35 protein-coding genes are annotated in these 43035 nt (G+C 67.0%); 20 read left to right on the top strand and 15 right to left on the bottom strand.

What is annotated here, in order from left to right; all coding sequences use genetic code 11:
* Positions 1-132 precede the first annotated feature (132 nt).
* Entirely contained in the window at positions 133-1479 is a 1347-nt protein-coding gene (locus MMB92_RS29735) for an MFS transporter (RefSeq protein ID WP_006483286.1), read from the top strand.
* 164 nt (positions 1480-1643) lie between these two features.
* On the opposite strand, the gene MMB92_RS29730 is transcribed toward MMB92_RS29735, so the two are convergent.
* On the bottom strand, positions 1644-2810 hold the full coding sequence (locus MMB92_RS29730; protein ID WP_058903935.1) for a pyridoxal phosphate-dependent aminotransferase: 1167 nt from the start codon (positions 2808-2810) through the stop codon (positions 1644-1646).
* Between the two features lie 54 nt (positions 2811-2864).
* On the opposite strand from MMB92_RS29730, the gene MMB92_RS29725 reads away from it, so the two are divergent.
* Together MMB92_RS29725 and MMB92_RS29720 are read left to right on the top strand one after the other, a co-directional pair.
* Positions 2865-3515 carry a GntR family transcriptional regulator gene (locus MMB92_RS29725; protein WP_241277093.1) on the top strand — a complete coding sequence of 217 codons (651 nt, stop codon included), beginning with the start codon at positions 2865-2867 and terminating at the stop codon, positions 3513-3515.
* A 775-nt stretch (positions 3516-4290) separates the two neighbouring features.
* Entirely contained in the window at positions 4291-5340 is a 1050-nt protein-coding gene (locus MMB92_RS29720; RefSeq protein WP_112750341.1) for an HNH endonuclease, read from the top strand.
* Positions 5341-5646: 306 nt separating this feature from the next.
* Here MMB92_RS29720 and MMB92_RS29715 read toward each other — a convergent pair whose 3' ends face one another.
* A complete protein-coding gene (locus tag MMB92_RS29715) occupies positions 5647-6222 on the bottom strand; it encodes a DUF308 domain-containing protein (RefSeq protein WP_062911741.1) in 576 nt (191 codons plus the stop codon).
* Between the two features lie 292 nt (positions 6223-6514).
* Here MMB92_RS29715 and MMB92_RS29710 point away from each other — a divergent pair, with 292 nt between their 5' ends.
* Positions 6515-7990, top strand: a complete 1476-nt coding sequence (locus MMB92_RS29710) for an HD domain-containing phosphohydrolase (RefSeq protein WP_277563135.1) — start codon at positions 6515-6517, stop codon at positions 7988-7990.
* Between the two features lie 177 nt (positions 7991-8167).
* Here the strand turns inward: MMB92_RS29710 and MMB92_RS29705 are convergent, their stop codons facing one another.
* The 7 genes from MMB92_RS29705 to MMB92_RS29675 all read right to left on the bottom strand — a co-directional run bounded on the left by MMB92_RS29705 (position 8168) and on the right by MMB92_RS29675 (position 15948).
* The gene (locus tag MMB92_RS29705; protein ID WP_277563134.1) at positions 8168-9649 is read right to left on the bottom strand and encodes an MFS transporter; all 1482 of its coding nucleotides are present in this window, start codon (positions 9647-9649) and stop codon (positions 8168-8170) included.
* A gap of 50 nt (positions 9650-9699) precedes the next feature.
* Positions 9700-10296: a TetR/AcrR family transcriptional regulator gene (locus tag MMB92_RS29700; RefSeq protein WP_034203507.1), complete on the bottom strand. Its 597-nt coding sequence runs from the start codon at positions 10294-10296 to the stop codon at positions 9700-9702.
* A gap of 131 nt (positions 10297-10427) precedes the next feature.
* Positions 10428-11900, bottom strand: a complete 1473-nt coding sequence (locus MMB92_RS29695; RefSeq protein WP_034203508.1) for an NAD-dependent succinate-semialdehyde dehydrogenase — start codon at positions 11898-11900, stop codon at positions 10428-10430.
* A 110-nt stretch (positions 11901-12010) separates the two neighbouring features.
* On the bottom strand, positions 12011-12502 hold the full coding sequence (locus MMB92_RS29690) for a winged helix-turn-helix transcriptional regulator (RefSeq protein WP_034178445.1): 492 nt from the start codon (positions 12500-12502) through the stop codon (positions 12011-12013).
* A gap of 85 nt (positions 12503-12587) precedes the next feature.
* A complete protein-coding gene (locus MMB92_RS29685) occupies positions 12588-13988 on the bottom strand; it encodes an aspartate aminotransferase family protein (RefSeq protein WP_241277091.1) in 1401 nt (466 codons plus the stop codon).
* 160 nt (positions 13989-14148) lie between these two features.
* Positions 14149-15075, bottom strand: coding sequence for a glyoxylate/hydroxypyruvate reductase A (locus MMB92_RS29680; RefSeq protein ID WP_006498158.1), 927 nt, complete (start codon positions 15073-15075; stop codon positions 14149-14151).
* A gap of 12 nt (positions 15076-15087) precedes the next feature.
* Complete coding sequence (locus tag MMB92_RS29675; RefSeq protein WP_277563133.1) at positions 15088-15948, bottom strand: GNAT family N-acetyltransferase; 861 nt, start codon at positions 15946-15948, stop codon at positions 15088-15090.
* Between the two features lie 415 nt (positions 15949-16363).
* On the opposite strand from MMB92_RS29675, the gene MMB92_RS29670 reads away from it, so the two are divergent.
* The 11 genes from MMB92_RS29670 to MMB92_RS29620 all read left to right on the top strand — a co-directional run bounded on the left by MMB92_RS29670 (position 16364) and on the right by MMB92_RS29620 (position 29869).
* Entirely contained in the window at positions 16364-17032 is a 669-nt protein-coding gene (locus MMB92_RS29670) for a haloacid dehalogenase type II (protein ID WP_034203511.1), read from the top strand.
* Between the two features lie 431 nt (positions 17033-17463).
* Complete coding sequence (locus MMB92_RS29665; protein WP_006482802.1) at positions 17464-19047, top strand: ABC transporter substrate-binding protein; 1584 nt, start codon at positions 17464-17466, stop codon at positions 19045-19047.
* 79 nt (positions 19048-19126) lie between these two features.
* Positions 19127-20080 carry an ABC transporter permease gene (locus MMB92_RS29660; RefSeq protein ID WP_277563132.1) on the top strand — a complete coding sequence of 318 codons (954 nt, stop codon included), beginning with the start codon at positions 19127-19129 and terminating at the stop codon, positions 20078-20080.
* 30 nt (positions 20081-20110) lie between these two features.
* Positions 20111-21070, top strand: a complete 960-nt coding sequence (locus MMB92_RS29655; RefSeq protein ID WP_012493727.1) for an ABC transporter permease — start codon at positions 20111-20113, stop codon at positions 21068-21070.
* The gene (locus tag MMB92_RS29650; protein WP_277563131.1) at positions 21070-22938 is read left to right on the top strand and encodes an ABC transporter ATP-binding protein; all 1869 of its coding nucleotides are present in this window, start codon (positions 21070-21072) and stop codon (positions 22936-22938) included. The genes MMB92_RS29655 and MMB92_RS29650 overlap by 1 nt, the downstream gene beginning before the upstream one ends.
* A gap of 139 nt (positions 22939-23077) precedes the next feature.
* Positions 23078-24412 carry an FAD-dependent oxidoreductase gene (locus tag MMB92_RS29645; RefSeq protein WP_077189013.1) on the top strand — a complete coding sequence of 445 codons (1335 nt, stop codon included), beginning with the start codon at positions 23078-23080 and terminating at the stop codon, positions 24410-24412.
* 23 nt (positions 24413-24435) lie between these two features.
* Complete coding sequence (locus MMB92_RS29640) at positions 24436-24867, top strand: AraC family transcriptional regulator (protein ID WP_006481886.1); 432 nt, start codon at positions 24436-24438, stop codon at positions 24865-24867.
* Between the two features lie 119 nt (positions 24868-24986).
* The gene (locus tag MMB92_RS29635) at positions 24987-25721 is read left to right on the top strand and encodes a cupin domain-containing protein (RefSeq protein WP_012493729.1); all 735 of its coding nucleotides are present in this window, start codon (positions 24987-24989) and stop codon (positions 25719-25721) included.
* A gap of 2 nt (positions 25722-25723) precedes the next feature.
* On the top strand, positions 25724-27049 hold the full coding sequence (locus tag MMB92_RS29630) for an FAD-binding oxidoreductase (RefSeq protein WP_080322675.1): 1326 nt from the start codon (positions 25724-25726) through the stop codon (positions 27047-27049).
* Between the two features lie 93 nt (positions 27050-27142).
* Positions 27143-28612, top strand: coding sequence for an aldehyde dehydrogenase family protein (locus tag MMB92_RS29625; RefSeq protein ID WP_006481882.1), 1470 nt, complete (start codon positions 27143-27145; stop codon positions 28610-28612).
* A gap of 69 nt (positions 28613-28681) precedes the next feature.
* The gene (locus tag MMB92_RS29620) at positions 28682-29869 is read left to right on the top strand and encodes a M20 aminoacylase family protein (RefSeq protein ID WP_006498169.1); all 1188 of its coding nucleotides are present in this window, start codon (positions 28682-28684) and stop codon (positions 29867-29869) included.
* Positions 29870-29974: 105 nt separating this feature from the next.
* Here MMB92_RS29620 and MMB92_RS29615 read toward each other — a convergent pair whose 3' ends face one another.
* Positions 29975-31495 carry a GGDEF domain-containing protein gene (locus MMB92_RS29615; protein ID WP_034203518.1) on the bottom strand — a complete coding sequence of 507 codons (1521 nt, stop codon included), beginning with the start codon at positions 31493-31495 and terminating at the stop codon, positions 29975-29977.
* Between the two features lie 326 nt (positions 31496-31821).
* Between MMB92_RS29615 and MMB92_RS29610 the strand changes: the two genes are divergently transcribed.
* Together MMB92_RS29610 and MMB92_RS29605 are read left to right on the top strand one after the other, a co-directional pair.
* Positions 31822-33117 carry an MFS transporter gene (locus tag MMB92_RS29610; RefSeq protein ID WP_006481900.1) on the top strand — a complete coding sequence of 432 codons (1296 nt, stop codon included), beginning with the start codon at positions 31822-31824 and terminating at the stop codon, positions 33115-33117.
* Between the two features lie 58 nt (positions 33118-33175).
* The gene (locus MMB92_RS29605; RefSeq protein WP_006481888.1) at positions 33176-33958 is read left to right on the top strand and encodes a substrate-binding domain-containing protein; all 783 of its coding nucleotides are present in this window, start codon (positions 33176-33178) and stop codon (positions 33956-33958) included.
* Positions 33959-33982: 24 nt separating this feature from the next.
* Here the strand turns inward: MMB92_RS29605 and dctA are convergent, their stop codons facing one another.
* The 3 genes from dctA to MMB92_RS29590 form a co-directional block, all read right to left on the bottom strand.
* Complete coding sequence (gene dctA / locus MMB92_RS29600) at positions 33983-35311, bottom strand: C4-dicarboxylate transporter DctA (protein WP_277563130.1); 1329 nt, start codon at positions 35309-35311, stop codon at positions 33983-33985.
* Between the two features lie 34 nt (positions 35312-35345).
* On the bottom strand, positions 35346-36269 hold the full coding sequence (locus MMB92_RS29595; protein WP_006481880.1) for a LysR family transcriptional regulator: 924 nt from the start codon (positions 36267-36269) through the stop codon (positions 35346-35348).
* Positions 36270-36424: 155 nt separating this feature from the next.
* Positions 36425-36616: a hypothetical protein gene (locus MMB92_RS29590; protein WP_006481878.1), complete on the bottom strand. Its 192-nt coding sequence runs from the start codon at positions 36614-36616 to the stop codon at positions 36425-36427.
* Positions 36617-37175: 559 nt separating this feature from the next.
* On the opposite strand from MMB92_RS29590, the gene MMB92_RS29585 reads away from it, so the two are divergent.
* The 3 genes from MMB92_RS29585 to MMB92_RS29575 all read left to right on the top strand — a co-directional run bounded on the left by MMB92_RS29585 (position 37176) and on the right by MMB92_RS29575 (position 41685).
* A complete protein-coding gene (locus MMB92_RS29585) occupies positions 37176-39314 on the top strand; it encodes a polysaccharide deacetylase family protein (RefSeq protein ID WP_205670761.1) in 2139 nt (712 codons plus the stop codon).
* A 15-nt stretch (positions 39315-39329) separates the two neighbouring features.
* Positions 39330-40565, top strand: a complete 1236-nt coding sequence (locus tag MMB92_RS29580) for a S53 family peptidase (RefSeq protein ID WP_077057002.1) — start codon at positions 39330-39332, stop codon at positions 40563-40565.
* A gap of 106 nt (positions 40566-40671) precedes the next feature.
* Positions 40672-41685, top strand: coding sequence for a hypothetical protein (locus MMB92_RS29575; protein WP_277563129.1), 1014 nt, complete (start codon positions 40672-40674; stop codon positions 41683-41685).
* 180 nt (positions 41686-41865) lie between these two features.
* Here MMB92_RS29575 and MMB92_RS29570 read toward each other — a convergent pair whose 3' ends face one another.
* Both MMB92_RS29570 and MMB92_RS29565 read right to left on the bottom strand, forming a co-directional pair.
* Positions 41866-42180 carry a hypothetical protein gene (locus MMB92_RS29570; RefSeq protein WP_006481895.1) on the bottom strand — a complete coding sequence of 105 codons (315 nt, stop codon included), beginning with the start codon at positions 42178-42180 and terminating at the stop codon, positions 41866-41868.
* Between the two features lie 652 nt (positions 42181-42832).
* Positions 42833-43035, bottom strand: a 203-nt coding sequence (locus MMB92_RS29565) for a hypothetical protein (protein ID WP_212067060.1), incomplete at its 5' end; no start/stop codon positions are given.

Raw genomic sequence — 43035 nt, 5'->3', positions numbered from 1 at the left:
AGCTGTGATTCGAGCTTAACGGCTCGCAGGAGACACAAGCTGTGCCGTAGCCGCCAACCGGCAAAGCAGCGCGCCAAACGGCGCGCCACCACTGAAGTTTGAAGCAAATCGAAGATATAAGGAGACAGACCGATGCCATCCATCACGCAGGCCGCTGCCGCACCGGCCGCGGCCGATTCGTCCGAAGACGCCCTTTACCGCAAGGTCATGCGGCGCATCCTGCCGTTGCTGTTGCTCTGCTACGTCGTGGCCTATCTGGATCGCGTCAACGTCGGCTTCGCGAAGCTGCAGATGCTCGACGACCTGAGCCTGAGCGACAGCGTCTATGCGCTCGGCGCGAGCATTTTCTTCTGGGGCTATTTCCTGTTCGAGATGCCCAGCAACCTGTTGCTGCACCGCTACGGCGCGCGCTTCTGGATCGCGCGGATCATGATCACGTGGGGCATCGTGTCGTCGTCGATGGCGTTCATCGTGCCGCTCGCGCAGTTCTTCCACGTGCAGACGACCACCATGTTCTACACGCTGCGTTTCCTGCTGGGGCTGTGCGAAGCCGGCTTTTTCCCCGGCGTCATCCTGTACATGAACTACTGGTTCCCGGCGCGCCGCCAGAGCGTGGCGATGTCGGGCTTCCTGGTGGCGATCCCGCTGAGCCTGACGCTGGGCAGCGTGGTGTCGGGCTGGCTGATGGAACAGACGCACGGCCTGTCGGGCATGAGCGGCTGGCAATGGATGCTGCTGCTCGAAGGGCTGCCGTCGATCGTGGTGGCGTTCATCGTGCTGGCCTGCCTCGGCGACGGCCCGCAGTCGGCGAAATGGTTGTCCGCCGACGAAAAGGCGGTGCTGTCGCGCAACCTCGAATCCGAAGCCGCGCACAAGTCGCACAGCATCGGCGCCGCGCTGCGCAGCCCGCGCGTCTGGCTGCTCACCTTCATCCTGCTGACCTTCAATACCGGCTTCTACGGGCTGGCCTTCTGGCTGCCGTCGATCATTCGCGCGTCGGGGGTGCACAGCCCGCTGCACATCGGTGTACTGACGGCCATTCCGTACCTGACGGCGATCTTCGCGATGGTGTGGAACGCGTCGCACTCGCGCAAGACCGGCGAACGCCGCCTGCATGCGGCGATTCCCGCGCTGATCGGCGGCGTCTTTCTGATCCTGAGCGCGGCGTTTGCCCACAACGTGGCGCTGTCGATCGTATTCCTGACCATCGCCACGTGCGGCATCCTCGCGCTGATGCCGATCTACTGGACCTTTCCGGGGCAGATCCTGTCCGGCACGGCCGCGGCCGCCGGCATCGCGCTGATCAACTCGGTGGGGAACCTGTCCGGCTTCACGGGCTCGATGATCACCGGCGTCGCGAAGCAGATGACCGGCGACATCAACAACGGGACCTATGCGCTGGGCGCCTGCCTGCTGGTCAGTTGCGTGCTGATCGCGTCGATTCCGCGCGACATCCTGCGGCCGCCGGCGGGGCGGTAGGGCGTTCGCCCGGCGTCAGGTCCGACCGGGGCCGGGGCATCGCGCCGCCCCGGCGCCGGATGGATCGCGTCACGTGGAGTGATCTCGCGTGAGTGTGCTCGACCATCACGGACGGACTTCCGGACACCTCCAACCGCGCGACTCCGCTTTCTCGCGAGCAGCCGTCAGGCGCCGTCCAGTGCGAAGCGCACCTTGTCCCCGAGCGTGCGCAACCGCTCGACCGGTTCGTTCGCGAACACGAAACGGATATACGCGTCGCCGTGGGCAACGCCCCATCCGGCCATGGCCGTCGCGCATACGCCGTGGCGCAGCAATCGCTCCGACATCTGCGACCCGGTCAGGCCGAAATCGGACACGCGCAGCAGCATCGACCAGCCGCCCGCCGGCATGCCGAACGGGAGCCCCGACAGTTGGGCGGCGACCGTATCCCGCCGCCTCTCGAGTTCGCTCACGTAGCCAGGCAGATCGGATGCGGAATGGTCGAGCGCGACCGCCGCGGCCTCCTGCGCAATGCCGACCGGCACCACGACATTGGCGAGCGACACGGCCACGAGATCCGGAATCAGCCATTGCGGCGCGACGATCCAGCCGACCCGCCAGCCGATCATGCGCAGCTCTTTCGACGCCGCGCCGACCGTGACCGTACGCTCCGCCATGCCGGGCAGGCCGGCGGGATGGATGACCGTGCGTCCATCGAAGAGCAGCCGTTCCATCGCGCTGTCGAGGATCAGCAGCAGATCGTTCTGCACGCACAGGCTCGCGATCAGCTGCCAGTCGGACGCATCGAAGAAGCCGCCCGAAGGCATCGACGGAGACATCAGCAGCATGGCCCGCGTCTGCGGACCGATCGCTGCCCGCAGCGCGGCCTGGTCCAGCTTCCATTCGCCGCCCGGCGTGAAGACGAACGGTACTTGCCGGGGCACGCCGCCCGCAAGGCGGACGCGGTTCAGCAGACCTGCGTAGGTCGGATCGGTGACGATGACTTCGTCGCCGGTCTCGACGGTGGCGAGCAGCGTGTTCAGAATGCCGGAGAGCCCGCCCGCCGACACCACCACCTGGTCGGCCGTGAAGCGCTGCCCCGACAGCGCCGACACGTGGGCGGCAGCGCTCGCGCGTAGCAGATCCTGACCGACGAATGGCAAATAGGAGTTGGCCGAGTCTCGCTGGATGGCCTCTCGGGTGACGGCGAGCGCCTCCGAGGTGGGCGGGATGTCGGTATCGAGATTTTCGAGTCGCAAAAGGTCGACGTCGGCATGATCGGCGATCGAACCCATGCGATCGACGCCGATGCCGGCGATGTGCTGCAGGCGCACAGGACGGTGGTGGCGCATCGGAGCCTCCGATTTTGTTACAATTTAATAGATAATATATGCATGGTGGTCGGGATGAACTTTGAAGTCAAGGACGATCGCTCGCTGGCCGATCGGATCGCCGTCGCATTGGCGGACCGCATCATCTCCGGCGTCATCGCGCCGGGAGAGTGGCTGCGTCAGGACCACATCGCGGCAGAGTTCGGCGCGAGCCATGTGCCGGTACGCGAGGCGTTCCGACGGCTGGAAGCGCAGGGGCTGGCCGTGGTGGAGCCGCGACGCGGCGTGCGGGCGGCGCCGCTCGAGCCGGCGGACGTGCTCGAAATGGCCAAGATGCGCGCTGCTTTCGAGGCGCTGGCGCTGCGCGAGGCAATGCCCGCGCTCGACGCACGTGCGCTGGAGGAACTCGATGCGATCCTCGATCAGGAGTCGGCAGCGCACGGCATAGCCGTGCTCGGCACGCTGAACCTGAGGTTTCATCGCGCATTGACCGCGCGGTGCGGGATGCCGCGGCTCATCGACGCAATCGGCGACATGCATCGGGCCAGCTCACGGCATCTGTACGCGACGTGGCAGCAACTTGACTGGCAGGATCGCTCGAACGACGAGCATCGAAACATCGTTCAGGCGATACGCAATGGTGACGTGGACGCAGCGTGCGCGGCTTTGTCCGCGCACATTCTGGCGGCGGGGGATGCGCTGGCGCAGGCGTTGCGTAGGGGGTAAGGACAGAGATCGAGCCGGGCGGCATCGGCCGGTCCGAAAGGTGGGCTTTAAGAATGGCTAGTCTCTTCTCCGAGGCGGCTGCAGCCAAACGTCGGAGCATCCGGTCAGGAACGGTCATTGATTGTTCACGGAAATGCAAGTGTGATCCAACCTGCAGTGATAAACGCCGACGAATTGACCGTCCGGGCGGAAATGCCTTACTGCCACTTGCTTTGATGTGCACCTATGATTCAGTTCGTAGACGGCGGCAATCATGCAAGGCAACCGCGTGGAGCCCACGATGCGGGATCTCATACAAGGATTCATGCGACTCCCCAAACCGCCATCGATGTCGCAGTCGCACTATACTCGCTATCGACTGACGCTGGCCGCGCCCGATAAAATCCCCCGATAGCCATCGCTGCGAGTGGACAGCGTTTTCGCATGGCGTTTGAAGCGAACTTCCGGGACCGGATGAAGCCGGGAGGTTGGGGGGGCGATTGAGATTCTGCTCTTTGCCGACGAGTCACGTCATCTAGTCGATGTCAAAATAGACTATTGCGGAAACGGCGTGCCTATGCCTGAAAGTATAGATCTGGAAGTCATGCCTTATAACGTCTTCGTCAGCGAATCGCACACTTAGAATTGAGCGTGAATTCTCTCTACTGAGCAGATGGAGTGGATGCAATGGCCCGGCGACAGTCGATCGCGTTGGGCGGCAATCGGCCCAAACCGTACATTCGCAAAGTGGTGGTCACCCTGAATCTAAATACGCAAAGAAAGGTGAAGTCTGAAGATGCTGGAGCAAACATATAAGGCTCTTAAACCCACAAGGCTCGAGAAAATTTACGACCTCGTAAAGGCCGCAGGCGTAGATGTCGCTCTATGGGAAAAAAGCGTGGTGGACAATCGAGCACTGAACCCATATAGCAACAGCTATCGCAATTCACAATGGGCCTTTGGTGGTGGCAATGAGCCACTTGTAGCCTGCATCTGGTGGCGTGAGATTGCCATCAAGGACATCGGGCTTGTCCTGGAGGGAAGCTCCAAGGCCGACGTAGAGCGTATGAGCGACAGCCTCGCAGTGAAGGGCAAAGACCCGAGTATTGCGATGAAGCTGCGCAACAAAATCACGAAGGCCCAGCAATTTGACCGGCTGGTGTCTGAAGCTTACAGAAAGCGCAAACCTGTCAGAACTGCCATTTTGGACGGCAAGCTCTCAGTAGATGACGAGTCCGACCCATCATCCGCAGAAGCTAGAGAGCTAGATCTTCTCGAATGGTTCGTACATGAGTATGACCCTTTTAGTGGTCGGTACCTCATGGTGCGTAATGTCCCGATGCCGTCAAGAATCGTTTCAGACCCATTTGATGATGCTGAGGACCCAGCAGATGACAAAGCATTCCAAGAGTTCATGAGCAACTCCCCTCTCAGCGAAACCGAGAAGGAAGCTGTAATCAAGACACGTGTTGGTCAAGGCTACTTCAGGGACCAGCTACTGAAACGATGGACAGGTTGCAGCGTCACAAAAGTCACTGAACCGTCTATCCTAGTTGCTTCGCACATCAAGCCTTGGCGGGAGTGCACCACTAGAGCAGAGCGACTTAGCCCAGACAATGGGCTACTGCTTTCACCAACACTGGACAAGCTCTTTGATCGAGGACTCATCTCATTTGACGAGAACAACCGCTACACGATTCTCATAAGCAAGAAGCTTGGGGCATTTCAGGCGAGTGAGATGCATCTTCTGAATCAGAAGATTCGCCCACACAGCTACGAGGGCATGAGGCCATACATGAAGTACCACCGCGAAAACGTGTTCATAGACAACATCGCACAGCAGTGATTCCCTGACTTGCACTTGCCTCGCTGTTTATCGTCCTTACCGGTCGCGGAAATGCTCCAGCAGCCCCTGCGTTACAAGATATGTGGTGTCTGCTATGGGTCGTTCAGACCCGTTCGTGTTGTTCCGCAACTGCAATTCACGGCCGTGTGCAGGTCCTGACGTCGGATCTGCGCGGGACTGCGAAATAACCCCCGCTTTTCACTACTCCGATCGTATACACGAGTTAATGCGGTGCACACACGTGACCTTGCTTGCAAGCACGGCGGCCGCGACCCTCGGCGCGACATCTTCACTCTGACCGACGACTCACGACACGCTGCGCCGCATCCCCCGCACCTGCAGCCAAATGGCGGATATCAGGAAATAAAGCGCACCGACTCCCGCGTAGCCCGCGATCTTGACGATCGCGGGTGGCATCGGCGCATGGTTTTGGACAATGAAGAACAGCCCGGCCAACGCCGATTGCGCTCCGCTCAGGATCATCACCCACTGTGCGCCGGCATGCTTCCAGCGCCGCACGGCGGTGCCGAGCTGCAGCGCGCCGGAGAGCATCGCCCAGACGCCGAACACCGCAAGTACCGCGGACAGGCCCGCATTCAACGCCGGAAATACGGCCAGTGTCGTGACGACGCTGATCGCGACGTTGGCCGCCTGCGTGCGGTTTGCCGCCATCCCGCCGCTGCGGGACAGGTCGACGAAATTGGCGAGCGCATCCCAGGCCGGATAAACGACCAGCAGCACCGCCGCGCCGGCTGCGCTGTGCCGGCCGACGGAAAACGCCAGCGCGACCCAGATCAGCGAGAACACCGCGCGGGAAAAGTAGTACCGTTTCAGCCAGTGTTCGTCGGCAGGGGGACGGAATTCGGGGTAGCGGTCAATCATTTGCATTCCTTCGTATATTGAATCGTCGTTCCGGCCGGCATGCAGGGCGTCCGCCATGCGGATTCGGATGCGGCGCCGACCGGATTTCCAGTGCGCCGAGTATCGCAATCGCCGGGGCCGGCCGCCATCGGTCAGATGTCCGATGGCCCATTCCACCGGCGGCAGGCTCTGGTCCAGGCGAACATCGCATCGGGGCGGCCCGCGGCGCGCCGCCGACGCGCATGCTCGTGCACGCCGCGACGCCGTCGCGTATGATCGTTTTCCCGCTCCCGCGAATGTCTCCACCCGCCCGATGTCCGACGCCGAAGCCCGTCACGCCCCGCTGCGCATCGTCGACGCCGTACGCGCGCTGGCCTTCATCGGCGATCTCAGCATGGGCCAGCCGACCGACCATTCGCCGCGTACGAGTTGGTTGGCGGCGCAGCTCGCGCACGCGGCGCGATTCGATGCAGCGGTGTGCGATACGGCCCGCGAGGTGGCGCTGTTGCGCTGGTCGGGCTGCACCGCGAATGCGGCGGGTTTCGCGCAGGTATTCGGCGACGACGTCGCGATCCGCGCCGCGATGCTCGAGAGCCGGCCCGGCATGGCCGAAGCGATCGGCGGCGCGGGCGTCGCGATGATCCCGCTCGCGCAGATTCATTGCGAAGTGTCGGGCGAGGTCGCGCGAATACTCGGTCTGTCCAACGCGACGGAAACCGCGCTGCGGCACATTTTCGAAAGCTGGGACGGCAACGGGCTGCCTGCGCGGCTCGCGCGGGAACAGGTGCCGGCCGCCGTATCGATCGTCGCGCTTGCGGGCGACCTCGACGTGTTCAGCCGCACCTACGGCATCGAACGGGCGCTCCAATTGATCGGCCAACGCGCGGGGGCGCGCTATCCGGCCGTGCTCGTCGAGACGGCCGAGCGTGACGCACCGCGCTGGCTGGCGGCGCTCGAGCACATGGCGCCCGCCGAACTGGACGCCGCATTGGCCACGCCGGACATGCAGGGCGCGACGTCCGCCGAATTGATCGCGGACGTCATCGATCTGAAACTGCCGTGGATGACGGGTTTTTCGCGTTCGGTCGCCGCGACGGCGGCCGCGTGTTACGGCCGTCTCTCGCCGGACGAGGCCGCGCGCGAACGCGTGTACCGCGCCGGCCTGATTCACGGCATCGGCCGGGCCGCGGTACCGAACGACGTGTGGAACTTGCCGACGCGGCTGCCCGCGAGCGCCTGGGAAAAGGTGCGACTCGTGCCTTACTGGACCGAGCGCGCCGGCAGGCAGACCGGCGCGCTCGGCGAAGCCGCGGTGCTTGCGTCGTATGCCTATGAACGGCAGGACGGCTCGGGTTATTTTCGCGGCGCGCGCGATGCGGCGCTGACGCTGGAAGCGCGCGTGCTCGCGGCGTCGCTGGCATGGGTCGCGTTGCGCTCGGCGCGTCCGTGGCGCGCGGCGCTGAGCGATGCGGCCGCCGCCGACCAGTTGCAGGAAGAAGCGGCCTGCGGCCGGCTATGCGGCGACGTGGTGGCCGCGCTCGTGACGGGCGGAGCGCCTGTGCCCCGGCGCATCGCGCCGCGCGCGTCGGGCGCTGGACCGCGCCTGTCCGCGCGGGAAATCGACGTCCTGCGGGCGATCTCCCGCGGCGCGAGCAACAAGCAGGTCGCGCAGGCGCTCGCGATGAGTCCGAGCACGGTGCGCACCCATGTCGAGAAGGCGTTCCGCAAGCTCGAATGTTCGACACGCGCCGCGGCGACCCTCAAGGCGTCGGCGCTGGGGCTGCTCTGACGCCATCCACGACGCCGATTCGCTTGCGTGTGCGCGCGGACGCGCGAGAACACGTGCGTGATGTGCCGATCGGGTTCGATATCGGTGAACGCATCGATATCGGCCATGACATCTGCCGTCTTCGCGGCAGCGAACGCGGCGTCCAGCGCTGCGCTGTTTACAGGCGACGACGGGCGATTACGGCCGTTTGCGTTCAGGGCCGAAGCCCGGACGGACGGCGGCCCGCATCGACGGGTGCGCGGCGGGTGCGCGGGCGAGCGAGATGCCCAGCGCGGCGCCGACGGCGAGGAACAGCGAGATCGACAGGAGTGCGACGATGAACGCGTGCGCGATGGCCGCCGGGTCCTGGCGCGTGCCGAGCGTCGTATAGAAAATGCCGCCGATGATCGCCACGCTGAGCGACGTGCTAACCTGCAGCGTCGAGCTGGCGATGCCCGCGATCATGCCGGACAGCGCCGGTGCGACGCGCCCCGTCACCATGCGCATCAGCGTCGGCAGCGCGAGCCCTTGTCCGAACCCGATGACGAAGAGCGCGGCGGCGAGCGGCACGGCAGCGAGCGGCATCCCGACCGGCGTGGCATCGATCAACCCCGCGAGGCCGACGAGCCCGACGATCTCCAGCCCCATGCCGAACGGATTGACGTAAGCGCCGATGACACGTGTGCAGAACGGCGTCGACAACGGGCCGAGCAGGAACCCGACGCCGAACGGCAAGAACACGAGGCCCGCGCTCAGCGCGTCGACGTGCAACGCATTCTGCAGATACACCGAGAACAGCAGGAAGAACGCGCCGATCGAGTACAGCAGCAGCGCGATCAGCAACGCGCGGCCCAGCCCCGGTGCGCGCAGCGCGGCCGGATCGAGCAGCGGTGCGCCGTCGCGGCGGCCGAGCCGGCGCTCGTAGCGCCAGAAGAACGCGGCGAGGGCGGGCACCGCGAGCAGCGACCCCCATGCCCATACCGGCCAGCCTGCTTCGCGCCCCTCGATCAGCGGCACGATCAGCGCGCCCAGCGTCAGCATCGACAGCGCGGTGCCGCCGAGGTCGAGCTTGCGCGCATGCTGCGCCCGCGTTTCCTTCAACAGCGGAATCCCGAACAGGACGACCAGCATCGCCAGCGGCAGGTTGACGAGGAAGATCGTGCGCCAGCCCAGGTTCAACAGATTCAACGAGATCAGGATCCCGCCCAACGCCTGCCCGACCACGGCCGCGAGGCCGAATACCGCGCCGTACAAGCTGAGCGCGAGCGGCTTTTCCGATTCCGGAAAGATCGCCTGGATCGACGCGAGCGCCTGCGGCGCCATGATCGCGGCCGTCACGCCCTGCAACGCGCGGCCGACGATGAGCGTCCACGGCGAACTCGCGAGGCCGCACAGCGTCGAGGCGATCGCAAAGCCGATCAACCCGAGGAAAAACACGCGGCCGCGGCCGAACAGGTCGCCCAATCGCCCGCCGGTGATCAGCGTCACCGCGTACAGGCCCGCATACGATGAAATGACGAGTTGCTCGGCCGACGACGAGGCGCCCAGTTCCGCGCGGATCGACGGCAGCGCGACATTGACGATGAAGAAATCCAGCGGCGGCAGGAACGCGCCGACGAGCAGGACCGAAAACATCGCCCAGCGACGCGGGTCGGGTGAAACGGGGTCATTCCGTGACATGGGCGGCTCTCCATACGGAACCAATCGGTTCCAAATCGGGTAAAAAAATATCAGTCGAGAATGCGCATCGTGCGATCGACCAACGCGAGCACGTCGGGCTCGGACATACCGGTTTTGCCCAGCACGCGCATGCCCTCGATCTGGCAGACGAGCAAACGCGCCAGCACCTGTTCGTCCTGCTCGGCGATCTCGCCGCTCGCCTGGCCGCGGACGATCGCACCGGCATAGAGCTGCTGCAGCCGCCGGAACATGCGCCCGGTGCGTTCCGCGACATCCGCGTCGCGCGCGGCCAGTTCGGTGGTCATCGCGACCGCGAGACATCCGCGCCGGCCCGCGTCGCCAACGGACAGGCGCGCATAGCGCAGCAGCGAATCGCGAATCGCATCCTTCACGGCACCGGGTTGCGACAGGATGTCGGCGGTCGCCTTGAGCCCATCGGCCATGTACAGGTCGAGCGCCGCCAGCAGCAGCGCCTTCTTGTCGCCGAACGCCTTGTAGAGACTGCCGCGCGACAAGCCGGTGCCGGCGATCAGGTCGGGCAGGGACGCGCCTTCATAGCCGCGATCCCAGAAAACGTCCATCGCGTCGCGCGCGGCGTCGCTCAGTTCGAATTCGCGGGGACGGCCCACGCCAGCCGGATTTGCCATTGATCGGTTTCGCCATCGATGCGGTGCCAAAGTTGGATGCATTATATGGACCGATCGGTTCCGATGTCAATGCGCGTGACTGGACCGGACACGGCGACGGCCGTCCTTGCGGACGGCGCGGGTTCATCCGCTCAGTCGAGCCCGCCCTGGCACAGGTACTTGATCGACAGGTAATCGTCGAGGCCGTAGCGCGAGCCTTCGCGGCCGTAGCCCGATTCCTTCACGCCGCCGAACGGCGCGGCCTCGCTCGCGAGCGCGCCTTCGTTGATGCCGACGATGCCCGTTTCGAGCCGCGCCGACACGCGCGCGATGCGCCGCACGTCCTGCGTGTAGAAATAGGCGGCGAGCCCGAACGGCGTGTCGTTCGCGGCGGCGACCGCTTCGTCCTCGGACGCGAAGCGAAACAGCGCGGCGATCGGGCCGAAGGTTTCCTCGCAGGTGAGCTGCATGTCGGCGGTCGCGTCGACGAGCACCGTCGGCGCGTAATAGTTCGCACCGAGCTCGGTCAGGCGCTTGCCGCCCGTGAGCACGCGCGCGCCGCGTTCGATCGCATCGCCGACGTGGCGTGCGATCTTGTCGACCGCGCGCGCGTTGATCATCGGGCCGATCTGCGCGGCCGGGTCGGTCGCCGGCGCGACCTTCAGCGCGGCGACGCGCGCGGCGAGCTTCGCGGCGAACGCGTCGTAGACACCGGCCTGCACGTACACGCGATTCGGCGACACGCAGGTCTGCCCGCCGTTGCGGAACTTGGCGGCCATCAGCCCGTCGACCGCGGCCTCGAGCTCGGCGTCGTCGAACACGATGAACGGCGCATTGCCGCCGAGCTCCAGCGACAATTTCTTCAACGTCGCCGCCGATTCGCGCGCGAGCAGCTTGCCGACCGGCGTCGAGCCGGTGAACGTGATCTTGCGCACGCGGCCGTCGGCGAGCCAGTCGGCCGCCGCGTCGACGCCGCGCTCGCGCGACGCGGCGATCAGGTTCAGCACGCCGGCCGGCACGCCGGCTTCCTGCGCGAGCAACGCGAGCGCGAGCGCGGTCAGCGGCGTGTCCTCCGCCGGCTTCGCGACCACCGTGCAGCCGGCCGCGAGGGCCGGCGCGATCTTGCGCGCGATCATCGCGAGCGGGAAATTCCACGGCGTGATCGCGGCGACGATGCCAATCGGCTCCTTCACCGCGCTCAAGCGCTTGCCGCGCTGCTGCTGCGGGATCAGGTCGCCGTACGTGCGCGTCGCTTCCTCCGCGAACCACAGCACGTACGACGCACCGTACGCAACTTCGCCACGCGCCTCGGCCAGCGGCTTGCCCTGTTCGCGCGACATCAGCTTCGCGAGATCGTCGGTGTGCGCGACGATCGCCGCATGCCAGGCACGCAGGATCGCGGCGCGTTCGCGCGCGGGCGTCGCACGCCACGCGGGCAGCGCGCGGGCTGCCGCGTCGGTCGCCGCGCGTGCGTCGGCGGCGCCGCTGTCGGGTACGTGGGCAACGGTTTCGAGCGTGGCGGGATCGGTGACGGCGAAGCGGCGGCCGTCGAGCGCATCGCGCCAGTTGCCGTCGATCAGGTTGGCGGTGCGAACGAGTTCGGTGCGGGACAGCGTAAGCGGCATGACAGATCCTTGAATGAGGCGGTTCGGTGACGCTGGTTGAGCGGTGTGGGCGCGCGGCTACCCCGCGCGGACAGCAGGCTGCCGCGTTCGGGGGTGACGCACGCCGCGTGTCAGTGACGTTCGCCGAACAGCGATTCGAGCGGGTAGTGCCGTTTGACGAACGGCGACTTGATGATCACGTAACTGAAATACTTCTCGATGCCGATGTTCTGCTCGAGCAGCCCTTCGACGATCGTCTGGTAATGGCTCACGCTGCGCGTGATGAACTTCAGCAGATAGTCGTAGCCGCCGCTCGCGAGGTGGCATTCGACGATCTCGTCGACGGTGCGGATCGCCGCGACGAAGCGGTCGAAATCCTCGCGCCGATGATCGGCCAGCGTGACCTCGGTAAATACGACCTGCACGTCGCCGAGTTTCTCGAGCTGGATGTGCGCGCCGTAGCCGCCGATGTAGCCGGCCTTCTCGAGCCGCTTCACGCGGATCAGGCACGGACTGGGCGACAGCCCGACCGCATCGGCCAGCTCGACGTTGGTCATGCGGCCGCGCTTTTGCAACTGGGAGAGGATGCGCAGGTCGATGCGATCCAGCTTGCTGTCCGTCATGTTCACGTGAAAGAGCAAAAATGGAATGTCCGGTTACTTTAGAGACGAACGATGACCGCTACAAGCCCGGCTTTCCCTTGGCCCGTCAGGCCGGTTGCGCATGCGCGGCGTCGAGCGCGCGCTGCACGCCGGAATCCGCCAGCACGTCGTCGAGCGTCTTGCGCACGCGTTCGAACATCAGGTCGAACTCGCCGGCAGTGAAGCTCAGCGCCGGCGCAAAGCCGAGCACGCCGTCGCCGAACGCGCGGAACACCACGCCGTTCGCGTAGGCGGCGGCCGCGATCCGGTCCGGCACGTTCAGCGCCGGGTCGAAGCGCGTCTTGCGTGCCTTGTCGGCGACCAGTTCGAGCGCGCCGAGCAGGCCGACCGAGCGCGCGTCGCCAACGAGCGGATGCGCGCGCAGCGCGTCGAGTCCCGCGGCGAAGCGCGGCGCCAGCGCCTGGCCGTTCGCGAGCAGCCCGCCTTCGTGATAGAGCTTCAGCACTTCGAGGCCGATCGCCGCGCTCACCGGATGCGCGGAATACGTATAGCCGTGGCCGACCGCGGGCGCATCGGCGCGGTGGCCCGCGATCCCTTCGTAGATTTCGTCGGACATCAGCACCGCGCCCATCGGCGCATAGCCGGCGGTCAGCCCCTTCGCGACGGTCATCAGGTCCGGATCGACCTGTTCGGCCTCGCACGCGAACAGCGGGCCGGTGCGGCCGAAGCCGGTGATCACCTCGTCCGCGACGAACAGGATGCCGAGGCGCCGGCACGCGTCGCGCATCGCCTTCAGCCAGCCGGCCGGCGGCACGATCACGCCGCCGGAACCCTGCACCGGCTCGCAGAAGAACGCGGCGACATTGTCCGCGCCCAGTTCGGCGACCTTCGCTTCGAGCGCGGCGACCGACGCGGCGATCAGCGCCTGCGGATCGTCGCCGAGCGGATGGCGGTACGGGTAGGGCGACGGAATATGGTGCTGGTCCGCACGCGGCAGGTCGAAATGACGGTGAAACGCCGGCAGCGCGGTGAGGCCGGCGCCGATCGACGACGAGCCGTGATAACCGCGCTCCAGCGCGATCATCTGCTTTTTCGACGGACGGCCGGTCGCGTTGAAATAGTGCGTGATGAAGCGCACGGCGGAGTCGATCGCGTCCGAGCCGCCGAGCGTGAAGTACACGCGGTTCAGCGACGGCGGCGCGAGCGCGGCGAGCCGTTCGGCGAGCTCGATCGCCGGCTGCGAGCCGAAATGGAAATAGCCGGTTGCGTAGGGCAGCTTGGCCAGCTGGTCGGCGGCGGCTTTCACGATGCTGTCGCGGCCGTAGCCGACGTTGACGCACCACAGGCCCGAGAACGCGTCGAGCAGCGTATGGCCCGCGGCATCGCGCAGGAACACGCCGTCCGCGGATTCCAGCACGGTGACGCCGCGCGCCTCGTGCGCACGGTAGTTGACGACGGGGTGGATCAGGTGTTGACGATCGGCTTCGATCAGCGCGGCTTGGTTCATGGGAAGGCGGGGCTCTCGTCAGGTGTCAGCGGTGAGTTCATGCTAACGGGCAAGCCATCCGCATGCGTCTTCAATTTGCGGTCCGAAACGTATGCGCGCGGCGTTTGCACCGGGCGCTTCGGCATTTTCTGCTGCGCGCCCCGCAGGCCGGGCCCGCACGTCAGTAGCCGCGTGCGCGATCGACGACGCCGATCATCGGTTGTCCCGCGCGATGGCGCGCGAGATTCGCGAGCACCGCGTCGACCGCGGTGTCGGGTCGCGTCGCGCTGGCGATGTGCGGCGTGATGCGAATGCGCGGATGTGTCCAGAACGGATGGCCGGCCGGCAACGGTTCGGGGTCCGTCACGTCCAGGATCGCGCTGTCGAGCCGGCCGCTCGCGAGCGCCGCGAGCAGCGCGGGCGCATCGAGCTGCGGGCCGCGCCCGACCTGCACCAGCGACGCGCCGGCCGGCAGCGCGTCGAACACGCGCGCGCCGAGCAGGCCGCGCGTGCCGTCGGTGAGCGGCAGCAGGCAGATCAGGATGTCGGTGCGGGCCAGGAACGCGTCGAGCGCGGCATCGCCTGCATGACAGTCGACGCCGTCGAGCGTGCGCGGCGTGCGGCTCCAGCCCGCGCACGGGAAGCCGAAGCGCCGCAGCGTGTCGAGCACGGCCTGGCCGAGCGTGCCGAGCCCGAGCACGCCGATGCGTCGCGACGCGGCCGCGCGCACGGGGCGCTCGCGCCACACCTGATCGCGCTGCTGCGCCGCGTAGTCGAACAGGTCGCGATGGATCGTCAGCACGGCCTGCGTCACGTATTCGACCATTCCTTCGACGATACCCGGCTCGATCATCCGCACGACGGGGATATGCGGCGGCACGCGCGACAGGTCGAACTGATCGATGCCGGCGCCGACCGAGAACACGACTTCGAGGTTCGGCAACAGCGCGACCGGATCGTCCGGCGGCTGCCATGCGGCGAGATAGCGGACGGCGTCGGCGTCGCCGAGGTCCGGCCAGATCCGGAACGGCAGGTCGGGCGCGCGTTGCGCGAAGCGCGCCGCCCACTGCGCGCCGCGCACCGGATCGGCCTTGTAGAGAAAACTCATCGTGCGCCCCGCTCAGCCGAGCGCCTGGTTCACGATCGCGAACGCGCGCAGCGCCGGGTCGCGTGGCGGCGTCGTGCCGCGCGCCATCGCGACGACCGTATCGACGCGCGGCAACCCGAGCCCCTGCAGCCAGTCCGACAGCCCGCTGTCGCCCGGCACGTCGAGCCGCACGAACATGCCCTCGTGCAGCGCGAGCCAATGGCTGATCAGCGCTTGCGCGCGCAGCGCATCCGGCGCGATCACCGGGCCGATCACGTGGCCGCGGCCGAACCGGCGGAACAGCGCGAAACCGAGCAGCTCGCCGTCGCGGTCGATCGCGATCCCGTTCGCGACGTCGAGCAGCGCATCGATCACCGCACCGCGTTCGTAGCCGGCCGCGCGCGACGCGAGCGCGGCGAGCCGCGGGCCGTCGTTGGTGCCGAGCGGACGCAGGCGCTCGCCGGGCGGCAGCGAGATCAGCGGCGGCTGGAACGCGGCGCCCTGGTGCTGATCGATCGTATCGATGACGTCGAAGCCGAACTTCGCGTACAGCGGCTCGCCGGCCGGCGTCGCATGCAGAAACACGGTCCGCGTGCCGAAGCTGTCGACCACGCGGGTGAGCAGTTCGCGGCCGATGCCGCAGCCCTGGCGCTCGGGCGACACGATGACCATGCCGAGCGACGCGTGCGATTCGCCGAAGCGCCAGCCGAGCGCGGTGCCGACGATGCCGGTTTCGTCCTCGGCGACGAAGCCGCTGCCGAGCTGGAATACGAAGCGCCAGTCGTCGAGCCGGTGCGGCCACTTGACTGCTTCGGACAGTCGATGGGCGGCGGGCAGGTCGGCTTCGGTGAACGGGCGATAGATGAGCGTGCGGGAAGGATTGAGGTCGGACACGCCGGACTCCGGATGGGTGGAAATGACCTGTTCACTCTGCCAGCGCGGCGGCGGCACGGATAGGACGATTCGCCTGTTTTCCGGCGGCGGCCCGGCGCTCGGGATCGACGCCGATCCGCTCGGCCGGCACGAACGCATCCGCCCGTCGTGCCGACGCGTCACATGAACTCGATCGTTCCTGCCGCGAGCGTGCCGCTACGACGAAAGCGCGATGTCGCGGCCGTTGCGGCGGGCCGCAGCGGCCGGCGCCGCCGGACGCGCCGCATATCGTGCTGCCCGCGCCGCGCAACACGCGACGATTCTGCGTTTCGGACGGCGCCAAACGACGCGCGCGGGGCTTTTTGCCCTGATTCAATTTCGTACAACCCAGCCCGTCCCCGGCCCGCCGGGGGCTTCACACCGACAGGACGTCATCATGATCCAGTTTGAACCGAAGTACATCACCTTCGACTGTTACGGCACGCTGACCCATTTCCGGATGGCCGAGACGGCGCGCGAAATCTATGCGGACCGGTTGTCGCCGGCCGCGATGGAGGCATTCGTGCGCGCGTTCGCCGCCTATCGGCTCGACGAGGTGCTCGGTGCGTGGAAGCCGTATCGCGATGTCGTCGTCAACGCGATCCGCCGCACCTGCGCGCGGGTCGGCGTGACGTTCGACGAAGCCGAGGCCGAGCTGTTCTATCGCGCGGTGCCGACCTGGGGCCCGCATCCGGACGTGCCCGCCGGGCTGTCACGGCTGGCGACGAAGTACAAGCTCGTGATCCTGTCGAACGCGATGGACGAGCAGATCATGAGCAACGTCGACAAGCTCGGCGCACCGTTCCACGCGGTGTTCACCGCGCAGCAGGCGCAATCGTACAAGCCGCGGATGCAGGGCTTCGAATACATGTTCGACAAGCTCGGCTGCAAGCCCGAGGACGTGCTGCACGTGTCGTCGAGCCTGCGCTACGACCTGATGACGGCCGAGGATCTGGGAATCAGGCACAAGGCCTTCGTGAATCGCGGCCACGAGCCGGGCACGCCGTTCTACAACTATTACGAAGTGTCGGACATCGGCCAGCTCGCGACGCAGCTCGGGCTGTAAGCGACGCGTTTCCCCGGTGCGGTGCCGCGCACGCCTGGTGCCGCCTGTCGCGATCCCGGGAGAAACACGCGCAATGCGGCAGGCGGCCGGCATCGCCACGTCGCGCGAGCCTGCACGCATTCGCGTCGCGCCTGCGGGATCAACGCGTGGATGCCGGCGAACAATCCTCTGAACTTTCACGTGCGCGCCGGCATGCGGCCGGCACCCGCCGACGGTCCCCGGCGCACGCAGCAAATCATGCTGCGCAGGCCACCCAAAACGGTCGATTCGTATCGTGAGGGCGGCCCGAATCGGGACAACCGGCATTTTGGCGATGCTTAAATGAATTGCATGTGCACGGCGTCGCGCCCGCCACCAGCAAGCGGGCGCGGCGGGATCGAACAACCACGCTGGACCCTATGACCCACTTTACACAGTCAGGAGCAGTTCGGATGAGCGACGATATCGACAATGGCGGCAAGGGCGGCTTCACGCGCCGCGACATGATGCGGGTCATGGCGGCGAGCGGCATGATGGCCGTCGGCGGCGGCGGATTGCTGACGAGCGCGCAGTCGGCATTCGCCGCGCCCGCGCCGAAGCGCGGCGGCAAGATCCGGGTCGCGAACGAATCCAGCTCGACCGCCGATACGCTCGACCCGGCCAAGGGCTCGACGGGCGCGGACTACATCCGCTTCTTCATGTTCTACAGCGGCCTCACGCAGCTCGACGGGAGCCTCACGCCGCAGATGAATCTCGCCGAGTCGTTGCACACGACCGATGCGAAGACCTGGATCATCAAGCTGCGCAAGGGCGTCACGTTCCACGACGGCAAACCCGTTGGCCCGGCCGACGTGGTGTTCTCGCTGATGCGCCACAAGAACGCGGCCACCGCGTCGAAGGTCAAGCCGCTCGCCGACCAGTTCGCGGACGCGAAGGCGAGCGGCCCGGACGAGGTCACGCTCACGCTCGCCAGCGCGAACGCCGATCTGCCGGTCATCCTCGCGACGCCGCAACTCGTGATCGTCAAGGACGGCACGACCGATTTCGCGACCGGCATCGGCTGCGGCCCGTACAAGCTCAAGTCGTTCAAGCCGGGCGTGTCGACCGTCGGCGTGCGCAACGACAGCTACTTCAAGCCGGGCATGCCGTATCTCGACGAGATCGAACTGATCGGCATCAGCGACAGCGCCGCGCGCCTGAACGCGCTGCTGTCGGGCGACGTGCACCTGATCAACGCGATCGACCCGCGCTCGACGCAACGGGTCGCGTCGACGCCCGGCTATGCGCTGAAGGAAACCAAGTCGGGGCTCTATACCGACCTGATCATGCGCAGCGAAAGCCCGATCACCGCGAATCCCGATTTCGTCGAGGGGATGAAGTACCTGTTCGATCGCGAACAGATCCGCTCGGCGGTATTTCGCGGCTATGCGGTGATCGGCAACGACCAGCCGATCCCGCCGGGGCATCGCTACTTCAACGCGTCGCTGCCGCAGCGGCCGCACGATCCGGACAAGGCGAAATTCCTGTTCCAGAAGGCCGGCGCGCTCGGCACGGCGCTGCCGCCGATCTATGCGACGTCCGATGCGAACGGGTCGATCGAAATGGCCGTGCTGCTGCAGCAGGCCGGCCAGAAGATCGGGCTGAACCTGCAGGTCAACCGCGTGTCGCCCGACGGCTACTGGTCGAACCACTGGATGAAGCATCCGCTCGGCTTCGGCAACATCAACCCGCGCTCGAGCGCCGACGTGCTGTTCACGCAGTTCTTCAAGTCGGACGCCGCGTGGAACGAGTCGGGCTGGAAGAACGCGAAGTTCGATCAGCTGCTGCTCGCCGCGCGCTCGGAGACCGACGATGCGAAGCGCAAGCAGATGTACGGCGAGATGCAGACGCTCGTCGCGCAGCAGGGCCGGGTCGGCATTCCGGCGTTCATCAGCTTCCTCGACGGCTACGACAAGCGGCTCGCGGGCCTCGGGTCGATCCCGACCGGCGGGATGATGGGCTTCATGTTCGCCGAGTATGTGTGGTGGAACGCCTGACGTCGATACGTGACGCCGCCGCGCGGCCGCAGCGGGCCACCGCCCCGGTCGCGCGGGATCTTTCCCGGAGTGCCGTTTCATGAATCGAATCCTGCTTGGGCTGATCGGTCGACGCATCGCGGTCACCGCGCTGACGCTGCTGATCGTGTCCGCGATCATCTTCACGATCACGAACCTGCTGCCGGGCGACGCCGCGCAGGCCGCGCTCGGCCAGTCCGCGACGCCGGAGACGGTCGCCGCGCTGCGTGCGCAGTTCGGTCTCGACATGCCGGCGCACGTGCGCTACGTGCACTGGCTCGCCGGCTTGCTGCACGGCGATTTCGGCCGCTCGCTGTCCGGCGACATGCCGGTGTCGGAGATGATCGGCGGGCGGTTGCCGAAGTCGCTGGCGCTCGCCGCGATCACGACCGCCGTGTCGGTGCCGATCGCGCTGCTGCTCGGCATTCTCGCGGCGGTCAAGCGCGAGTCGGTGGTCGATCGCGTGATCAGCCTCGGCACGCTGTCGCTCGTCGCGACGCCGGAATTCCTGATCGCGACGGTCGCCGTGCTCGTGTTCGCCGTCAAGCTGCACTGGCTGTCGGCGCTGTCGTACAGCGGCCCGATCGACAGCTTCCACGACTTTCTGCGCGCGTATGCGATGCCGGTGATGACGCTGTGCGCGGTCGTGATCGCGCAGATGGCGCGCATGACGCGTGCCGCGGTGATCGAGCAACTGAGCGCGTCATATGTCGAGATGGCCGTGCTCAAGGGCGCGAGCCCCGCACGGGTCGTGCTGCGTCATGCGCTGCCGAACGCGATCGGGCCGATCGCCAACGCGATCGCGCTGAGCCTGTCGTACCTGCTTGGCGGTGTGATCGTCGTCGAGACGATCTTCAACTATCCGGGCCTCGCGAGCCTGATGGTCGATGCCGTCGGCAACCGCGATTTCCCGTTGGTCCAGGCATGCACGCTGATTTTCTGCGTCGCGTACCTGATGCTCGTGCTGTTCGCCGATCTGTGCTCGATCGTGTCGAACCCGCGACTGCGGACCTGAGTGTCCCGTTTTTCTTCCGAGATGCCGCCCATGCACCCGACCGAACCCGTTCATCGCAGCAGCGCGCTGCCGCCGTCAGGCGAACCGCGCGCGCCGTGGGGAGGCGCGACGCCGCCCGCCGCGCCGTCCCCCGACCAGCCCCGCAAGCGCCGCGGCGCACGCATCAGACTGACGACCGGCGGCCGCGTCGGCCTGTCGATGGTCGGCCTGATGCTGTTCATCGCGGTGTTCGCGCCGCTGCTCGCGCCGCACGACGTCGGCGCGATCGTCACGCCGGATGTATTCGCGCCGTTCGGTGCGAAGCTGCCGTTCGGTTCCGACTTCCTCGGCCGCGACATGCTGAGCCGCATCCTGTACGGCACGCGGCTGACCGTGCTGCTCGCGCTGGCCGCGGTGCTGCTCGCCGCGCTGACCGGCACGACGCTCGGGCTGCTCGCGACCGTGTCGGGCCGCGCGGTCGACGAGACGATGAGCCGGCTGCTCGACGCGCTCACGTCGATTCCGTCGAAGATGTTCGCGCTGATGTTCGTCGCCGCGTTCGGTTCGTCGCTGCCGCTGCTGGTGCTCACCGCCGCGGTCAGCTACATGCCGGGCTCGTACCGGATCGCGCGCGCGCTGGCCGTCAACATCAGCACGCTCGAATTCGTGCAGGTGGCAAAGGCGCGCGGCGAGAGCGCGCTGTACATCGCGTGCGTCGAGATGCTGCCGAACATGATCCACCCGATGCTGGCGGATACCGGGCTGCGCTTCACGTTCGTCGTGCTGCTGCTGAGCGGCCTCAGCTTTCTCGGCCTCGGCGTGCAGCCGCCGTATGCGGACCTCGGCTCCCTCGTGCGCGAGAACATCGCGAGCCTCGGCGACGGCTCGGCCGTCGCGATCATGCCCGCGGTCGCGATCGCGATCCTGACGGTGGGCGTCAACCTGTTGATCGACGGTCTGCCGCATCGCGGCCGCCGCAAGGGCGCGGCCGGCGCCGCCGGAGGACACTGATGCGACACGAATCGAACCCGCTCGTCGAGGTGCGCGGGCTGCGCGTGGTCGGCGGCCGACCGGGCGGCGAGGAAACGACGATCGTCCACGGCGTCGACTTCGAGATCGGCCGGGGCGAGGTGCTCGCGCTGATCGGCGAATCGGGCTCCGGCAAGACGACGATCGCGTTGTCGCTGATGGGCCATGCGCGCGCCGGCTGCCGGATCGCCGGCGGCTCGGTGAAGCTCGACGGTACCGACGTGTGCACGCTTTCCGCAGCGGCGCTGACCGCGCTGCGCGGCCGCAAGGTCGCGTATATCGCGCAGAGCGCCGCCGCCGCGTTCAATCCGTCGCGCACGATTCTCGACCAGGTGATCGAGAGCGCACTGATCCACAAGACGATGACGAAGCGCGACGCGCAGGCGAAGGCGATCGAGCTGTTTCGCGCGCTCGCGCTGCCGGAGCCGGAGACGATCGGCAAGCGCTATCCGCACCAGGTCTCGGGCGGGCAGTTGCAGCGGCTGATGGCCGCGATGGCGCTGATCACCGATCCGGAACTGGTGATCCTCGACGAGCCGACCACCGCGCTCGACGTGACCACGCAGATCGACGTGCTGCAGGCGTTCAAGCGCGTGATCCGGCGCTACGGGATGAGCGCGGTGTACGTGTCGCACGACCTGGCCGTGGTCGCGCAGATGGCCGACCGGATCGTCGTGCTGAGCGACGGCGTGATCCGCGAGGCGGGTGCGGCCGAACAGATCCTGCATGCGCCGACGCATCCGTACACGCAGAGCCTGATCGCGGCGGTCACGCCGAACGATGCCGAACGTGGCGGGGAAGTGCGACGACCGGCCGCGCCGGCGCCGCTGCTCGACGTGCGCGGCGCGATCGCCGGTTACGGCGGCCGCGCGGCGAACGGCTGGCCCGCGAAGGTGATCCTGCATGAAGTCGACCTGCGCATCGGGCGCGGGCAGACCGTCGGCGTGATCGGCGAATCCGGTTCCGGCAAGACGACGCTCGCGAAGGTGATCGCGGGCCTCGTGCCGGCGACCGGCGGCGAGATCCTGCTCGACGGCGTGCCGCTCGCGCGCGATATCGGCAAGCGCACGAAGGAGCAGCATCGCCGCGTGCAGATCGTGTTCCAGAACGCCGATACCGCGCTCAATCCGGTGCATACCGTCGAGCGCACGCTCGCGCGACCGCTCGCGTTCTATCACGGGATCAAGGGCGCGCGTGCGCGGCAGCGCGTCGCGGAACTGCTCGAACTCGTGCGGCTGCCGCCGGCGGTGGCCGCGCGGCGTACCGGCGAATTGTCCGGCGGGCAGAAGCAGCGCGTGAATCTCGCGCGGGCGCTCGCCGCCGAACCCGACCTGATCCTGTGCGACGAGGTCACGTCGGCGCTCGACACCGTGGTCGGCGCCGCGATCATCGAACTGCTGCGCGACCTGCAGGCGAAGCTCGGCGTGTCGTACGTGTTCATCACGCACGACATCGCGAAGGTGCGCGCGATCAGCGACGACATCGTCGTGCTGTATGCGGGCCGGCGCGTGGAGACGGGCAGTCGCGACGCGCTGTGCGCGCCGCCTTATCACCCGTATTCGCATCTGCTGGTGTCGTCCGCGCCGGAATTGCGCGCGGGCTGGCTCGACGATGCGGCCGAGCGCTGCCATCGTCCGCTGGTGCCGATCGGCGAGCGCGAGCACGAGGCCGAGCTGTGTCCGTTCCTGTCGCGCTGCGCGATGCGCGTGGACGGCGTGTGCAACCGCACGGCCCCGTCGCTGCGCACGCTCGGGAACGGCGCGCAGGTGCTGTGCCATCGCAGCGAGGAGGATCTCGCGCGCTTTCAGGCGGAGCCGGCGCCCGCGGGTGTCACGCCGGTGCAGCTGTAGTCCGTGGCGCGCGAACCGTGCGTCGCGCGGCGCGGTGAACGGCCCGCCGCATAGTCTGCTGCGGCGGTCGCGCAAAACGGCGATTTGTACGCGTGCCGCGCGCGAATACGCGGCAACTGCGGTTTTTGACGGTGATTAAATGATTCGCATTGAACGGTCGCCGATCGTCGTTGCGGGAATGCTCGAGAAGAATCCGATGAAACTGGAATCGTACTGGCTGGATACCCGTCCCGCGTTTCGCGCGGGCAGCGTCGGGCCCGTCGAAGGGCGGGCCGACGTGGTCGTCATCGGTGGCGGTTTCACCGGCTTGTCGGCGGCGCTCGCGCTCGCGCAGCGCGGCGTCTCGGTGGTCGTGCTCGAAGCCGTGCAGGTCGCGAGCGAAGCGTCCGGCCGCAACGGCGGCCAGTGCAATACGGGCGTCGCGCAGGACTACGCGTCGCTGGCTGCGCGCATCGGCGCCGCGCAGGCGAAGCAGTTTTATCTCGCGTACGAAAGCGCGGTGAAGAGCGTCGAGACGATCGTCACCGAACAGGCGATCGACTGCGATTTCCGGCGAACGGGCAAGCTGAAGCTCGCCGCGAAACCGCAGCATTTCGCGGGGCTCGAAAAGACCTTCAATGCGTTGCGGCGCGACGTCGATCCGGACATCGAGCTGATCGAGCCGTCGCGGATCCGCGATGAAATCGCGTCCGACGGCTTTTACGGCGGGCTCCTGCAGCGCAACGGCGCGCAGATGCACATGGGCAAGTTCGGCGTCGGGCTCGCGCAAGCGGCCGTGCGGGCCGGCGCACGCGTGTACGAGCAAGCGGCCGTCACACGGCTCGACCGGCTGGACGGCGAGCGCCACCGGATCACCTGCACGCGCGGCACGATCGTCGCCGATCGCGTGCTGGTCGCGACCGGCGCGTCGCAGCACGGGCCGTTCGCATGGTTCCGGCGACGCATCGCGCCGGTCGGCAGCTTCATCGTCGTGACCGAGCCGCTGCCCGACGCGCAGTTGAACCGGCTGTTTCCGCAGCGCCGTGCGTACGTGACGTCGCGCCAGATCGGCAACTATTTTCGCGTGACGCCCGACAACCGGCTGCTGTTCGGTGGCCGCGCGCGTTTCGCGATGTCGAGCCCGCGCTCCGACGCGAAGAGCGGCGACATCCTGCGCGCCGGCATGGCCGGCTATTTCCCCGAGCTGGCCGGCGTGCGGCTCGACTATTGCTGGGGCGGGCTGGTCGACATCACCGCCGACCGGCTGCCGCGCGCGGGCCAGCACGACGGGCTCTATTACTCGATGGGCTACAGCGGGCACGGCGTGCAGATGTCGGTGCACATGGGCCGCGTGATGGCCGACGTGCTGTATGGCGCGGCCGCGTCGAACCCGTGGCGCGCACTCGACTGGCCGGCGATACCCGGCCATTTCGGGCACGCGTGGTTCCTGCCGCTCGTCGGCGCGTATTACCGGATGCAGGATTTCCTGCATTGAAGCGAGCGCCGGGAGAATTCGACATGACAGTGCAATTCGTGGGCTCGCCGCGTGTCGCGCGGCCCGTGTCGCCGGCGATCGGCGACGTGCTGCGCACGATCGACGCGTCGTTCGCGCAGCCGCTGAACCTCGACACGCTCGCGGCGGTGGCCGGGTTGAGCGTGTCGCGTTTCACCGCGCGCTTTCGCAGCGAAACCGGTCTGTCGCCGCACCGGTATCTGTGTCTCGTGCGAGTGCGGCGGGCGCAGGACCTGCTGCGCGCGGGTCTCGCGCCGTCGATCGTCGCGACCGACGTCGGCTTCTTCGATCAGAGCCACCTGTGCCGGCATTTCCGGCGCGTGCTCGGGATCACGCCGCGCGACTACGTGGTCGCCCGAACGGCCGGCGCGCCGGTGCGAGCGCCATCGACGCGCGTGCGCGGCGAACGCCGCGAAGCGTCGTGTCACGCGGCATAGGCGCACGCATGGACGACATGCGCCGCCGAGGCGTTCCGGCAGGAGCGCCGGCGAACGACGATTTCCGATATCGCGTGACGGCTTCGAACCAGGTCGCCACGCATTGCACAGGAGCAGAAATGACCGCAGTTTTCGTGTTGCACCGGGCCGACGGCGCACCGTCTTCCACCGCCTTCCGCCAGCAGGGGTTCGGCGCGAGCGATCCGTTCGCGGCGCATCGCGAGATTGCGTGGGAAGGCCCCGACGCGATGGCCGCCGGGCGCATCGCCTTCGTGGGCGCGCTGGACGTGGCGAGCTTTCCGCACGTCGAAACCCTCGTCGTCGTCGAAGGCGAGTTGACGCTCGAAGCGGCCGGCGCCGCGCCGCTGGTGCTCGGTCCGCGACAGGGTGCCGTCATCGGCTGCGGCACCGCGCTGCGCATCGCCGCGCAAGCGCCCGTGCGGCTGACGTTCTGCGCGGCGGCGTGCGAGACACCGACGAAGCAAGGTCTCTTCGCGCTGTACGCCGACGCGGACTTCAAGCCGTCCGCGACGCTGCCGGCCGAGGTGCTGCTCGGCCCGGCGCCGCAATGCCGCAGCGACAACGTGTTCACCGACGACGCAGCCGGGTACTGCGCGGGCACGTGGGATTCGACGCCGTATCACCGGATCGTCCGGCCGCATCGCGCCAACGAGTTCATGTTCCTGCTGGACGGCGGCGTACGGTTCGCCGCGCCCGACGGCAGCGTGCTGGCGCTCGGCGCCGGCGATGCGCTGTTCGTGCCGCGCGGCGCGTCGATCGGGTGGGAAAGCAGCGAACGCGTCGCGAAGTTCTACGTGATGCAGACCGTCAACGCCCCCGTCGAGCGAGACTGAACATGTCCCCTCCGTTGCGTCATATCGAAACCTTGTCCACGCCGCCGGCCGCGGCCGACGTCGTCGTGATCGGCGGCGGCATCATCGGCGTCTTCACCGCCTACTATCTGGCCCGCCGCGGCGTATCGGTCGCGCTCGTCGAGAAGGGCCGCATCGGCGCCGAACAGTCGAGCCGCAACTGGGGCTGGTGCCGGCAGCAGAACCGCGACGCGCGCGAGTTGCCGATGGCCAGCAAGAGCATCGATCTGTGGGAACGATTCGCCGCCGAATCCGGCGAAGACACGGGCTTTCATCGCTGCGGGTTGCTGTATCTGAGCAATGACGACGCCGAGCTGTCCCGCTGGGCCAGCTGGGGCGAATTCGCGAAGACCGCGGGCGTGACCACGTATATGCTCGACAGCAAGCAGGCCGCCGAGCGTGGACGGGCGACCGGGCGGCAGTGGAAGGGCGGCGTGTTCTCGCCGACCGACGGCACGGCCGACCCCGGAAAGGCCGCGCCGGCCGTGGCCGCCGCGCTGATCAAGCTGGGCGGCAGCGTCCACCAGCACTGCGCGGCGCGCGGCATCGAGCTGGAGGGCGGCCGAGTCGCCGGCGTCGTCACCGAGGCCGGCGTCATCAAGACGCGCACGGTCGTGATGGCCGGCGGCGCATGGGCGTCGTCGTTCTGCCGGCAGCTCGGCATCCGGTTTCCGCAGGCGTCGATCCGTCAGTCGATCCTGAGCGTGTCACCCGTCGAAACACCGCTGCCGGAAGCGATGTACACATCCGGCGTGTCCGTGACGCGACGCAGCGACGGACGCTATGCATTGGCGATCAGCGGCCGCGCGCGCGTGGACCTGACGCCGCAGTTCCTGCGCTTCGCGCCGCAATTCGTGCCGATGTTCGCGAAACGCTGGCGCAACCTGCTGCCGGGCGGTCTCGAAGGCGTGCGCGGCGGCCACGAAACGCTGAAGCGCTGGCGCCTCGACGCGCCGACGCCGATGGAGGCGGTGCGCATCCTGGATCCGAAGCCCGACATGCCGACGGTCGCCGAAACCTACCGCCGCGCGGCCGAACTGTTGCCCGAGCTGCGCGAAGCGAAGATCACGCACGCGTGGGCCGGCTTCGTCGACAGCACGCCGGACGGCGTGCCGGGCATCGGTGAAGTGCCGGGCGTGCCGGGGCTGATCCTCGCGGCGGGCTTTTCGGGTCACGGCTTCGGGATCGGCCCGGGCGCCGGGCACCTGATCGCGGATCTCGCGACCGGTGCGCAACCGCTCGTCGATCCGGCGCCGTATCGGCCCAGCCGGTTCGCCGAATCCGCGTGGGGCAAGGTGGCGGATTTCTAGCGGGCGGCCGCGACGCGTTCCGGCCGCTGCTTCGGCTCATCACGGCCTTCGCCGTGCGTCGACGCACGGTATCGACTCAAGGATATTCCTGCCATGCATTCCCCCGTCAATTCACCAGTTCATCGCCTGATGCAAGCCGGAAGGCTGGATCGGTTCTTCATCGACGGCGACTGGGTCATGCCCGACGGCCGTGACCGGTTCGCGATCGTCAGCCCGTCCACGGAAGACACGCTGTGCGAGATCCCGCTCGGGAACGCACATGACGCCGATCGCGCGGTGCAGGCCGCGCGCCACGCGTTCGAACGCTGGTCCGCGACTTCACCGCAGGAACGCGCCGCGCTGCTCGATCGCATCCATGCGTTGATGCTGGAACGCGCCGAGTTGTTCGCCACGGCACTCGCGCTGGAGATGGGTGCGCCGCTCGGCTATGCGCGCGCCGCGCACGTGCCGCTCGCGGCCGAACATATCCGGGTCGCACGCGACAACCTCGCGCGCTACCCGTTCGTCGAGCGGCGCGGGACGACCGCGGTCGCCCGCGAGCCGATCGGCGTGTGCGCGCTGATCACGCCGTGGAACTGGCCGATCTACCAGATCACCGCGAAGGTCGGGCCGGCGCTCGCAGCCGGCTGCACGGTCGTGCTCAAGCCGAGCGAGCTGTCGCCGCTCAGCGCGCTGCTGTTCGCGGAAGTGATTGCCGATGCGGGCGTGCCCGCCGGCGTCTTCAATCTCGTGAGCGGCAGCGGCGAAACCGTGGGGGCCGCGCTTGCGTCGCACCCGGAGGTCGACATGGTGTCGATCACCGGATCGACGCGGGCCGGCGTGCTGGTGGCGCAGGCGGCCGCCACCACCGTCAAGCGCGTCGCGCAGGAGCTGGGCGGCAAGTCGCCGAATATCGTGTTGCCGGATGCGGACCTGTCGCGCGCGATCCCGCCCGGCGTGGCCGCCGCGTTCCGCAACATGGGGCAGTCGTGCAGCGCGCCGACCCGCATGATCGTGCCGCGCGCCGTGCTCGGCGCGGTGGAGGCGCTGGCCGTTGCGGCGATGCAGGGACTCGTCGTCGGCGATCCGTTCGACGACGCAACCACGCACGGGCCGCTGGCCAATCGCGCGCAGTTCGGCCGCGTTGCACAGATGATCGACGTGGGCATCGACGAACGCGCGAAACTGATCGCCGGCGGCCCCGGCCGACCCGCGGGGCTCGACCGCGGCTTTTATGCGCGGCCGACGATTTTCTCCGACGTGCGCACCGACATGGCGATCGCGCAGCAGGAGATCTTCGGCCCGGTGCTCGCGATCCTGCCTTACGACACCGTCGACGAAGCGGTCGCCATCGCGAACGACACGGTCTACGGGCTGGGCGCGCACGTGCAAGGCACCGACAAGGAACACGTCCGCGCGGTGGCCGCCCGCATCCGGGCGGGGCAGGTGCATCTGAACTACCCGGCCTGGGATCCGCAGGCGCCGTTCGGCGGGTACAAGCAGTCGGGCAACGGCCGCGAGTACGGGATCGAAGGGATGGAGGAATACATGGAGATCAAGTCGATCGTCGGCTGTTACGACTGACCCAGCCGCCGCGCGCGACACGCGCCGGCATGACGGCTGCAAGCCCGCTACTTTCCGAAGGTGCCTAAATTGGACAACCCCGTCACTCCCGTCCCGTCGCTGCACGCGCATCACGCGCACTGGGCAAAGCTGCGCCGCGACCTGCATGCGCATCCCGAGTTGCGATTCGAAGAACACCGGACCGCCGACGTCGTCGCCCGCGAGCTCGAGGCGCTCGGCTATGCGGTGTCGCGCGGGCTGGGCGGCACGGGCGTGGTGGCGAGCCTGCCCGGCACGGACCCGGGCCGCGGCATCGTGCTGCGCGCCGATCTGGACGCATTGCCGATCCACGAAGCCAACGACTTCGCGCATGCATCGTGCACGCACGGAATCATGCACGCGTGCGGCCATGACGGCCATACCGTGATGTTGCTCGGCGCCGCGCGCGTGCTGAAGGCAATGCCGCAGTTGCCCGGCACCGTCCATTTCGTGTTTCAGCCGGGCGAAGAGGGCGGCGCGGGCGCGCGCAGGATGATCGACGACGGGCTGTTCGAGCGATACCCGACGGAAGCGGTATTCGGCATGCACAACTGGCCCGGGTTGCCGGCCGGGCATTTCGGATTGCGTACCGGCCCGATCATGGCCGCCGGCTCGCGCTTCAGGATCACGGTGACGGGCAAGGGCGCGCACGCGGCACAGCCGCATCTGGGCATCGATCCGGTGCCGCTCGCGTGCTCGATGGTGCTGCAGTGTCAGACCATCGCCGCGCGGCACAAGGACCCGGTGGACCCCGCGGTCATTTCCGTCTGCATGTTCCATGCGGGCACGACCGACAACGTGATTCCCGACACCGCCGAGCTGCGCGGCACGATTCGCACGTTGTCGTCGGCATTGCAGCAGCAGTTGCAGCGCGACGTGCGGCTTGCGTGCGAGGGGTTGGCGCATGCGTATGGTGCGCAGGTCGACGTCGAGTTTTTTCAGTACTATCCGGCGACGGTCAATACGCCGGCCGAGACGGCGCTGTGCGAAGCGGTGATTCGCGCGACGTTCGGCGACGAACGCCTGTCCCGCGACGTGCCGCCGAACATGACGTCCGAAGACTTCGGCTTCATGCTGGAGGAGCGGCCGGGCGCGTACGTGCTGATCGGCAATGCGCAGGACGGCGCGACGGCACCGTCGCTGCATCATCCGAAATACGACTTCAACGACGACATCATTCCGGCCGGGGTCCGGTACTGGGTCGAGCTGGCGCAGCATTACTTCATGCGCTCGTCGTGATGCGTCGGGGCGGGGGGAGGGCCGGTTGACGGCTGGTCTGTCGGGCGTCGTCTGGTCGCGGCGCACCGCCGGGCGAACGCCACGCGCCGATGCCTTTTCCCCGCTTCACGCCGGCTGCGCGACCGGCTCCGCCTGCGCGCGACGCACACGATTCCTTCCTTCGCGCTTCGCTCGGTAGAGCGCCATGTCCGCGTCGTGCGTCAGCGCATGCACCGACGCATGCCGTGCGCGCCGGCTGGTCGCGCAGCCGATGCTGACGGTGAAGGGCGGAACCGTTTCCGCAAACCCGTCGAGCCGGTTGCGTTCGACTTCGCGGCGAATCGCGTCGGCGACCCGCGCGGCCCCGTTTTCATCGGTATCCGGCAACACCGCGACGAACTCCTCGCCGCCATAGCGCGCGGCGAGGTCGCCGCGCCGCCGCGTATGCGCGCGGATGCATTCGGCGAGAAAGCGCAGCGCCGTGTCGCCCAGCGCGTGCCCGTGCCGGTCGTTGTACTGCTTGAAGTGATCGGCGTCGATGAACAGCACCGAGAGGCTGCCGCCGCTGCCGCGCTGCAGCCGTTCCCATTCGTCGGCCAGCGCGGTATCGAGCGCGCGGCGATTGTGCAGCCCGGTCAGCGGATCGGTGCGGGTGAGGTCGGTCAGCAGCGTCTGCTTGCGGAAGTTGTCCCGCAATGCGAAGGCCAGCAGCCAGACCACCGCGCAGAACGATGCGCCGATCACGGATGCCGACACGCCGACCGTCCACGACAGGCGCCGGATGCCGGCCAGCACGTCGCTTTCGGCCGGCGCGACGACCGCGATCAGCGGGGTGCCCGGTATCCGCTGGTAGGTATACAACCGCATGGTGCCGTCGATGCTCGATCGCGCGGGATAGAAGCCCGATTCGCTGTTCACCATCCGCTTGAAGGATGTCGAACGACGCAGGCGGCTCATCTGGCCGTCGTTCAACGACGGGTTTCTCGCGAGGATCGTGCCGTCCGCGCGCACGATCGCGCTGACCCCGTTCGGCCCGACATCGAGGCGGGACAGAAGCTGCTCGAAATAGGCGAGATCGATGGCGACGACCGCGATCCCGTCGAACCCGTGATCCGGCCGCTCGATGCGCCGCGACAGCGCGATGGACTCCTTGTCGCCGCGCGAGCGCGCGCGATAGGGCTGGGAGACGTAGAGACCGAGATTGTCCGCATCGCGATGGACCTTGAAGTAATCGCGATCGCTGAAGTCCCAGCGATGGGTCGCGCTGCAGCAGCCGTCGATCAACCGGCCGTGCCGGTCGGTCACGCCCATGCCGGTCACGTACTGCGCCGCGGTGCGCTCGAACAGCAGGTCGTGCCGCAATCCGGCGTCCATGCGCTGTACGGACGGCTTGCCGAGATCGACGGTCAGCGCGATCAGCGCGTTGTTCGACGTCTCGACCGTCCTCGAGATCTGGCTCGCCAGCACGGCCGCGACGTTGCGCGACGTCTCGTGCGCGTGCTCGACGACCTCGCTGCGCGCGGCCCACAGCGTCACCGCGCTGATCCCGAGCGCCGCGAGCGACATCAGCGTGCCCAACGCACCGACGACGAGCGGGTTGCGTCCGGCCCAGTCGGCGATTTTCTCGATCGAAGTGAATGCGGGCATGCTCGCGCTCGTTTGGGACGCCGGCTGCAATGGCGCCGGCGCGGGTCAAATTCTCGTTAACGGCACGGTTAACAAAAAATCGAGGCCACGCGTGGTGGCCCGCCGACGATGGCGGCATCGCACGGCGACGCAAACGTATGCGGCCTCGCAGCGAGATGCCCGATCGCCATCCGGACCTGCGCAGCGTTTGCCTATTGATAACGACACTGCATCAATCGTTCCAAAAATCGCACTTATCGTTTGAGCGATACCGCGCCAACATGCCGGAAAACGACAATCAGACCAGTCCCTCCCGCGTATTCCAGGATTTTCAGGAGACACCCTCGATGCATCCCTCGTCCAGCCTTCCGGCCGAACGCTCGAAGGCCGCCGCGATCTTTCGCGTCACGGCCGGCAACTTTCTCGAGCAGTTCGACTTCTTCCTGTTCGGCTTCTACGCCACGCAGATCGCCAACGTCTTCTTCCCCGCGCAAAGCGAGTTCGCGTCGTTGATGATGACCTTCGCCGTGTTCGGCGCCGGCTTCCTGATGCGGCCGCTGGGTGCGATCGTGCTCGGCGCGTACATCGACGAGGTCGGCCGCCGCAAGGGCCTGATCGTCACGCTGTCCATCATGGCGAGCGGCACCATCCTGATCGCGTTCGTGCCGGGCTACGCGACGATCGGGCTGCTGGCGCCCGTGCTCGTGCTGATCGGCCGGCTGCTGCAGGGCTTCTCCGCAGGCGCCGAACTGGGCGGCGTCTCGGTCTATCTGGCCGAGCTGGCGACGCCTGGCCGCAAGGGCTTCTTCACGAGCTGGCAATCGGCGAGCCAGCAGGTGGCGATCGTCATCGCGGCGGCCCTCGGTTTCGCGCTCAATCAGTGGCTGAGCGCATCGCAGATCGCCGCCTGGGGATGGCGCGTGCCGTTCTTCGTCGGCTGCATGATCGTGCCGTTCATCTTCATGCTGCGCCGCAACCTGGAGGAAACCCAGGAATTCAAGGCACGCAAGCATCGTCCGGGCATGAAGGAAGTGTTCGGTACGCTGGTCCAGAACTGGGGCGTCGTGGTCGCCGGCATGATGCTGGTCGCGATGACCACCACGAGCTTCTATCTGATCACCGTCTACGCGCCGACCTTCGGCAAGACGGTGCTGCACCTGAGCACCGCCGACAGCCTGCTCGTGACGCTTTGCGTCGGCGTGTCGAACTTCGTGTGGCTGCCGATCGGCGGCGCGCTGTCCGACCGGATCGGCCGCCGGCCGCTGCTGGTCGGCATGACGATGCTCACCGTCGCGACCGCCTACCCGGCGCTGTCGTTCCTTGCGCACGCGCCGTCGTTCGCCCACATGCTGCTCGTGCTGCTCTGGCTCTCGTTCATGTACGGCATCTATAACGGTGCGATGGTCGTCGCGCTCACGGAGGTGATGCCGGTGCAGGTGCGGGTCGCGGGCTTTTCGCTCGCCTACAGCCTCGCGACGGCCGTGTTCGGGGGCTTCACGCCGGCCATCTCGACCGGGCTCATTCACATGACCGGCGACAAGGCCGCACCGGGCTACTGGATGAGCTTCGCCGCGGTGTGCGCGCTGCTGGCGACGTTCGCGCTCTATCGCCGGCACGCCGCGACGTTGACGCCGGCGCATTGATGTCCGGCCCGGCCGGAACGTTCATCCCACCCACGCATTCGTACGACCACGACCAACCATGAGAAATCTGCTCCTGAAATGCTGCGCGACCGCGCTCGTCGCCACCGCGGCGGTGGCGGCCAACGTCCAGGCCGCCGAGCTGCACGTGATGAGCTCGGGCGGCTTCACCGCCGCCTACAAGGTGCTCGGCCCCCGGTTCGCGTCGACGACCGGCAATACGCTCGACACCGCGCTGGGTCCGTCGATGGGCAAGTCGCCCGAAGCGATTCCGAACCGGCTCGCGCGCGGCGAGCCCGCCGACGCCGTCATCATGGTCGGCTACGCGCTGGACGATCTGATCAAGCAGGGCAAGGTGATCCCGGGGTCCCGCGTCGATCTGGCCGACTCGCGCATCGGCATGGTCGTGCGCGACGGCGCGGCCAAGCCCGACATCAGCACGGCCGAAGGCCTCAAGCAGGTGCTGCTGCACGCGAAGTCGATCGCCTATTCGGACAGCGCGAGCGGCGTGTATATCGAGCGCGAACTGTTCAAGAAGCTCGGCATCGACGAGCAGGTGAAGTCGAAGGCGAAGATGATCCCGCGGATTCCGGTGGCGTCGGTGGTCGCGAACGGCGACTACGAAATCGGCTTCCAGCAGGTCAGCGAGCTGCTGCCCGTCAAGGGGGCGACCTTCGTCGGCAAGATTCCCGAATCGCTGCAATCCGTCACGCGCTTCGCCGCCGGCATTCCGGTCGGCGCGCAGCATCCGCAGGAAGCGAAGGCGTTGCTCGACTATCTCGCATCGCCCGACGTGCAGGGCGACGTGAAATCGACCGGGCTCGATTCGGTTTCGGCTCATTGAGCCGGAGAGACGGGAAGGCTTGGGTCAGCGTGCCTTCCCGTCCCCGCCCGCATGGGCCGCGATACCGTCTTCATCGACTCCGTTCGGCGAGGCCGGCCCGGCCATCGCGAGCGTCCGCACAAGCCGCGCACGATCGCACGCCCCTTCCCACGACGACACGAAAATCACCGCGCACGCATTGCTGATCACGCTGGTCAGCGCGCGCGCCTCCGACATGAAGCGGTCGATCCCGACCAGCAGCGCCACGCCGGCGACCGGCAGGTCGGGCATCACGGCGAGCGTCGCGACCAGCGCGACGAGCCCGCTGCCGGACACGCCGGCCGCCCCCTTCGACGTGAGCAGCATGATCGCGAGCATCGTCGCGATCTGCGACGCGGAAAGGGGAACGTCGCACGCCTGCGCGATGAACAACGCCGCGAGCGTCAGGTAGATCGCGGTACCGTCCAGATTGAACGAATAGCCGGCCGGCAGCACGAGGCCGACGACGCCCTTGTCGCAGCCGAGCGCTTCCAGCTTGACGATCAGGCGCGGCAGGACCGGCTCCGTGGACGAGGTCGCGAGGACGATGAGCAACTCTTCGCGCAGGTAGCGCAACAGCCGCCACAGCGCGAAGCCGTGCAGTCGCGCGAGTGGTGCGAGCACGCCCGCGACGAACAGCACGCAGGCCACGTAGAAGGCCATCATCAGCTTCGCCAGCGAGCCGACCGAGCCGATGCCGAAGCGGCCAACCGTGAAGGCCATCGCACCGAATGCGCCGAGCGGCGCGAGCCGCATGATCATCGCGAGCACGCGAAAGACGACCTCGGCGAAGCCGTCGAGCAGCGCGAGAACGGGCCGGCCGGCCCGCGGGTGCGCGTTCAGCGAGAAGCCGAACAACAGCGACAGCAGCAACACCGGCAACACTTCGCCGTTCGCGAACGCGCCGAGCATCGTGTCCGGGATCACGCCGAGCGCGAACGCCACGAGCCCGGGCGGCGCCGCATGCTTCACATACGGGGCGAGGAGGCTCGCATCGAGGTGATGGACATCGATGTGCATGCCGGCGCCCGGTTGCAGCACGTACGCGGTGACGAGCCCGAGCGCGAGCGCGGCGGCGGTCAATAGATAGAAGAGCGCGAGCGCCCGCACGATCGTGCGGCCGATGGCCTGCCCGTTCGACAGCGACGTGATGCCCGACACGATCGTGCAGAAGACGATCGGCGCGATGGTCATCTTCACCAGCGCGACGAACGCGTCGCTGAGCGGCTTGAGCATCGCGCCCGCCGCCGGCCACACGTGGCCGATGCCCATGCCGAGCATCATCGCGAGCAGGACCTGCACGTACAGCGATTTGAGCAGCCGGGCCCGCCTCACGATGCGGTCGTCCTTCGTTTCCGTTCCGGCGCCGTCATGCCGATGTACCGCTGTCGGCGGTGCTGCCGCGCTTCGCGTCGACGACCATCCGGTGAAATGCCTCGGCGGCGGGCGTCAGCGCGCGCCCGCGCCGCTTGACGATGCCCACGCGCCGTTTGACGACCGGTTCGACGAGCGGCACGCTCGTGATGACAGGGTGGTCGTGCCCCGGCATCGCCATCGACGGCACCGCGGCGACGCCGAGCCCCGCCTCGATCAGCCCGAGCAGGGTCGTGACGTGGCGCGTCTCGCAGACGCTCGGCGTGCGCGGCGCGACGGCCGCCAGCGCCTGGTCGAGCAGCAGGCGGTTACCGGACGTCTTGTCCACCGATACGTAATCGTGCGCGTAGAGTTCGTTCCAGGTCACGCGCTTCTTGCGCGCGAGCGGATGGTCGCGGCGGCAGGCGGCGACGAACCGTTCCTGGAGCAACACCTTGAACTCGATCTCCGCCTCCTGGCTGCCGATGAAGCTCACGCCGAAATCCGCCTCGCCGCTGATCACCGCGCCGAGCACCTCGTTCGCGCTGGCGTCGAGCAGTTTCACGCGGATGCGCGGAAAACGCTGATGATAGCGGGCGATGATGGGCGGCAGGAAGTAGTAGGCGACCGACGGCACGCAGGCGATCGTCACATGGCCGAGGCGGCTCGATGACACGTCGCGGATGCCGAGCAGCGCGGCGTCGAGATCGTCGAGCAGTTGTTCGGCGCTCTGGGCGAACACGCGGCCGACGGTGGTGAGGGTCACGCGGCGCGTGGTGCGCTCGAAGAGCCGCACGCCGAGCGCGTCCTCGAGCTTGTCGATCCGGCGGCTCAATGCGGGCTGGGACAGGCTGATCGCATCGGCGGCCTTTCGGAAACTGCCCGTTTCCACGACCGCGCGAAACGCCTGCAAGTCCGTCAAATCGAAATTGATGCCCACGGGGTCACGCTCCGCCACTCGGATTTCAGATGCGGAGCATTTTGCATGATTCCGCCGGTAGCCGGCGGATTGCGTCGTTCGCGCGGCAGCGATGGCGCGGCGCGGTGTGCCGCGCGGCCGGCGGTGATCCCGCTGGCCGCGCCGCTTCCGGACACTCAGCGAGCCGGATCGGACGGAGGTTTCGTCTCGGACAGGTCGTCCTCGTGAACCTCCGCCTGGCGCACCGTGGTGCCGTCGTCGCCGGTTTCGGAAATATCGGTTTCGAAGGTTCGCTGCCCGTCGTCGGGCTTCTCCGCGGGCTTCGCGTCGCCGGTTTGCTTGCCTGTCTGTTGCTGTTCACGTGTCATCTCGCTCTCCTGATCGCAACCTGGAATGTTGCGCACCGTTCAGGCGAGCAAGGCGCGGGCCACGCCGGTGTTGCACGGCAGAATCATTTTCCGTTGATGCCCGGCGCGCTTGCCGATGCCCGACGCGGCCGGCAGCGAGCGCGAGCCCCGGCCGACACAGCGCCAAATAGCGTCACATCGTCCATCTCGCCCGCGGCCGCCGGCTTCGCTCCATTACGCGCGACATGCGCCGTATCGACGCTGCAACGTTTTGCGCTCGATTTTCGCGTCCCGGATGCTCGACCTTGCCCATGGCCGGCCCGACGGCGCGGTTGCGAGACTGGCACGTTGTTCGCTTCACCGGTCGTAGTGGGAACGATAGCCGCCGAGCACCCGTGATCGTCCGACCATTCGACGCGCATGCGTCGCGGGGTGTCCGACAACACGGCACGTTCGTGCTTCGCCGCCAGCCGACGGCGCCACCCGACCGACGCAGACCGCCCGCTGACGATGAGCGGGACGCGCGGGCCGTGACGCGTCGAGCATCGGCGGTCGTCCCACCTTCTACGGGGAGATAAAAATGTTGGCCAAGTCAATCCGGACCCTACGAGCCGTGCTGATCGTCTTCTCCGTTTGCCTGATGACGCTGGCACCCGGGCGGGCGAGCGCACTGTCGAACCAGTTGCTGTTGCTGCTGCCGGACAACTTCACGCTGCCGGACCCGCGGGTGTCCGCGTGGCTCGATTCGGCGGCGGAAGAGGGGCTGCAGATCGCGCTGATCAGCGACACGCAATTCAAGCAGGGCGGCACGTCGCTGCAGCAGTACCAGGGCCTCATCCTGCCCGACCAGGTGCATACGGTCGCCGACGATACGCTCGTGAGCGCCATCCAGACCTACGCGTTGAACGGCGGGCGCGTGATGCTCGTCTATGATTTCGGCGTACTGAACGCGGCAGGCTTCTATCCGGCCGGGCAATCGCGCTTCAGCTCGATGGCCGGCGTCAACTACGTGCTCTACGATACGCTCGGCGGGAACATGATCGGCCTCGGCAGCGTGACCGGGATGGGCAGCACGTTGCGCGCGCTGCAGATTCCGCCCGGAAAGTCGATGACATGGCCGGGCACGACGGCGGCCGCGACCGCGTCGGCCACCACCCTGTCGAGTACGTCGACCGGCTCGACGACGAATCCGCCGCTCTACCTGCAGCCGAGCACGTCGAACCCCGGCGGGCTTGCCGGTTACAACCATCAGGCGTACTTCACGTACAAGACGGTGAACGGACGCATGACCGGCGTGCCGCTGAATCTCGGGCGCGTGTCGACCGGCGCAAGGGTCGGCTCCGGATCGTACTGGCCGAGCTCGACGAGGCCGTCGTCGGCATCGACATCGATGTCGATGAGTGGCGCGACGTCGTTCGCGAGCACGTCGCCTGCCGCGACGACCGACGTGCTCGAAGGAATCTCCGGCTACGTCTACGGTTTCCTCACCTATCCGAGCTACGTCACGCAAGGCACGTATACCGGCACGACGCTGCTGACGTCGCCGAATTTCGGGCTCGTCGCCGGCTATCAGGCGTATGGAAACGGCGGCGTGATGTTCGTCAACCTGCCGCTCGCGTATCTCGACGGACAAACCGACAGCATGCCGATCCACGGCTTCCTGCGTTACTTCACGACGAACGTCCTGTCGATGCCGCGCCTGTCGCTGCAGCCGCGTGCCCAGGCCGGGATGGTCCTGAACTGGCACTTCTGCGCGGAGGACCAGATCCAGCCGGCGCAGTATCTGAAGAATTACGGTATCTGGAACAACGGCCCGTATTCGATCGTGATGACGGCCGGCCCTGACGACGTGACGATCGGCGATGGTCTCGGCATCAACCTGACGAACAACACGCAGGCGAAGCAACTGGTCGCGTTCCTGCTCAAGCGCGGCCACAACGTCGGCAGCCACGGCGGCTGGGCGCACGACTACTGGGGGGCGAACGCCAGCGAAACCAACGCGAGCACGTTCACGCAGTACCTGGTGCTGAACCGCAATGCGGTGCAGTCGGTGACGGGCAAGCCGGACATCGAATGGGCGGCGCCGGAAGGCAATACGCCGACGTGGGCGGTGAACTGGCTCGAATCGAACGGTTACTCCGGCTACTACTTCACCGGCCATACCGGCAATGCGCAAACGCGTGCGTATCGCAACGGTTCGCTGCTGAATCCCGGCATCTGGGCGTTTCCGGTGATGCCGTTCGGCAAGTACGCGACGTTCGAGGAGTTCCAGGAGTTCGCGGTACCGACCGCGGACGTGCAGAACTGGTATCTGTCGCTGATGGATTTCGTCGTCGCGAACCGCACGAGCCGGCTGATCTACATGCATCCACTCGGCGCGTCGTGGTATCCGAACGTCGTCACGACAATCCTGAGCCGTGCCGCGTCGCTCGCGAAGACCGGCCAGTTCAAGTGGTTCACGATGGATCAGCTCACGCAGTTCGACCGGCGCCGTCTGCTCGTGAACTGGACGGCGACCGACACCGGCACCGGCTGGACGTTCAGCGCGACGCACCCGAGCAGCCTGCAGGACATGACCTGGCTGCTGCCGAAGAGCACGTACCAGATGCCGAGCGTGAAAAGCGGAAGCGCAACGATCGTGAGCACCGATCCGGTCAACTGGCTGGTGATCGCGGGCACGGGCAAGTCGCTGTCGTTCACGAGCGCGAAGGCGCATTGACCAACGGGGAACATCATGAAGCGAGCTTCGTTTGCGCGTGCGCTGCGAATGCTGGTCGTTTCGGCGAGCGTCGCGCTCTTGTGCGGCGTGTCGTTCGCACAGTCCTCACCGCGCGCGCCGCGCGGGTTTGCACGGCCGCCGCTCCATCTGCACGGCGCCGCGAAACGGAATCCGGCCGGCCTGTCACCGCAGCAGATCCGCCGTTTCTACGGGTTCGATCAATTGCCGGCGCGCGGCTACGGTGGCGACGATCAGGTCGTCGCGATCGTCGATGCGTACGACAACCCGAACGTCGTGGCGGATCTGCGAACGTTCAGCCGCACGTTCGGCCTGCCGCCGTGCGCGTCGCCGCGCTGCTTCACGAAGGTGTACGCGACCGCCGACAAGCGTCCGCCGCCGCCCGACGCACTGTGGGCGCTCGAGAGTTCGCTCGACGTGCAGTGGGCGCACGCGATCGCACCGAATGCGCGGATCGTGCTGGTCGAAGCCGCATCGAGCTCGCTCGATGACCTGATGAGCGCGATCGCGCTCGCGACGAGTCCGGCCCCGGGCGGGGTCGGTGCGAAGGTCGTGTCGATCAGTTGGGGGAGCGGGGAGTTCCTGGCCGAAACGCAATTCGACGGGCAGTTCGCCAGCGCGAACGGCGTGTCGTTCGTCGCAGCGTCCGGCGACGGCGGCAACGGGATCGACTACCCGGCCGCGTCGCCGTACGTGCTGAGCGTCGGCGGCACGTCGATCGCGACCGATGCGAGCGGCGCCTATGCCGGCGAAACGGCATGGGCCGGCAGTGGCGGCGGACAGAGCGCCGTCGAGACGGAGCCGACGTATCAGTCGAACTTCCGGATTCCGTCGGATAGCCTCGGCTTGCGCGGGCTGCCCGACGTCGCCTATGACGCAGATCCGGCATCCGGCTTCGCTGTCTACGATTCGTACGGCTATGCGGGGCAGGGCGGGTGGTTCGTGGTCGGCGGCACGAGCGCGGGCGCACCGCAATGGTCCGCGTTGATCGCGATCGCGAACAGCTTGCGCATCGCGCACGGCAAGACGACGCTGAACGCGGTGAGCGCGCTCCAGACCGTGCTGTACGGGCTCGCCGCCAGCGCCTACGCGGCGAACTTCCGCGACATCGTCAGCGGTTCGAACGGCGCATGCGGCGCGCTTTGCACTGCGACAACCGGATACGACTACGTAACCGGCCTCGGGCGCCCGATGGCCGCCAATCTGGTCCAGGCGTTGATCGCCGCGCCGTGACGCGTACCGCAGCGGAAGAGCGCGGGCTGGCTCCATCCCTCGCGGCCTCCTATAATCGCCATCAGCTTGTCCGGGAAGTCGCGGTTATCAAGGCGAGGGAGGGCAAATGGGACCGTACCGTCGCATCTATTCGCGCGTCATCCTCACGAGTTCGATCGCCGGTCTGGCCATGCTTGCTGGCCCGGGCAACGCGCATGCCGAGGACAGTGCGTCGAGCTTGCCGATCGACTTCAAGCCATCGGAAAGAACGATCAACGCCTATGCGGTGTATGGCGACGGACGCGCGACCGAGGGGGGCGACATGCATTGGCGCGCCTACGAAGTCGGCTTCGGCGACGTCCTGAACGACTACCTGTCGGTCTACCTCGCGTATCTGAACGAGGGGCATCCGCTGGATCACCACCGTGACGGCTTCGCCGCGCTGGGCTCGTTTCGTTGGCCGGTCGGCAGTCGCGTGACGCTCGAACTGTCGGCCGGGCCGTATTTCAGCATGGACACCACGCATGTCGACAATCAGGCGCGCAACGAAAAGCGCTGGGGTGTGCGTGCGTCGGCAGCGGTGCGGTATTACCTCGTGCCCAATCGCTTCTTCCTCAAGCTGCAGTACAACCACGTCCAGATGTTCAGCGGATTCAATTCCGACGCGGTGCTGTTCGGCATCGGCTCGGATTTTGGCGGCGATCCTCGCCCGGCGCTGTCGGACGGCAAGACGCAGGTGAGCGTTTGGGCCGGGACGTCGCAGACGAACCGCCCCCAAGTACCGATCGAAAAGGGCTACATGATCGAAGTCAAACGACCGTTCGGCAATGCGTGGGCCTATTCGGCGAGCTTCGTGTACGAAGGCAACAATGGCGTCGCGGGCCGAAGGGGCGTGGCCGCGCAATTCTGGTACGTCGCGCCGATCAAGAGCAAATGGACGCTTTCGGCCGGTGTCGGTCCGTATCTGTCGCATGACCGGGACGAGGTCTCGCGCAAAACGAGGCTCAATGCGTTGCTCAGCGCGCTGGTGACCTATCAGGTCACGAACGATTGGGCGGCGAGCTTGCGCTTCAATCGCGTCGCAACCGGTAACAACAAGGACCAGGACATGTTCATGGTCGGCCTGGCGCGCAATTTCTGACGGTGTGACGTCCGCGACTTCCTCGGGCCGATCGACGATGCGCGTCCGACGCGAAGACGGCGCGGGTGTGTCGCGACCATCACGCGTGGCGGGCTTTTTTCAAACCGCCGTTTGCCGTCAGTGTTATGTCATCCTGCTTATCACGATCGCTCGAACGCTAACTTCCGTTCCGGCCGCCTTTTACGCGTCTTTCAGCCAGGGCATTTCCACGGGCGACACGATCAGTTGCCGGAATTCGCGCTTCAGATCGAAGATGAAGCCGACCAGAATCATGGAATCGGCGTAAGGAATCGGGAAAACATGCGGATTTTCCGGCGTACGCAACGGGCGCTCGGGCGTGTCCGCTGCCGCCGCGGCGTTCTCGCGAACGCTTTCCAGCTCGTCGGCCATGGCCGGGCCGTTGACTTTCAGCACACGGCTGCGCAGCTCGCTCAAGGGCTCGATGCGCGCAGCGTCTTCGTGGTATTCGGGCACTTCGTAAACGAACCAGGACATTTTCGTCTCCTGTGAGAAGGGGCGCTATTCTAACGCTGCGCGCGGATCCGCTGGAAACCGTCCTCGGCTGGTCGCCGCCACGCCGGGAGCATTACGTTGCACACGACGTGATACTGAAGATGGAGGTTGTCGATTTCGACCCCAATTTGGCGATAGTCAGCATTATGTAAAATCTAGTCATTCGCGGCTGGAACGTCGCGGACAAAATCCGCCGAGCCAAGCGCGAAGGCGCGTTCACGGCCGTGCTCGCCAAGTGGCGCACGCTCGCGCTGAATCTCCCGCGCTCGTGGCGATCTGGCCCTCTCTGGACCGGTATCGGGCCACCTACCTACATCCCCCATAAACGTCGATCAACGTGGAGCGCGGCGAAGGACGAGGCCGACCGCGCCGGACGCCTCTACGCGCCGTTGTTGCCGGGCGCGAACCGCTCAACTTGATAGAATCCCCGCCAATCATCCGAACAAATCTGAGAGAGGCCGACGCGCGCCGCGCCGACGCCGTATTTCGAAGAGCACACGTATGTTGCGTAAAATCGAAGTCGTCGGGGACACGTTGTCGAGCAGTGCACTCGCCGCCGGGCGCTGGAGCGCTCGCATTCACCGCATGCATGCGTTACCTGCTGCTTCGGCAGAAACGAACGGGGCTGCTGGAGTCACTGCAGGGTCCGTGAGGCTGGCCGGTACTGATTTAAATCAAAATGTTCGGGGTCACAATTCAGCGCCCTTACCGGGCCTGTCAGGAATTTTGTGTTTAAGGCATAACATGCTCCCAAGGAGAATTTATGCCTCGCAAACCGAAAGCCCAGCCGGCGGCTCTGCCGGCGATTCCGGCCGAGTTGCTTGAGCAGTTCGGCAA

This window comes from Burkholderia sp. IO2 (assembly GCF_029522185.1).
Taxonomy (GTDB): Bacteria; Pseudomonadota; Gammaproteobacteria; order Burkholderiales; family Burkholderiaceae; genus Burkholderia; species Burkholderia cenocepacia.
This window is presented reverse-complemented; position numbering and strand designations above follow the sequence as displayed.

Bases quoted from the DNA above. Each gene is read 5' to 3' on its own strand.
- MMB92_RS29590 (WP_006481878.1), bottom strand. From the start codon at position 36,616: ATGACACGTGAACAGCAACAGACAGGCAAGCAAACCGGCGACGCGAAG.
- MMB92_RS29585 (WP_205670761.1), top strand. From the start codon at position 37,176: ATGTTGGCCAAGTCAATCCGGACCCTACGAGCCGTGCTGATCGTCTTC.
- MMB92_RS29710 (WP_277563135.1), top strand. From the start codon at position 6,515: ATGTCCGACGCCGAAGCCCGTCACGCCCCGCTGCGCATCGTCGACGCC.
- MMB92_RS29660 (WP_277563132.1), top strand. From the start codon at position 19,127: ATGAATCGAATCCTGCTTGGGCTGATCGGTCGACGCATCGCGGTCACC.
- MMB92_RS29605 (WP_006481888.1), top strand. From the start codon at position 33,176: ATGAGAAATCTGCTCCTGAAATGCTGCGCGACCGCGCTCGTCGCCACC.
- MMB92_RS29705 (WP_277563134.1), bottom strand. From the start codon at position 9,649: ATGTCACGGAATGACCCCGTTTCACCCGACCCGCGTCGCTGGGCGATG.
- MMB92_RS29625 (WP_006481882.1), top strand. From the start codon at position 27,143: ATGCATTCCCCCGTCAATTCACCAGTTCATCGCCTGATGCAAGCCGGA.
- MMB92_RS29650 (WP_277563131.1), top strand. From the start codon at position 21,070: ATGCGACACGAATCGAACCCGCTCGTCGAGGTGCGCGGGCTGCGCGTG.
- MMB92_RS29640 (WP_006481886.1), top strand. From the start codon at position 24,436: ATGACAGTGCAATTCGTGGGCTCGCCGCGTGTCGCGCGGCCCGTGTCG.
- MMB92_RS29680 (WP_006498158.1), bottom strand. From the start codon at position 15,075: ATGAGTTTTCTCTACAAGGCCGATCCGGTGCGCGGCGCGCAGTGGGCG.
- MMB92_RS29635 (WP_012493729.1), top strand. From the start codon at position 24,987: ATGACCGCAGTTTTCGTGTTGCACCGGGCCGACGGCGCACCGTCTTCC.
- MMB92_RS29720 (WP_112750341.1), top strand. From the start codon at position 4,291: ATGCTGGAGCAAACATATAAGGCTCTTAAACCCACAAGGCTCGAGAAA.
- MMB92_RS29725 (WP_241277093.1), top strand. From the start codon at position 2,865: ATGAACTTTGAAGTCAAGGACGATCGCTCGCTGGCCGATCGGATCGCC.
- MMB92_RS29610 (WP_006481900.1), top strand. From the start codon at position 31,822: ATGCATCCCTCGTCCAGCCTTCCGGCCGAACGCTCGAAGGCCGCCGCG.
- MMB92_RS29735 (WP_006483286.1), top strand. From the start codon at position 133: ATGCCATCCATCACGCAGGCCGCTGCCGCACCGGCCGCGGCCGATTCG.
- MMB92_RS29665 (WP_006482802.1), top strand. From the start codon at position 17,464: ATGAGCGACGATATCGACAATGGCGGCAAGGGCGGCTTCACGCGCCGC.
- MMB92_RS29630 (WP_080322675.1), top strand. From the start codon at position 25,724: ATGTCCCCTCCGTTGCGTCATATCGAAACCTTGTCCACGCCGCCGGCC.
- MMB92_RS29655 (WP_012493727.1), top strand. From the start codon at position 20,111: ATGCACCCGACCGAACCCGTTCATCGCAGCAGCGCGCTGCCGCCGTCA.
- MMB92_RS29670 (WP_034203511.1), top strand. From the start codon at position 16,364: ATGATCCAGTTTGAACCGAAGTACATCACCTTCGACTGTTACGGCACG.
- MMB92_RS29580 (WP_077057002.1), top strand. From the start codon at position 39,330: ATGAAGCGAGCTTCGTTTGCGCGTGCGCTGCGAATGCTGGTCGTTTCG.
- MMB92_RS29615 (WP_034203518.1), bottom strand. From the start codon at position 31,495: ATGCCCGCATTCACTTCGATCGAGAAAATCGCCGACTGGGCCGGACGC.
- MMB92_RS29645 (WP_077189013.1), top strand. From the start codon at position 23,078: ATGATTCGCATTGAACGGTCGCCGATCGTCGTTGCGGGAATGCTCGAG.
- MMB92_RS29575 (WP_277563129.1), top strand. From the start codon at position 40,672: ATGGGACCGTACCGTCGCATCTATTCGCGCGTCATCCTCACGAGTTCG.
- MMB92_RS29730 (WP_058903935.1), bottom strand. From the start codon at position 2,810: ATGCGCCACCACCGTCCTGTGCGCCTGCAGCACATCGCCGGCATCGGC.
- MMB92_RS29700 (WP_034203507.1), bottom strand. From the start codon at position 10,296: ATGGCAAATCCGGCTGGCGTGGGCCGTCCCCGCGAATTCGAACTGAGC.
- MMB92_RS29695 (WP_034203508.1), bottom strand. From the start codon at position 11,900: ATGCCGCTTACGCTGTCCCGCACCGAACTCGTTCGCACCGCCAACCTG.
- MMB92_RS29685 (WP_241277091.1), bottom strand. From the start codon at position 13,988: ATGAACCAAGCCGCGCTGATCGAAGCCGATCGTCAACACCTGATCCAC.
- MMB92_RS29690 (WP_034178445.1), bottom strand. From the start codon at position 12,502: ATGACGGACAGCAAGCTGGATCGCATCGACCTGCGCATCCTCTCCCAG.
- MMB92_RS29570 (WP_006481895.1), bottom strand. From the start codon at position 42,180: ATGTCCTGGTTCGTTTACGAAGTGCCCGAATACCACGAAGACGCTGCG.
- MMB92_RS29715 (WP_062911741.1), bottom strand. From the start codon at position 6,222: ATGATTGACCGCTACCCCGAATTCCGTCCCCCTGCCGACGAACACTGG.